The organism is Thalassotalea sp. LPB0316, assembly GCF_014898095.1.
Taxonomy (GTDB): Bacteria; Pseudomonadota; Gammaproteobacteria; order Enterobacterales; family Alteromonadaceae; genus Thalassotalea_G.
Genome location: NZ_CP062946.1, coordinates 1,326,443 through 1,384,113 on the forward strand (window position 1 = coordinate 1,326,443; position 57,671 = coordinate 1,384,113).

Sequence of the window (57,671 nt, forward strand, 5' to 3'; positions counted from 1 at the left end):
ATTAAGTCTTGTTTGGCTGATTGATAAGATAAATCACTTAAATGCGCTGATTTTTTCGCGTTATCTAGTTTTAGCCATGAGTCGTGATGATATAGCTGCATTGATAGGTTCGCGCCCCAAGTGGTGTTGTTGATATCTGTACTGATAATATCAAAATTTGGTCCAATCACTCTGTCATCTTGGAGTCTAGTAGCAGCTGCGAAAGCATTGATTTGCGGTAATAGCACTGAGCGTGCCTGCGTAATCCCTTCTTTTGATGCATCAAACTCTGCTTGTGCTTTTAAAATTACCGGATCATTGACTAACGCGAGCTTGTAATTCTCGAGAATGTCAGAAGACTGAGCTGAAAACCCAACCCCTACACTTGCTAAGCCCACCATAACTGATAGCAGTTTGCTTTTCATATTTAACCTTTTCCCTTGTACATTGGTTTGCTAATTACTCTTTTACACTTATGGTAAAGTGTTTTAGCTACTAACCAAAACTATTAACTGTTTAATATCTAACTGTAGTGTAACAAATTATTTTTATTTTACATTTTTAATTATGAGAAAAAAATAGCGCATGAATACGCATAAAGATCTTTTATTTCAATATGATAGTCAAGATTTTAGGGTTGAATCCATTACAACTTGTTACAAAGGCTTCTTCTCAATTAACAAATATAAGCTCTCACACCGCACTTTTCACGGAGAAAACAGTCAACTAATCGAGCGCGAGATGTTCGAACGGGGTGATGCAGTCGTATTAATGCCATACGATCCGATTAAAGATACGGTTATTTTTAATGAACAATTTCGCGTGGGTGCAATTAATCGAGAATATTCCCCTTGGTTGATTGAGTTTATCGCAGGTATGTTCGGTGAAAATGAAAATCCAATTGATGTAGCGATCAGGGAAGCAAAAGAAGAAGCTAATCTCGATGTTGACGCAAAACAAGTGTTTCACATCATGAACTATTTATCGAGCCCAGGCGGTACTAATGAACAGCTACATCTATACGGTGCGATAGTCGATAGTGAGGGTGTTGGGGGGATTTATGGTTTACCTGAAGAAGCTGAAGATATTAAAGTTCATGTAGTTAAGCGAGCAGATGCGATGACGTTGCTAGAGCAGGGTAAAATCAATAACGGCGTGACCATTATTGCGTTACAATGGTTGGCGTTAAACGCAGACAAATTACGGGCTAAATATACAACATAGGTATTGACGTGGCATTGTTTAAAAAATATCGACCAAACCTAGTAAACTTGATGCAGCTAAGCGAAGCTAACTACATGTTAATTATACGCTTATTAGCTGATAACAGCGTGCCCGGTGAAGTGCGAGAGTTTTTTATTAATGATCATTTGTCTTATCACCTTGAGGTGCAAGAGGTCACTAAGTACACCTCTAAAATAGCTTTTATGCAGTCATCTAAAATGTCGGGCTTGAGCGTAGGTGAGCATTTGCGACCGAATATGGTGATCCGCTTGTACCACGATGCAAAAACCAGTGAAGTGATTTCAAGCCAGCACGTAGCTAAAATTGCCCCGCGTTATGACTACCCAAACAAGCAGATGCATTTACCCAACGAAAAACAACAGGTGATGATGTTTTTAAAAGAGTGGCTGCAGCTGTGTTTAACCCAAGGCCAAGTCAACATTAGTCACCTTCCTCATATTATCAAAGGCTCATGAAAATTAAGTTTGCTCAAATCAGCGATAGTCACTTATTTGCCCAGCCTGATGGCCAGCATTTTGGCGCGCGCGTGTGGCCGCAATTGTTAGTCGTTCTTGAGCAAATCAAGCAGTGTACTGATATTAAATTTATCGTTTTTACCGGGGATTTGACGCAAGATCACAGTGTTGAGTCTTATCAATTGTTTAATCGAGCTTTTGTCGAAGCCAAGATAACCATCCCGGTATATTATTTGGCTGGCAATCACGACGATCCCGCGTTGCTTGATAAGTATTTATCGCATGATGTGTTCAATAAATGTAAAACCGTTGAGTGTGGAACTTGGCAAATTCAGCTCATCGATAGCAAAAGCAATACACCAGCGGGCAATATAAGTACGACAGAATTAGCGCGCATAAAGGCGCTAGATGAGGCATATCATCAGTGCTTATTAATGCATCATCACCCAGTAGATGTCGGTTATTTTATTGATCGACACGGCCTGAAAAACCAAGCTGAATTTTGGCTTGCGATAAAATCGTGCTCAGCGATCAGAATGATTAGCTGTGGTCATGTTCATCGCGGCATGACATTGTCAGCACCTGAAATGTTAGAGCGAACTGTCGAGCTTTATTCAAGCCCGGCGACGTCGATTACATTTGCCAAACATCCTAGTCAGTTAATTGCCGAGTATGACGATATTGGTTATCGAATTTTTGAGCTCGATGACAATGGCAATGTCTCCTCCTGTGTAAAACATATACCTTTAGTAAGCTAGTTTAATGCCTAAACACATTCTTCATATCCACGGTTTTAATTCATCACCTCAGTCGTTTAAAGCTCAGCAGAGCAAAGCCTTTTTTGCTCAATACTATCCCCAACTGATGTTTCACTGCCCGCAAATCGCCAATACTCCTAGCGCTGCCATTAAGCAATTAACTGAGCTAATAGATCGTTATCCGAATGAGCAATGGTATTTGATTGGCTCGTCACTTGGCGGCTATTTCTCCAGCTATTTAGCGGAGCGCTTCAACCTTAAAGCGGCTCTAGTAAACCCCGCAGTAAAACCGTATCAGCTGCTCAGTGATTATGTAGGCGTGCAAATAAATCCCTACACGCAAGAGAAATTCGAGGTCACAACGGATTTTATTGATGATTTGAAGCAACTTGAACAGTTTAAAATCAAAGAAAAAAATTATCTTGTCATGGTACAAACCCATGATGAAGTGTTAAATTACCAAGACGCTGTAGAAAAATATCAAAACTGCCAGTTAATTGTCCAACAAGGTGGCGATCACAGTTTTGTTAATTTCGAGAAAATGCTACCAACTATTGTTAAATTCTTTGATTTACCGTAAAACTATAGCCTAATAGCCAAATCAGCATATTTAGCTTTAGCAACCAATAACTATAACGATTAGATACCACTCATGAGCGAACAATATAATTCAGATTCTATCGAGGTACTCAGTGGCTTAGAGCCAGTGCGTCGTCGTCCCGGCATGTATACCGATACCAATCGACCAAACCACTTAGGTCAAGAGGTAATAGATAACTCAGTTGATGAGGCATTAGCTGGGCACGCTCAAAATATTACTGTTATTTTAGATAAAGATCAGTCACTTGAAGTATTAGATGACGGTCGTGGTATGCCAACAGATATTCACCCTGAAGAAGGTGTTTCAGGCGTAGAGCTCATTTTTAGTAAATTACACGCAGGTGGTAAATTTTCGAATAAAAACTATCAATTCTCCGGTGGTTTACACGGGGTTGGTATTTCAGTGGTTAATGCTTTATCGACCCGTGTAGAAGTGAGTGTTAAACGCGATAGTAAAGTGTTTGAAATGGCCTTTGAAAACGGCGAAAAGGTTGAAGAGCTAAAAGAAGTTGGCACAGTAGGTAAGCGCAACACGGGTACTCGTGTTAAGTTTTGGCCTGATGCGAGTTACTTTGATTCACCTAAATTTTCTGCGCTTAAGTTAAAACATTTATTAAAGGCCAAAGCCGTATTGTGTCCGGGCTTAACGATTAAGTTTCACGACAAAAACGACGGATCTAAAGAGAGTTGGTGTTATGAAGATGGCTTACGCGATTACTTAAAAGAATCAGTAAAGAGCTATGTTAGCTTGCCAGAAGAGCCGTTTATTGGTTCGTTTTCATCACAAAATGAAGCAGCAGATTGGGCGGTAACGTGGTTGCCAGAAGGCGGAGAGTCGATTGGTGAAAGCTATGTTAACTTAATTCCAACGATCCAAGGTGGTACTCATGTTAACGGCTTACGCCAAGGTTTACTTGAGTCGTTACGTGAATTTTGTGAGTTTAGGAATTTATTACCGCGCGGCGTTAAATTAACGCCTGATGATATTTGGGACAAATGTAGCTTTATTTTGTCAGTTAAAATGCAAGATCCGCAATTTGCTGGCCAAACTAAAGAGCGCTTATCGTCACGTCAATGTGCCGCGTTTGTTACTGGCGTGGTAAAAGACGCGTTTAGTTTATGGCTTAATGAACACACTGAAATAGCGGAAAGCCTGGCAGAATTTTGTATCTCAAATGCTCAACGTCGACTGCGCGCTAGCAAAAAAGTTGTCCGTAAAAAGGTGACTCAAGGGCCTGCTTTACCGGGTAAGTTAACTGACTGTGGTAGCCAAGACCCAACGCGAACTGAATTGTTTTTAGTTGAGGGTGATTCTGCCGGCGGTAGTGCTAAACAAGCACGAGATCGCGAAATTCAGGCAGTAATGCCGTTGCGCGGTAAAATATTAAATACTTGGGAAGTTGAGTCAGGGCAGATTCTCGCTTCACAAGAAGTTCACGATATTTCTGTTGCGCTGGGTATTGACCCAGAGAGTGAAGATTTATCGAACTTGCGCTACGGCAAAATTTGTATTCTAGCCGACGCCGACTCTGACGGTCTGCACATTGCAACCCTATTGTGTGCACTGTTTACCCAGCATTTCTTGCCATTAGTGCAAGCGGGACACGTTTATGTCGCGATGCCGCCGTTATACCGTATTGATATTGGTAAAGAGGTTTATTACGCGCTAGATGAGGCAGAAAAAGACGGCGTATTAGATCGCATCGAAGCGGAGAAAAAACGCGGTAAGGTCAATGTGCAACGCTTTAAGGGCTTGGGTGAAATGAACCCGATGCAATTGCGCGAAACGACAATGGACCCAAATACCCGTCGGTTAGTTCAACTGACGGTTGACGAGTATGATGAAACGATGGAAACCATGGATATGCTGCTGTCGAAAAAGCGCAGTGGCGATCGCAAAGACTGGTTGCAACAGCACGGTGATTTAGCACAAATCCAATAAGTGGTTTAAGTGAAGCTGACCTAGGTTAACGGTTAGCTATTTGCTCTAGCTTCTAACATGTTGGGGGGGAGGCTGCAAATATCCTAGTATTGCGTTTTGATGTGCTTATGCCAAAGCCTAATAAATATTGGGCTTTGGCGAATTAAACAGGCATAAAAAAGTAGCCTAAACTATCCTTGTTGCCTGTTTAACTTGAGCGCATATTATTTAATATTTCTAGTCGCCCACAAGTGAAGTAAATCTAAACCTATGGTTGCGGCAGCTAAGGCCGTTGTTTCACTTTGATCATAAGCGGGGGCAACTTCAACAACGTCCATGCCCACTAAATTTATTCCCTTTAGCGCGTGAAGAACTTTAAGGACTTTGTCGGTCGTTAAACCACCGCATACCGGTGTGCCAGTACCTGGTGCGAACGCTGGGTCTAAACAGTCAATATCAAAAGTTAAATAGACCGGTAGATCACCTATCGTTGACTTGATTTGCTCGACAATCTCGGTGACTGACATATCATTTGCTTGCATGGCATTAATTACGTTAAAGCCATGATCTTGTTGTTTATAGTTTGTCCGAATACCAATTTGCACGGACTTTTCTTTGTCTATCAATCCTTCGTTAGGTGCATGGTAGAACATAGTGCCATGATCGTATCGACTGCCGTTATCATAGGTATCGGTGTGGGCATCAAAGTGAACTAAGGCCATTTTGCCAAATTTTTTGGCGTGAGAACGCAATAATGGCAAAGTGACAAAGTGATCACCACCAAGACTTAGCAGGCTTTTACCCGATGCTAAAATTTCATCACACGCGATTTCTACGCGTGCACAAAACTCTTCGCTATCACCAGCGGAAAACACTAAATCACCAGCATCGACTAAATTACATAGCTGGGCTAACTTAAAATCCCATGGGAAACGTTGACCTTCCCAAGCGAGATTAATCGATGCTTGACGAATTGCGTCTGGCCCCATTCTTGCGCCAGAACGACCAGAGGTTGCCATATCAAAAGGCAACCCTAAAATCACGACATCGGCATTGCTTTTGGTTGGGTTTAATGTCAGCGGAGATCGTAAAAAAGTCATCGCATTTGAGTAAATCGAGTTATCAACTTGATTAAATACACTGCTGGTCAAAATTGACATTAAAAATCCTCCAAATACGTGTAACCGCCTAATCCGGCGACTAATTCATCAAAAATAGCTTCACGCTCAGTATTAGGTAACTTGTTGTTGACTAATTCACTGTAAACTTGTTTAAAGTGGCTCGCCTCTAGATGCACATATCTAAGCATGTCTTCAACGGTATCACCTTCATTAATTTCAGTGATTTCAATCTCGCCGTCGTTATCAATGTAAACAACTGCACTATGTGTATCACCAAAGAGGTTATGCATATCGCCCAAAATTTCTTGATAAGCGCCTACTAAGAAAAAGCCAAGCAAATACTCTTCGCCTTCTTGCCAACTGGGCACTGGTAGCGTTTTTTCTATACCTTGACCATCGACGTAATGCTCAACGGCACCGTCAGAATCACAGGTAATATCGAGTAAAACGGCTCTTGTTTCATCACAGCGATCCAAATTGGCTAATGGCAGTACTGGAAATACTTGATCGATTCCCCAAGCATCCGGCAGTGATTGAAATAATGAAAAGTTAACAAAGAATTTATCTGCTAACTTTTCTGTTAAATCATCAACAATCGGACGATGAAAGCGATTTTTTGTTTCCATTAACTTGTTCAGTTCAAAGCAAACTCTTAAGTTTACCTGCTCAGCCCAGGCTCTTTGTTCTAGATTCAAAAGCCCGAGTGCAAATTGATAATGAACCTCTTGAATGTCGGCTTGACAGTCGTGATAAATCTCAATGAGTGCTCGGTCGTCGTTGCGTTTATTCAGTTGTTGCCAAGACATCCACATGTTATTGAGAATAAGTGGCGCATCGTCTGATGGCGGCGCAATATTTTCTGCCGCATAAGATTCAGCACCAATAACATTAGAAATCAGTACCGCATGATGCGCCGTAAGGGCACGGCCTGATTCAGAGATAATTAACGGCATAGGTTCTTCATAACTACGACATGTATCGCCTATCATGTGAACGATATTGTTGGCGTATTCCGCGAGGCTGTAATTCATTGAGTTGTGTGATTGGCTGCGAGTGCCGTCGTAGTCGACGGCTAATCCGCCACCTACGTCCATGCAGTCAATTGCTGCGCCTAGTTTTCTCAACTCACAATAAAAGCGAGCTGCTTCACTAACGCCTAAACGTACATCTCGAATATTGGCCATTTGTGAACCCAGGTGAAAATGCACAAGCTTCAAAGCGTCTAACATATTTTCGCTGCGTAACGTATTCATCACCTTTAATACTTGTGATGCAGACAAGCCAAATTTAGATTTTTCACCACCACTTGCTTGCCATTTTCCTTTGCCTTGTGATGCTAATCGGATTCGAATGCCCAGTCTTGGCGTTACGCCAAGGCTTTTCGCTTGCGCTAAGATCATTTCTAGCTCAGACATCTTTTCTAACACGAGGTGAACTTTATGGCCGAGCTTCTCACCAATTAAGGCTAAACGAATGTATTCTTTGTCTTTGTAACCATTACAAACAATAACTGAAGAGGCTTTTTGTGCTAATGCCAACACGGCCAATAGTTCAGCTTTACTGCCGGCTTCTAGTCCCAATTGACTGATCTGTTTATCGGCTTGACTGGCAAGTATGCTGTCAACCACTTCTCTTTGTTGATTGACTTTTATTGGATAAACCAGCAGGTATTTATTTTGATAGTCATAATCTGCAATGGCTTTATTAAATGCGCCGCATAAGTTCTCTACGCGATTGTGAATAATTTGTGGAAATCGAACTAATGCAGGTAATGACAAACCCTTCGCTTGGATTAGTTTTGCAATGTCTGTGATATTGGCCGTGTGCTCTTGGCTGCTTTGATTTGGCGCGACATAGACGTTGCCTTGATCATTGATACCGAAGTAACCTTGACTCCAATGCTTGACGTTATAAGTAGCACGGACCGCATCAAGGGTTGATTTGTTCATTAACTTTCCTTCATTGATTTTAAAGAGCGCGAGTAGAATTCAATTGCGTTTCTAAGTCCAACAAAACAAATTAGTGCTAGCGACAAATTCTATTTATGGTGCTAATTCTATTGCGATAAATCATTTGTTATAGGATAAAAACTGTTGCCTACCACCGCATATTCAACGATGATTGCGCCGTTAATTAATGACTTTCGTTGACAGATAACCTGAGCTCACTGTGGAACTTAGGGTAGAGAATTTGCTAGCAGGCGAGAGTTGGAGAAATATATGAGTGATTTATTAGGTATTATCATCCTGATATTGTTTGGTGCCTTGTTTGCGGTTTCGGAAATTTCGATTGCCGCTTCACGCAAGATTAAACTAAAAGTCATGGCCGACGAGGGTGACGAGAGTGCAGCTGCGGTGATTCGATTACAAGAGCAACCCGGTCGTTTTTTTGCCATGATCCAAATAGCGCTTAATGCGGTTGCAATTCTTGGCGGTATTATTGGCGAACAAGCGTTAGCACCTTATACTTCTGTGCTTGTGGCCTTAGTGTATTCAGGCCCGATGGCGGATCAAATCAGCTTCGTCTTATCGTTCTTAGCGATTACTTCACTGTTCATCTTGTTTGCCGACTTATTACCTAAACGCATTGCCATGATCATGCCTGAAAGAGTTGCCGCAAAAGTGGTTGGGCTGATGAATGGTATTACCTTTGCACTGACGCCATTTGTTTTATTCTTTAATAGCATTACTAACCTCGTGTTACGCATTTTCAATGTCCCTTCGGAGCGAGAGGATATCGTCACTACTGAAGACATCGTTGCAATGATGGACGCAGGTGCTGAACATGGCTCACTTCCGCCTCAAGAATACCAGTTACTCGGTAATGTCTTTGAACTTGAAGGCAGAATGCTTTCTACAGCCATGACCAACCGAGACGCCATCGTCTATTTCGATATCAATGACGATTACGAAAGCATTAGTGCCAAGATATTAGCCCACCCACATAGTCACTTTTTGGTGAGTGACGGCCATTTGGATAGGCTAGTTGGCTCCGTTGAATCAAAAATGATTTTACGGCAATTACTAAAAGGTGAACCTATTGATTTAACCGACAGTATGCTGCAAACAGATTTGTTTTACTTACCTGAAACGCTCACGCTTTCAGAGGCCTTAAATGAATTCAAGTCGGTCAACAAGCCTTTTGCCGTGGTGGTTAACGAATACGCAATGGTTGTTGGATTAGTGACCCTTAAAGATTTAATGAGTAGTTTTATGGGCGACTTAGTCACGAATAACGGCGAGGAGCAGATAGTTCAACGCGATGATAACTCTTGGCTAATCAATGGCAATACACCGATAGTGGATGTAATGAAGCTGCTCGATATTTCAGCGTTTCCCAATGATAGCCAATACGAAACCTTAGCTGGATTTTTGATTTACGCTTTAAAGCGGTTACCAAAGCGCACCGATTTTGTGGTACTCGATAATTATAAATTTGAAGCTATCGACATTGATGGTATCAAAGTTGAACAGCTTTTGGTCACCCGCTTACCAGCAACAAAAACGGAAAAGCAGGACTCTAATAGAGGTCAGAGTTAGCGAACTCTGACCCCCAAACCTCATTTAAGCACATAGATTTCACCGTCAAAACTGCCTTGAATGGTCAATCCCTGTCCTGCTAATTCTTTTAGGTAATCGATGTGCTCTCGTGTGATTTTTTGGCCGGGAACTAACAGTGGAATACCCGGCGGATAAGGCGTCACTAAGCCAGCGCAAATGCGGTTGTTACATTTGTCGATCGGTAAAGATTCGCGCTCACCATAAAACGCATCGCTTGGAATACATGCTAAATCAATCGCCGGTAAATTTTCTGGTAAACGAGAACGACGAGTTGATTTCGACAACTTGACCTTGCCGTTGTCGAGTTTCTTTAATGCATTGTACAAGCGAATGATTTTAGAGCGCGTACCGCCCAATGTCAGTAAAACTAAAATGGTGCTGTGAGTGTATTTTTCAATTTCCAGCCCAATTTCATCCAATAAGTACTTGTGAATATCTTTTAACGAATACGGTAATTCACTAATGTCGATAAGGATTTTTAATGGGTCATGACCCATGTTGTCATCGCTAAAGTGGGGAAAGAGTTTGGTAAAATCTTTCTTTCCTAACACTTTTATGTGCTTAAGTGAGGCCATCTGCAGTTTGAATTCGTCGACGTGATGCAATAAGGCATTAAGTAGCTTGTAACCTTCCATCTCTAGTTGCTTTTGGCAAACATCGAGAGACGCGATGAGTTGATACTTGGGTGACGTGCTGGCGTAGATACTGTAAATTTCTCGGAAAAAATCGGCGTCGAAATCAGGATCGTTTATATGAATATACGATGCTTGTGAAAACGCAGATACCACTTTGTGCGCAGAATGCGTGACATAGTCTGCCCCAGCATGAATTGCTGAATAATAGCGAAAACTTGGGTGAAATAGCGAGTAGGCAAACCACGCCTCGTCGATAAACACCTTGATGCCATATTGATGAGCGTAATCGACCACTTGCTTTAGATCCGTAAGTAAACCGTCGTAGGTACAACCGGTAAGCACGAGTAGCTTTGCGTCTTTATTTTGTTCGATAGCTAATTTGATGTCGGCCAATGACGGTGGCGCAAAGATGCCGTACTTGGGGTTTAAGATACTCGATAAGTAGATGGGAAAACTAGCCGATTGTAAAATGCCGTAATGCACAGACTTATGACAATTGCGGTCGATAATTACTTTGTCGCCCTTACGTAACAGCGTTTGCAAAATAATCTTATTAGACGTTGATGAGCCGTTTGTCACAAAATAGGTATGTTTAACTTCAAAAGTCGCAGCAGCGGATTCTTGAGCACGACCTATGGTATTCGTGCTGTCAGACAAAGAACCTAAAGAATCGACCGAAACCGAGAGATCACCAACGAATACATTACGACCATAAAATTGATAGAAATCTTTAATGTAAGGTGAGTTGCGAAAACTTGAGCCTCCGCTGTGGCCTGGTGTATGCCATGAATCATTGGCTTCACCAACATATTGGCGATACGCCGTCCAAAATGGGGTCTCTGAACGGTCGTCGAAGTCATTTATGATGTAGCCCAAAATCGCTTCAGGATCTGATATCACCTCATCTTTAAAGAAGAATGACTCGATTTCTTCAGACTCATTAACGATTTCTAGCCCGTTGGTGTCGTCCCCGATAACATAAACCGGTAGTTCAAGGCGCACCGCTTTTAACTTTTCGATAAAGCGACTGTAAATACGTTCTTCGGTTTTATTGTGAACATCCCAACTTAGCACCACAGCTTGAATATCACCATCTTGTTCGATGTGCTCTAGAGCAGTTGGTAACTCAAGGCATTCAACGATATCAATTTCAATATCTTGGCGCTCAAAGTTCGCAACGGTTTGAGATAAGTTTGCTGCAAGCTCTTGCAGAACATCAGGGGCTTGTTCTATTAACAAGATACGTAAAAGAGGTGACATTATTTTATTGGCCTAAGCGTAAAAATATAAAAAATATTCCGTAGCATAAACAAAGCATCGATAAATGTGAAACTAATACTTGTTTAAATACTATCGGTAACTATATCGGCGCTTTCAGGGCTAGCGGTATGGGCTCAAGCTGATATAGATATTCAAGCTTTTTATTGCTGTTGCCCATTGATCTTGGAACCAGTAAACTGGATGAAATTTCTCTTTGTGTATTGTTATGACTAAGTTTTTTCAACGCTTTGGCAGTATGATTTTTGCGCTCGCAGTGAGCTGGTGTGCCAATGCCGGTAGCGAGCCTAGCGAGCAACTTAAAAGCCGTTTATCGGCGCTGGAAGGGCAAGTGGTTTATGTCGATTTTTGGGCGTCATGGTGTGGCCCATGTCGGCAATCTTTTCCTTGGCTCAATGTCATGCAAGCTCAATATAAATCACGAGGTTTTACGGTGTTAAGTGTTAATGTCGATGCTAAAAAATCATTTGCTTTAGCGTTTCTAGAAGAGTTTCCTGCAAGTTTTGAAGTGATTTATGATCCTAAAGGAAAAATAGCAAGGCAATACGATTTAAGAGGGATGCCGAGTAGTTTTATTGTCGACCGAACGGGTGAAGTTGTTGCTACGCACGTTGGTTTTAATGAACAAAAACAGCAACAATACGAACAAGAAATCATTGCTTTACTTAAGTAAGGAGCAGCGGATGAGCGTAGCAGGGCGTATCTCACGCAGTATTTGTCATGCCTCATTAGGCACTGAACAATTGGAACAGGCGATTGCTTTTTATCAAACAGTACTCGCGACATTAAATATCGATAAAGTCGCCCATTACGAGCATGCGGCAGCCTTTGGTAAGGGGTATCCTGAATTTTGGATTCAGCGACCTTTTGATCAAGGTAAAGCATCGGTTGGCAATGGTACACATATAGGCTTTGTTGCAACGTCAAAAACACAGGTCGACGAGTTCCACCGCCAAGCGATCTCACTAGGTGCCGTTTGTAATGGGGCACCTGGTCCCAGGGCCGATTACGGCGAACCCTATTACGGCTGTTTTGTACTCGATTTAGATGGCAATAGAATTGAGGCTAGTTACTGGGCGTTAAGTGATTAAGAGACAAAACGGGGGTTTTTAAATCTTTGATCCAACAGGTTGTTTTTGGATGTCATCGCTTTATACTAAACCACTGTAAGAAGTTAAAAACGAGAACAAGTAGTGAATAAAACTAAGACAACAATAAGCATAAATATACTTGCTGCATTTACTGTTTGTCTTTTTCTTTTTGATAGTTTTTTGAATACAGCGAGTGCCCAAGAATTTGAAGACTTTGCCGCCTTTGAATCGACAGTAAAAGAATTAGAAAAAACTGCACCTCAGCGTATTCCTGAATTACTCGAAGGCCAAAAGCCACTGCTCAACACTTACAGCTTAGTTAATCAAATTCAATATTATTTACTCGCCTCTGAGTTTTACAACAATCGCGGTAATTTTGAACTGGCTAAAACTAATGCCAACCAAGGTTTAGAGTTAGTTAAGCAGCAAAATAGCCCCAGTGCCCTGATCTCTGAATTATTGTACTCGCGGGGGTTCGCCTATGAAAACCTCGGCGATAGTGAGGCTGCGATGCAAGATTACCAAAACGGTACACAGCTAGCTGAATCATTAGAGCACCTTGAAAACACCGCATACGGTTACATTAATATTGGTGCGATGCAGTATCTCGCGCAACAATTTCAAGCATCACTACAAACCCTCAACAAGGCACGAGAGTTAGCCGAGCAGAGCGACGATGAACAGCTCAAGGGTTATGTCTATTCCGAACTTGGTATTTTATATAACTACCTCGGTGATAATGAGTCGTCACTCGATCTTTATGATATGAGCTACAACAGCTATATGAATGCTGGCCACAAAATTTTTGCGGCTCGAGCAAGGCTTAACACGGGTAGTGCGTTAATGGAAATGGGGCGTTATGAAGAAGCGATCGTACTATTCAAAGGTATTTTAACCACCTTTGAAAAAGAAATTAGCCCACGTTTAGCCTATTATGTTAATACTCGGCTAGCGTCATGTTACAGTGAAAAAGACGAACCTAATTATGAATTGGCTTATCAATATTTAATCACCGCAGGTAAGTACATTCAAGGAACTGACGCCCATGACGTGCCCGTTTTTTATTTGCTTGAACGCGCCGAATTGCTGCATCAATTAGCACGCCACGATGAAGTTGACGACGTATTGAAAGAGGCGATGGTGCACATACCGTCAATGACCAAGCACAATCAACTGTATTCGAAGTCTCATCTCTATAGCATTCAAGCCCGATCGTATTATCAACGAGAAAATTATAAAGCTGCCCTTGCTAGCCAAAAATTACGCCATCAGCTTAGATACGAGAGACACAAACTTGAGCAACAGGATGAAGTTACTGAGCTTAAAATGCAGTTTGAGAGTGAGCAGGCAGATGTCGCAGCAAAAATTCTTGAAGAGCAAAAAGCGATTAATAATTTGGCCCTTGAAAAGGCAAAAGCCTCCTCGCAATTTCAATGGCAACTTTCTTTGGCTGTGACCTTGATCGCTTTACTGTTTGCGTGGGGGTTTATTAAGCTTGTTCAAAAGCAAAGGGTGCTAAAAGCGGTATCTCAGACTGACCCTCTGACTGGCGTGGCAAATCGCTATCGCTTACTTACGATTGGCCAACGATTAATTGACGAAGCTATGCCATACAGTTTGTTAATGCTAGATATTGATGATTTTAAGCAAGTTAACGATAGCCAAGGTCACAGTATTGGTGACAAAGTCATCAAAAAAATCGCTGAACTCGTGGCCAATGCAATGCGAGAAAGTGACACTGTAGTGCGCCTTGGTGGTGAAGAATTTATGGTTATTTTGCCTAATACTACATTAGCGCAAGCCGATGAAACTGCAGAGCGATTAAGGTTGCTGGTAATGCATTATCCCTGGCAGGAAAAACTCGGCATTGAGGCTGTAACCATTAGCTTAGGCGTTGCTAATTCTCAACATCAGCAGGTAAGCGAAATTGAATCGTTATCTCGAATCGCCGATGAAAAACTCTATCAAGCAAAAGCGTCAGGTCGTAATAGGGTGTGCAGTTAATGAAGTATTTGCCAATATTATTTACTGTTTTTAGCTTGTTAACTTGGCGTTTAGTAGCGGCGAGCCCTTGGGTGTTTGAGCAAGCGCAAACCGTCGAACAGGTAGCGGATGCTAACCCATTACTCGACAGCCGCGTAACCTTTACTTTGCGTGATGAAATACGTTTGCTATTTACGGGTGATGATACTAGTAAAGCAAGTATGAGTGATATTGAAGCCTTGTTACGACAACCTGACCTTAATAATGCCGAGTATTACTTACTTTATTTATCCCAAGCTGTGGCACTAACTGAACAACAATTATTTGAGCAAGCTCACCAAGTGTTTGAAACCGCAATCGATTATGAAACTCGGATTAGCGAAGCGCAGCTTGCCTTGCCATTGTTTAATCAATTGTATTTGTTACAGTCGCAATTATACGAGCAACAAGAGAACTTCAAACTTGCTTATGACAAACGCGATATTTATTTTGATCGAATGATCGAACATCATCAAAGCTTGAATAAAGAGCGAATAGAATCGCTTAAAGAAAAGTACCAAACTGAAATCAAAGAAAACAATAATGAGCTATTGAAAAACCAAAACGAATTAAAGCAGTTACAGTTACAAAAACTGGTTCAAAAAGACACTCAACAACAATATTTGACCCTTGCTGTGTTGATCGTCATTATCGTATTCATTGTTCTGATTATTCGCCAAATCCAAATTCGCAAAAAGTTAACGTCTTATTCACGTACAGATGCATTAACGGGCTTAAGCAATCGCAAGGTGCTCTTTGAACAAGGAAGAGAAATGGTTGAGCAAGTTCACGCAGATCAGGGGGCGTTATCAGTACTATTATTTGATTTAGACTATTTTAAAAAGATAAATGATGAATTTGGCCATCAAGCAGGCGATGAAGTGCTAACCACGGTTGCAACCCTTGCCAAGGAAACTGTTCGTTCGCGCGATTTACTCGTGCGTTTTGGCGGCGAGGAATTTGTCGCAATTCTACCTGATGCTTCTATTGAGCAGGCTAAAGCCATGGCAGAGCGTTTGCGAGAAAAAATCTCACAAACGACCTTTGCGTCGCCGCTTGAGCAAGTAAAAATTACTACTAGTGTTGGGGTCGCCGCACTGGGTCAAGCAATGAATTTAGATCAGTTGATCCACAATGCTGATATCGCCATGTATCAAGCTAAATTGCAGGGACGTGACCGCGTATTGATTCATCACCCTGAAATGGAACATAAACCAGCAAATTATCGTCGAAATAGTTAAATAATGCCGCTAGGCTATTTTTTCTAATTTGAGAATCAGATAAGCTAGGAATCAGTTGAGTAAATTCAAGTTACCTTGAGTTAACTAACAACTTCTCGTGAATATTCGTATTCACCATAATAACGATATTAAATTACCGGCGAATGAACAATTCGTTGGTTTTGTGTGGAATTATTTTTTATGTCTGACGCGCTCGATTATAGCCTAGACGGGGTTGAACAATTACCCTTAAGGCGATTTACCGAAGATGCTTATTTAAACTACTCAATGTACGTGATCATGGACCGAGCTTTGCCTCATATTGGCGATGGCTTAAAACCGGTTCAGCGCCGTATTGTTTATGCCATGTCGGAACTTGGCTTGTCGGCAGTTGCCAAATATAAGAAATCAGCCAGAACCGTTGGTGATGTGCTCGGTAAATTTCATCCTCACGGTGATTCAGCGTGTTACGAAGCCATGGTGTTAATGGCTCAACCTTTTTCATATCGCTACCCGTTAGTTGATGGTCAAGGTAACTGGGGTGCACCAGACGATCCTAAGTCGTTCGCGGCAATGCGTTATACAGAAGCGCGATTATCGCGTTTTAGTGAAGTGTTATTGGCTGAACTAGGTCAAGGGACCGTTGATTGGGTACCAAACTTTGACGGCACGATGAAAGAGCCGAAAACACTACCTGCGCGCTTGCCGCATATCATGCTCAATGGTATTACGGGTATTGCTGTAGGTATGGCAACTGACATTCCTCCACACAATGTTAGAGAAATTGCCGATGCCTGTGTCCATTTAATCGAGCAACCCAAATCAGAAGTTGCTGATATTTTACCATTTGTAAAAGGCCCTGATTACCCAACTGATGCTGAAATTATCACACCGGCAAAAGACATTGAGAAAATGTATGAAACTGGCCGTGGTAGCATCAAAATGCGTGCGGTGTACGAAATTGAACACGGTGAAATTGTCATCACTGCGCTGCCACACCAAGCGTCAGGCAGTAAAGTCTTAGAGCAAATTGCCGCGCAAATGCAAGCGAAAAAGCTACCTATGGTGGTTGATTTACGCGATGAATCTGATCACGAAAACCCCATTCGCATTGTTGTTGTACCCCGTTCTAACCGCGTTGACACCGAGCAGTTAATGCAACATTTATTTGCGACCACAGACTTAGAGAAAAACTACCGTGTAAACCTCAATATGATTGGGTTAGACGGCCGCCCAGCGGTTAAAAATTTACGCGATATTTTAGTTGAATGGTTAGAGTTTCGCCGTGAAACGGTTCGCCGCCGTTTACAATATCGCCTCGATAAAGTACTCGCCCGTTTACACATTTTAGACGGCTTATTGATCGCCTATCTCAATATTGATGAAGTGATCGAGATTATTCGCAATTTTGACGATCCGAAAGCAGAATTAATTGCGCGCTTTAATTTGTCAGAGCGTCAAGCCGAGGCAATTTTAGAAATCAAGTTACGCCAACTTGCCAAGCTCGAAGAAATTAAAATCAGAGCTGAACAAGATGAGTTGAGCAAAGAGCGCGACAAACTTGAGAAGATCCTCAACTCAAAAGCGCGCATGAACACCTTGCTGAAAAAAGAAATTTTAGAAGCGGCTGAGAAGTATGGTGACGAACGTCGATCTAAATTGGTTGAGCGCGGTGAAGCCAAAGCATTATCAGAGAAAGATTTAATGCCGAGTGAGCCGGTAACGGTTGTGTTATCAGAAAAAGGTTGGGCCCGTTGCGCTAAAGGCCACAACATTGATGCACAAGCACTGAGCTACAAAGCGGGTGATAGTTTCTTAGCCAGTGCGAGCGGGCGCAGTAATCGCCCGGTAGTGTTTATTGACTCGTCGGGGCGCTCATTTGCCACTGACGCACATTCGCTGCCAACGGCGCGCAGTCAAGGCGAACCGCTAACAGGTCGGTTTAACTTAGCGAGTGGCGTGACCATGGAAAAGGCATTAATGGCCGATGACGAGCAAAAGTACTTACTTTCGAGTGATGCGGGTTATGGCTTTATTGGTAGTTTTGGTGAAATGGTCAGCCGAAATAAAAATGGTAAAGCGCTGTTGAGCTTACCTGCTAACGCCAAAGTGGTGACACCGTTAAAAATCAATAATCTCGATAGCGATCTAGTGCTGACTATTACCACCGAAGGCCGAATGTTAGTGTTTCCGCTGAAGGATTTACCTGTGCTTAGCAAAGGTAAGGGGAATAAGATCATTAATATTCCATCTGCGCGGGCTAAAGCGCGTGAAGAGCTGGTGAAACTGATCCAAATAATTCAACCAGGCCAAGCCATTACCTTACACGCCGGTAAACGAAAATTAACCCTAAAAGCAAGTGATGTTGAGCATTACCGCGGTGAACGTGGCCGTCGAGGAAATAAATTACCTCGTGGCTTACAGCGCGTTGATCGAATTGAATTAGAAGATATGGCTCAGCCAGAGGCTGATGAACAAGCGCCTGAACAAGAAAGTTAATCGCTGAATACGTATGCATGAGTTGAGTTAGCGAGCTAAACTAGCATAGTATGGACTGTTACAGCAGAACGCTTAAAAAAGCATATTGGCCAAGCTGATATGCTTTTTTTATGCAAGCGTCATAATAAAATTTAACGAGTGATTTTGAGCTATTCGCTCATCGAAGTTGGGGACAATAATGAAAACAAAACCACGTTTAAGTTTTTGGCAGTTGTGGACGGTGAGCTTTGGCTTTCTCGGTGTTCAGTTTGGCTTTGCACTACAAAATGCCAACGTTAGCCGAATCTTGTCTGATTTAGGGGCAGATTTACATTCACTTTCACTATTTTGGCTGGTTGCGCCTATCATGGGGCTTATTATTCAACCCATTGTTGGTGCCGCATCTGATCGGACGTGGACAAAACTAGGCCGCCGCAGCCCGTTTATTTTAGCTGGTGCCATTGCCGCAACGATTGGCATGTTGCTGATGCCTAATGCGCCGTTATTTGTTGCTTTTATGGCGCCCATGATTTTTGGGGCGCTAATGTTAGCCTTGATGGATGCGTCTTTTAACGTTGCTTTCCAACCGTTTCGCTCACTCGTTTCTGATATGGTGCCAGAAGAGCAGCGCAATGCCGGTTACTCAATTCAGTCGTTATTAATTAACATTGGTGCGGTAATAGGCTCTATTTTACCATTCGTTCTCACCAATGTGGTTGGTCTTGAAAATACTTCAAAAGCTGGGCAAGTAGCGCCATCCGTTGTCTGGGCGTTTTACATTGGTGCTACGGTACTATTGGGCTCCGTGTTATGGACGGTTTTTAGAACTAAAGAATATCCACCGGAAGAGTTTTATCAGTATCAAGGGATGTCGGCAGAAGAAGCGGCTGAGCAACTGGAAAAAGAGCGCGCTAAAACAAGCTCATTAGGTGAGAAATTAAGTGAGTTTTGGGGCTTAATGAAAACCATGCCGACAACTATGCGTCAGCTAGCTGTTGTTCAGTTCTTCTCATGGTTTGCCTTGTTTATTATGTGGGTTTACACCATGCCGGCGATTGCCCAGCATATTTGGGGCATTGACGCACATTGGTTTGATCCACACTACATTGAGCAAGCAGGTGGTGTTCCTGCCGATATCGCGACAGCTAAAGGTGCCGCTGGAGATTGGGTCGGTATCTTATTTGCTGCGTACTCGCTATTTGCTGCGATTTTCTCGGTGTTTTTATCTAAGCTTGCCGATAAGCTAGGCCGTAAAGCTGTTTATTCTTTATCGCTATTAGCTGGTGGCCTCGGTTATATCAGCTTTATGCTTATTCAAGCGCCGGAAGTGACTTCAGTAAACTTATTGATCACATCAATCGATGTACCACAAGGCGCGGTATCGTTATTTTTGCCTATGATAGGTGTTGGTGTGGCATGGGCTGCCATTTTAGCCATGCCTTACGCGATATTAGCTGGCGCCTTACCGCCAAGTAAAACAGGCGTGTATATGGGCATATTCAACTTCACTATTGCCGCGCCACAGATTGTTTCAGGTTTGTTGGCTGGTTGGATTTTGAGTAGTGTGTTTGATAACGAAGCTATCAATATCATTATGTTAGCGGGTGGGGCGATGATCTGCGGTGCGATCGCGGTATACTTTGTTGATGATAGTAAGCAAGACGCCTAGTTTAACAGCCGTTTGAAATAAAGGTCAGTGCAGAATACTGGCCTTTTTATTACGCGTTTATCAGTACACTATTTTGATATAAAGATATGACTAAACATAACGCTAAAATACAACGAGCCTCGAATTACACACCAGTCCCATTCGCAATAGATTAATTTTTCACTTCCATGTTTATTGCTGGGCGAGGCAGGACGCAGAGGGAGATTAAAGAGGGAAACAGGCGTTTTTTCCCTCTTTAGTGCTGTCGGCACCCCGACAATATAATCTGAAGAATCACTAGGCTAGAAAGTATTTAAATCGAACATGTAGCTATTGTATTTTTTACTCGTTCCAATAGATTGCACAACTACACTTCAGCAGCACCATATTAAGGAGACTTATGTTGATAGGTACGTGATACTTCTCTAACTACCACACGACTGCCTAATAACCACTGATGTTGGCATTAGCGTCGTTTTAACCTCTTCTTCTTCTTTGATCAGCTTTAATAAGCTATCCACTAATAGCTCACCGGCGAGCTTAGTATTCTGCCTTGCCGTGGTTAATGGCGGGTAAGTAAATGCGGCGGTTTGAATATCATCAAAACCGGTAACGGCAACTTGCTCCGGTACTTTGATGTCGTTTGCTTGTAGCGCTTGTAAAACACCGATAGCAATCGAGTCACTGGCAGCGCAAATGGCATCAAATTTCTTGCCTGATGCGATCAATTCACACGTTGCCTTGTAACCGGCTTCTTCCGTGCTAATCGCCGGAAACTGCATGTTTTCATCTACCGTTAAACCGTTGTCTTTTAATGCTTTGCAATGACCTAGGTAACGATCAAGAAATTCAGGAGCACCGCTATTGGCATCGCCGACAAAGGCAAAGTGCTGGTAGTTGTTTTGAATGACGTGTTCGGTAATTTGGTAGCCGCCGTGAAAATTATCACAGCCTACGCTAATAATAGGGTACTGTTTGACTTCCGCGCCCCATCGAACAAAACGCGTGCCTTGCTCAATTAATTGGATAAGTTTTTCTTCGTAGTGAGTAAAGTCACCATAGCCTAAAAGAATCAGGCCATCCGCTTTATTTGAGTCTTCGAAATCGGCATGCCAGTCACTGTCCATTTGTTGGAACGACACTAATAAGTCGTAGCCTTTTTCTGAACAGGCTTTCGTAATACTGCCAAGCATTGAGAGGAAAAATGGATTGATCATTGAATCATCACTGGTTGGGTCTTCAAACAGCAATAACGCAATAGTTCCACTGTGCTGAGAGCGCAAATTACTCGCGTTTTTATCAACCTTGTAGTTTAACTCTTTGGCAATTGCCTGCACTTTCATGCGGGTTTCTTCGTTAACAAGCGGGCTATTGCGTAGCGCTCTTGAAACGGTTGATTGAGAGACCCCTGCTCGGTAGGCAATATCAAATGATGTAGCTTTAGATTTCAAGTGACAACATCCATCTCATGTAACTCATTGCATACTAACCGAGAGTTTGTACTAAGTACATCTTATCAATGCAAAATTTGAGTTGATTTTCTTCTAACTCATAAAAAATGGGATGAGCAACACAGTCGCTTATCCCATTTGTATTGAGTAAATAATATTAAATTAATCAGCTATTTGAGCGTTGTGATAAATCTCTTGTACATCGTCACAATCGTTAGCCATGTCTAAAAACTTCTCAAACATTTCAACGTCTTCGCCAGAAAGCTCAGTATAAACCTGTGGTAACCAAGTGATTTCTTCTTTCTCTAAGGTAATTTCAGGCATGGTATTAGCAAATGCTGTTTTAATTTTGAAGAACTCAGTTTGCGGGCCGGTAACTGTGATTACGCCATCTTCGTCTGCTGCTACATCAGTAATGTCGCAGTCTTCCATCATTAAGTTTTCTAAAATGGTTTCTTCATCGCCACCTTGGCAAGTAAATAGCGCAACGTGATCAAACATATGACTAGCACAACCTTGTGCGCCGATTTTTGAGTTGGTTTTGGTGAAACACAAGCGGACATCTTTAATCGTGCGGTTAGTGTTATCGGTTAAACAGTCGATGATGATCATGCAGTTACCAGGGCCAAAACCTTCATAGCGCATACTTTCAAAGTCTTCACCTGAGCCGCCAGCTGCTTTATCAATGGCTTTGTCAATAACGTGAGCAGGTACTTGATCTTTTTTTGCTTTATCAATTAAACGACGCAAAGCAAGGTTGCCGTCTGGGTCTAAACCGCCATTCTTTGCACATACGTAAATTTCTTTACCGTATTTAGAATAGATTTTGGTTTTCATTCCTTGTGTTTTGGCCATTGAGGCCTTGCGGTTTTCAAAACTTCTGCCCATCGGGATTCTCTTTAGTCAAAAAAATAATCACCGATTTTAACGTCAATCACTGCTATTGACTAGCCTTGGCGCAATATTAAATAGCAATTTAAAGGTCGATTAACACAAAGCTGTTTTTTGTCAGGAAGGAAAAAATAAAGGCACAAACAACAAAGGCTGTTTGTGCCTATCACTGGTGATTAATCATAGATTATTCCTGATGAACGAGTAGTGCTCGTTAACTATTGAGCGACCGACTACTGCTGTCGATGGTTTTCTACATCCCATTGACTGATTGATACATGGTTTAAAAAGTCAATGAAATTTGCCGCTGAGGTTATAGATTTTTTAAACGCTTTAAACATGATTATTTCCTTTATGTTTAGTGGGTTATGTAACTGGTATTATCAGTTGTTGACACCGTCAGTGTAGCGACATATTGCTTCTTAAAGTGTGTTAAATTGTTATTAATCAGTGATGATTGGTTAAGTAGCATTGCCGATGTGAAATCATCTAGAGCACCTAGGGTATCTTCGCTTAACGCTCGGCTGATCGCACGATTGTTATAGGCTAATGCGCTGAGTTTGTTGCGTGATGCAGTGCTCGTTTCCATCGCTAAACCCGCATCTATAGCTGAACTACAATTAGCTTCAGCGGCGTCGAGTTGGCTTAATTTAATGTTTGCCACGCAAAGCCCCATTGCTTGCTCAAATTTTTCTATCAGTGTCGCTGGTGTTTGGGTCATTTTAGTTAAGCTTTCATTAAAGTTGCCTTTAATAATATCTTTACTGCCAGCGGCGTCTTTGATGATCGCTACTTTAAAGTTTGATTCATCGGCATTGGCTAATGGTGCAGCGCCAAGTACGACAGTTAGTGTTGAGTATAAAATGTGTTTTTTCATGATTTGCTCCTAAGTCTGGTGTCGATATGACACCTTCACTATAAGCGTGGCAAAAGCCCCCCGACAAACGATAAAAAAACACGTCATAGATGAATTTTCTTCACTTGGTATTATCAGCGCTTTTTAAGCAGGTAAAGCGAAAGTAGAGGTTACCCACTGAGCAAATTTATTTAGCTCTGGCGCACTTTCTATCGCTTGGTTTTGAATGAGAAAATAACTGTCGCGCGTGGTGAGCTCGTGATCAAATAACTTCACCAATAATTGCTCACTAAACCATTGTTTTGAAATGGGCATAGGGACAAGTGCAATGCCCATTCCTTGTTGCGCCGCACGAGCGACACCGAACATGGAGTCAAATTGAATAATTTGCTTTGGTGAGAAGTTGGCAATATCGTTTTCATCTGCCCACTTATGCCAAGACCAAGGTCGAGATTGATGCAAGATCAATGGCACACTTTGCAGGGCATCAAAGCCAGAAGCAGCCCATTTTTTGTAAATTTTCTTATTACACGCCGCGACATATTTGATTGGGAAAAGTTTTTGGACAATCGAGCCATTGGGTTGACCACTGGCCAAAACAATCGACAGATCACTTGGTTTAGGGGGTTGGCTAGCTGACTTGACCGTTTCTAACTGCAAGTTAATATCGGGGTTTAGTTCTGCCCATTCGCCCAAGCGAGGAACAAAAATCTCACTGGCGAAAAACTCTGGCAGGCTAATCGTGATGGTTTTATTTTGCTGAGTGTTGGTGAAGTCGGCAATTGTTGATTCTAGCTCAGTGATCAGCGGGTGCACTTTCTGATAAAACTGCTTTCCAGCACTGGTTAACTCAATTGCACGAGTATTGCGTTGAAATAAACTGGTGCCGAGTTGCTCTTCAAGTTGCTTTATTTGGTGACTGACCGCGGACGGCGTAAGAAATAGCTGACTAGCAGCGTGTTTGAAACTCAAGCATTTAGCTGCGACACAAAATGATCGCAAGCCGCGAATAGGGGTTTGAATAGCCATTAATTTACATAAGTGATGATCCCAACAGGCTGTTGCAACTAGTGTTCCAAGTTAATAAACGATAAATACAGCGATAATAAAGGGCTAGGTAGTAATCTTTAGGTTACTGTTGCATTGCTTTAGTGAACTTGTGCACTATATTGGTGCGCATATTGATAAAATGTAATACGGCGAGAAAAAAACGCGCTACCAAATGATAGCGCGCGAGTAAGAGTCGAGTTATTACGTTTAGAAATCGGGGGAGATTTCGAAAACAAATTTAGGTTATCTTGCTCGTGGGTGAATAACAAACGAGAAGAAATCACTCGTATAGTTGAATTATATTCACTTGTTGTTAATCCAACTTATATCATTCAAATAGGTTGCTAAAATGATCATAAACGGCAAGTCAACGTTGTTAAATAAATCCATTTCATTTATTTTCGATAGACTAGATTCCTCCAAAGTTTAGGTTGAGCCCTATCCATTGTTGACTCGATGACCTTTAAATAATACGACATGTTTGATCAATCGATATTGAAATAAGATGTTATTTAGTTATTTAAATTCAAATGCTTACATTAATCTGTCAGGCTTTTTTAATAATCCGTCAGTATTTTTTCATAATCGATAAGTATTCGCTCAACGTCAGACTCTATAGTGAGGCTGTAAAAAAATAATAAAAAGATCGTTACATAAAATAAGTTTGGGGAAGGTCATGACAACAATAATACAATCACCGACCGCGCAAGGACGTTTAAAAAAATCACTACTCGCGCAAGTCATTATTTCTGCTATATCACTATCTTCTGTTTCTGCCTTGGCCGCTGAACAAGCGGACGAAAAGAACGATGACACTGACATCGAAGTGATGACGGTAACAGCGCAAAAACGCGTACAAAATATTCTAAAAGTTCCTGTGACTGTTGCTAGTGTCTCGCAAGAAACGATTGAAAAAACCACATCCATTTTACTTTCTGACATCGATGTTTTTATACCTGGCTTTGAGTTTAGCGATGGCAATATGACGCAAGCTGGCGTCACCATGCGCGGGATTTCAAGCCCTAATATTAGTGTTGGTGGCGATCCGTCAACTGCTATTTTCTACGACGATGTTTACATGCCAAGAGCTGCGCAAAACGTGTTGTTTTCTGATATGGCTCGGGTCGAAGTATTGAAAGGGCCACAAGGTACCTTGTTCGGCCGAAACGCGGCGATGGGTGTCGTCAATATGGTGCCTAATTCACCACACGATGAATTTGAAGGTTTTGTTAAAGGGACTTTTGGCACTGATAATTTAGCCCGTATCGAAGGTATGATTAACTTACCAATAAACGATAACGTGTATGTACGTGCTAACTTACTCACCAATGAACAAGATGGCATTGTTGAAAATGTCGCCGAGCCTTCGTGGGCAAAGAATGAAAGCCTGTGGGATCTCGGCGCTCGCGATCACAATGCTGCGCGCATCGCGTTATTTTGGCAAGTTTCAGATAAAACCGATTTTCAATTATCGTATGATTGGGACGATTTAGAACAAGCGCCACCGATGGCGGTTGGGATTAGTGAATACGCTTATAAAAATGGCAAAGAGCCATTCGGCAACAAGGCTGAAAATGACGTATACAAAGGTGTTGAATCGCGTGATATGTATGGTGTTACCGCCAAATTAAATCATGAATTTAACGATCAGTGGTCGATGAAATACGTGTTGAGTTATCGCGATTGGCAAACGGTTAACCGCGAAGATGAAGACGGAACAGCCGACCCAACGCGTTATTTCGACACGTCAAATAATGAAGACTCTAACATTTTATACTCCGAGCTCCAGTTTAATTACGTGAGCAATAAACTCAATGCGGTTGCTGGTATGTCTTATTCAAAAGAAGATGTTAGCCAGACCACCGAACTTAATTTAACCGCTGATACTGCTGCGCGATTAGTGACAGGTGATTTAAATAACTTTATTGAAGCCGGTGTTGCTAGCCAAATTGCTGCGATGATTGGCGGCAATAGTGATGCTCACGCCGAGGCGGCATTTGGCCCAGGTGCTACTTTTGATATGGTGGTGCAAGGCTTTATGGCCGATGCAGGGCTCCCGCTTGAGCACTTGTGGAACGCTGATGAGTGGGCCAATGCGTTAAACGTTTTGGGCTATGGCGCAGATATTATGGCGGCGATTGGTATGCCTGGGCAGCCGCTATCAGCAGATATTGTCAATTTAACGGGTGACTTAACTTACGACATCGTTGCAGCTGAGTTAGGCATTGCAGAAGTGTTTGGACCAAGCTTTGCTGGTGAGTTTTGGCAAGAGTCAGTGAACAACACCGGCAAATTTACCAACTGGGGGATTTTCGCTGATGTTGATTATGCCGTTACCGATAAATGGAACGTGATAGCTGGCGTAAGGTATTCACAAGATGACAAAGACTTTACTTGGTATATCCCTGAAACCCAATTTGCTGCCGTTCGTCCCGGTGTTGGTAATATTATTTTTCCAATGGTTGATCTGGCAGCATCAGACAGCTGGGATAAAATCACGGGGCGGTTAGTGACGAGTTACCAAGTAACCGATAAAGATATGGTTTTTGCCTCGTATTCAACAGGTTATAAATCAGGTGGCTTTGACTCATTAGTGCCAAGTGAGGTTGCTTTTGAACCGGAAGATACTGAGAATTTCGAGGTCGGCTACAAAGGTATTATTTCTGATTCACTTGTTGCTAATGTAAGTGCTTACTACCTAACGTTAACAAACCAACAGCAGAGTGTGTCATCAAAAGAGCCGGGCGATGTTGCGGCGGTTCCTCGAATTATCAATATTGATAAAGACATTACCGGCTTAGAGTTTGATTTGCGCTGGACTATTACACCAACCGTGTCGGTGGGCGTTGTTTCTGAAATTCGCTCAACTGACACTAAGCGCCCTGCGTATTACAACGCGGAAGGGACGTTAATTGAAGCACAAACTACTTCGCAAGATGCGGCATTAAATTACACGCTTAGTTTTGATTGGTTGCCAGATCTAGGCGTTGGTACAACGGCGTTTCATATGAATTACGTGTTTGTTGAAAACCTTAATGCCGATGATCCGGGTTTAGAAGAATACGCGAAAGGCGTGCCTGAGTATTTTGAAGATATCCAAGACTTAAATATGCGTTTATCTTGGATCAATGACAAAGACAACTTAGAGCTTGGCGTTTGGGGTAAAAACTTACTCGATAATGACTACATGTTAAGCCTTGGCGGATTAACGGCTGATCTTCTCGGTACGCCGTTTGGTCGAATTAACCGAGGGTTAGAAGCGGGTATAGATATTAAATACAGCTTTTAAACTTAATCTTCACTGATAAAGTAAAAACGCACCGCTTAGCCGGTGCGTTTTTTGTTGGTGAATGATTTTTAGGTTTTATTTTATCGCGTTCCTGTTTAGTATAATTTTCACTATTGTCGAGTTGTGAGCTTCACATCGACAGATTTTCAATATAATAAAAACGATAATTATCTAAGTATGACGCCAAATTACGAAGCTATTGCGCTGTTTTTTTCGATTTTAGCGCTCTCCCAAATGCTCCTATGCAGCATGTTGCTCATGCCTTTTTGGCGAACAAATCACTCAATTCGGCTGTTTATCATCTTGATGCTCAGTGGTTCGGGCTATTTACTTGGCACAATTTTTACACCCGTTGAAAAATACAGTACGGTGTTTTGGATCAGTCACATTGGCGGTAATGCGTTACCCGGTGTATTTTGGTTGGTGAGCTTGAGTGTTTTTGGCGATCACAATCAATTAAAGCGCTGGCAATATATCGCAGCTTCTATGACCTTAGTGGTCCCCTTGTTTATTGCATTAATTGAATCGACAAAACTTGTTGTTGTTGCAGATTACCCCGCTATTTATGGTTTAACGCGATATGGCGGCTTGCTATTTGAATTGGTCTTGGTCTGCCATGCTTTGATCACCGCAGCCCATTATTGGCGTGACGATTTAGTCAAAGAGCGACGTTATCTTCGCGGCTCGGTGATTGGACTTTCTGCATTTTATATTTTCGTGGTCATTGTTGTTGAGCAGCTATTTGATACCCAATGGCATGGCGTATTTTTAATCAAAAGCATCAGCTTATTTGCACTTATTGCGGGGATTAACTTCTTTTTATTTCAGCTCAATCCGCGCAGTTTATTTGAAACCCAAAAGCCCTCCGAGAGGGTTGAGACCGAAAAACCTTCAACCGCCGTATCAAAAGAGCTTACCGCTATTTTACAGGTGATGGAGCAAGATAAATTATACCAGCAAGAGGGGCTAACCATCACCAGCCTTGCTAAACACCTTGGTATGCACGAATACAAGCTTAGAAACTTAATTAATGGTGAGTTGGGCTATCGCAACTTTAATGATTTTTTAAATTACTACCGCATTCGCGAAGTCACTCACTACCTGATTGAACCTGAGCATTTATCGACCCCAGTTTTAACGCTAGCTTTAGAGAGTGGTTTTCGAAGTCTAAGTTCATTTAACAAGGCATTTAAAGCTCAGCACGGCTTAACACCAACGGAATATCGAAAGAAAAATAGTTAATAAATCAGATATTTAATCGCTAGTTTATTATTTCGTCACGTTTTTTTTGAAATCCGTCAGCATTTACGAGGCGTCAACTTTATATTGATAGATACCAATAACGATAAGGCAATTGATTGTCATGGTATTTAGCAAAATGAAGTTTCCTTTTACCTTTTTAGCGCTGTTTATCAGCGCATTTTTTTCCAATATAGCGGTCGCTGACAAGGCTGCTCAATTATATAAAACCTGTATTGCTTGTCATGGCGAGCAAGGCCGAGGTAACGAAGCGTTAAACGCACCTGCATTAGTTGGGCAACAAGCGTGGTATATCTCAAATCAATTAACATCGTTTAAAAACGGTTGGCGTGGTGCTCATCCTAACGATACGCTTGGCAAACAAATGGCCGCTTTTAGTCAATCGTTATCAAAGGATGATATTACCGAGCTAGCGCAATATATCAGCGCATTGCCAACGGCTTCAGCACGGAAAACGCTTGAGCAATCAGGTAAGGGGTATAGTGCGTACCAAGCGCGTTGTGGTGCTTGCCATGGCAGTGATGCTACTGGTAATGATGCCTTTAAAGCGCCAAATTTAACGCAACTATCACAACATTATCTCGCGCGACAAATGGTCAACTTTACCAAAGGAATTCGAGGAACTAAAACCGAAGATAAATTAGGTCGGCAGATGGCGATGATGGCGAAAGCTATCTCTGAAGAAGAACTAACGCTTATTCTAGAGCACCTTGCTAAATAGGTTAGATTATGCGCGTTTTACTTTTCACTGTGCTAATGACTTGGGCTTTTCTTGCTCAAGCAAATAGCCAAACAAACGCTCAATCAACGTTTGCATTAAATCAGCAGTGCCCGCCGAGCTTTGAGTTAACAGAGCAAGGCGTGTGCCGATTACTCACTCGTTACCAGTTTTACGACTCAATTCAAAATCGCGGTGTTGGTGGTACCCAAACCTCCTTGCCTCCCCATCGAGATGGCTACACCCCTGCGCAAATTGATTTGGGTCGTTTCCTATTTTTCGACCCGATTCTGTCAAAAGACGGCAGTTTATCGTGCGCCAGTTGCCATCAACCTGATAAGGGCTTTAGTGATGATTTAGACCGCTCAATTGGTATTACAGGCGAAAAGGTTAAACGCAGTGCGCCAACCCTGTGGAATGTCGCTTTTATCGATAAGTTTTTTTGGGATGCCAGAGCCAATAGTTTAGAAGAGCAGGCTGCAGGCCCATTATTCGACCCGCTAGAAATGGGCAATAATCCAGCGAAGTTATTAGCTGACTTAAACAGTAATACCGATTATCAGGCGATGTTTAAACAGGCTTTTCCCGGTCAACAAACAATTGTACTTGAGCAAATTTACAGTGCGTTAGCGGCCTTTCAAAATTCACTAATATCACTCAATAGTCGCTACGATCAGTATGCTCACGGTTATCATCAAGCGTTGACTGAAAAAGAGATCGCGGGGTTGAACGTCTATCGTTCGTTTGTTGCGCGTTGCTCTGAATGTCATCAACCGCCGCTATTTACCAATAACCAAGTTGCTGTTATTGGCACGCCAGAGCCAGAGGGCTTAGCTTTTGATATTGGCGCAGAGCAAACCTTCAATGCGAAAAAGTTACGCGGTGGCTTCAAAGTGCCAACGCTGCGCAATATCGTCAAAACAGCACCTTACATGCACTCTGGTAAGTTTGACAGCTTGTTTGACGCTGTTGAGTTCTACAACAAAGGTCGAGGCCATGCGATCCCTAAAGATCAGCAATTGCAAATTCATTGGCATATTACATCGCCCGATTTAACTAAGCATGAGCTTGAATTAATTGTCGCGTTTTTAGGCACCTTAACTGATGAGAGTTTAACACCCGCAATACCTCAACAGGTGCCCTCGGGTTTACCTGTTGTCGATGAAAAATATCAACAAACCCACCTCAATAATAATCAGTATAGTGGAGAGTAATATGAGTTCAGGAAAAATACTGGCACTTGTGCTAGTGGTCGGCGCTTTTGCCGGTGGAGCCTATTATGGCTCGAGTCAACATAGTGCCCCTGTGATCACTAAAGCCAGTGAAGGCGCAAGTTATGGCGGTGGATATGACAAATCAGCAGACACTGATGCAACGCCGTCGACAACAACAGCGGCAGCTAAAGCGGATGTGCAAGGTCAAGTACACGTGGTTGAAGACGGTGAATCGATTATGGCGGCGGTACAACAAGCCGTGCCCGGCGATACTATTCAAGTTATGCCGGGCACCTATCACGAAACGGTTTACATTGATAAAGACAATATCTCGATTATCGGTGTAATCCAAGAAGGCCAGCGCGCCACCTTAGACGGTGAAAAAGTGCTCAACGATGCCATTTTATATTCGGGTAACAACTTTGTCGTTGAGAACTTAAAGATCACCAACTACAAGGGCAATGCGATTATGGGGCAGGCGGGTAACAACTTTGAAATTCGTAATAATGTGATTGTTGATACTGGTGTTTACGGTATTTTTCCACAATTGGGCAAAAATGGTGTGGTTGAATACAACGTGATTTCAGGTATCGAAGATGCCGCAATATACGTTGGGATGAGCGATAATATCCACGTTGCCTACAACGATGTGTTTGATAGCGTTGCCGGTATTGAAATTGAAAACTCGCGCCATGCTATTGTTGAAAACAATTATGTTCACAATAACACGGGGGGGTTTTAGCGTTTATTACGCCTGGTTTACCTATCAAAACGACCTATGATGTCATTATTCGCAACAACTTTATTGTGGGTAATAACCACAAAAATTTTGGTGCTCCAGGCTCAACAGTTGCCGGTATTCCCCCGGGTACGGGGATTTTGATCATGGCGGCTGATGAAGTGATTGTTGAAGGTAATGTTATCTCAGATAACAAAACCGCAGGTATCTTAATCACGGACCATCAAAATGCGCCGAACACCACGATAGACCCTGAGTCTGATCCAAGTCCTGATAAAGTGATGATCTTGGATAACTTAATGCTAAACAATGGCTACGACACCATTGATGAAGTTAAAGCTTTAATGCTGACAGAATTTAAGCAAGGCAAGCCCGATATTATTCGCGTTGGTAGCACTCGTGAGAGCTGTATTATCAATCGTCATCGCTATGTTACTGTTGGTGTGAAAAACTGGGATGAATGCAGTTTTAGTAATACTAATGGTGTGGTGACTTATTTACTTGATGAACCCGTACCACCCAGAGCCATCGATCCAAGCGAACGCGGTAAAGTGGTTTATATGGGGATATGCGCTGGTTGTCATACCTATACAGGTCGCATGATTGGTCCGCCAGTACAAATTATTCAAGCGCTATACATGGATAATCCTCAAGGTATTGCTGATTACATCGAAAAACCCACGAAAAAGCGCGATGACTATCCAGAAATGCCACCGCAAAACTATTTAGATGCCGATACGCGTTTAGCTGTTGCTAAGTATATGCTTGGACGCACTAACTAAGTTTCGCTTATATTTAATTAAACAAGGTAAGGGGCTTTGAGCCTCTTACTCGCTCTAGATTACATAGTTTACGTTTAATTACTTAGCATTAGGGAATACCGATATTTTTGGCTATGATGTAATTGATGATAACAAGTTTTATTATTAAGGCAGGTCGTGTTGCGTCAATCAGTATTACAACATTTTTTATGCTTAGCGTGTTTTATCGCTTCCTGTTTGTTTTCTGTTCACCTTTATGCGATCGAAAAAGAAAAAATAGTCGTGGGCACTGATGTTTGGGTTGGTGTCACCAATGAGGATGGCACTGGTACATACCTCGAGCTACTTTACGAGATATACGGTAAGGAAAACCTCGAAATAAACTTTATGCCATTTAATCGAGTGATTGACTCGTTCAATAAAGGGGCAATCGATATTGCGATTGGCCTATTTCGCGATGATGTCGACAGAGCCATTTTTCCTAACTGGTATCTCGATATTGAATATCCTATTATCGCGATCTATAACAAAGAACGGCACACCATTAATAAAGCATCTGATTTGAAGGACCTTAACCTGAGTTGGATGCGAGGCTATGGTTTTGGCCGTTATTTGCCTGAAGCTAAAAACATTTATCAGCTCACTTCAGTATGGACGGGCTTTGAGATGTTGATGAAAGGCCGGATAGATGCCCTTATCGACTATCCATACAATATTCCTGAACACTATAGCGATAAACTTGCGGCATTTGAGTTAATTCCGGAGCGTTATATTTTTAATGCGTTTCAGAAAAACTTACACGGTAAAAAATTGGCAGAGCGATACGACAAGCGCATGGCGCAAATGCGAGATGATGGTACATTGAAGCAGTTGTTTAAAGCTGAGTATCAGCGCAGTAATTTTGAAAGCTTTAATCCGAATAAAGAGACCATGCTAATCTTTACCGATGAGGCAGGGGTGTTCTATAGCCACAAGGAGGACAGTGTTGAGCTGTCAAATCGCCTTAGTAGTAGTTTAAATTTAATTTTTGATCAAATGATCCATTATCACGTTGAATATAAATTGGTTAGAGATTTTTCAAATATCACCGACTATGCTCAACAAGAAAATACCTGTTTCTCTGATATGATCAAAACGCCAGAGCGCGAAAAGCGCTTTATATTCAGCAAACCTACCTCTTTATACTTAGGGATGGCATTGCACTCAGCGCAGCCATTAGCTATAGAAGGTGATGCTCAATTGTCTGAGTTAGCCACTTATTTACCCGATTATAAGCTGGGTTTAGTCAATGGGCGAAGCTATGGCGAAATACTCGATCAGCAAATTAGTCAAGTCCCCTTACTCAATGTTTTTGATGTGCCGGCAGAGGTCGACAAAATTGCTAAGTTATTAGCGCGTAACCGATTTGACTTAGTCATTGAGTATCCACAAGACATCCATTATTACTGGGAACAATACAGTGATAAGCCACTTTACAGCTATCCAATCGCTGGTGCTGAGCCCTATATTTTAGGCCACTTTATGTGTTCTAATACGCCTTCGGGTAGAGCATTTATTGAAGCGGTCAATCAAAGCTTGCGCAAGCTAAACGCAAGTAGCGTGCTCTATAATCAACAACAAGAATTTATTGCGCCATCGCAAAAAGCAATTTTTGAAAAATACTTTAATATGGCAATGTATAACTAGCACGCTTTTTCAATTTCTGGTCGCAATAACCATCTATTTATAAAAGGTTCTATGTCGGTGAGTAAATCTATCAATGAGTTAGCTAAAGACAATTTTCAGTGGGTTGAGTCTATGGGGTGGCACAATAAAACAGTGCTAGAAGCACTTGCGTTAGTGGCATCAGAAGTAGGCGAGGCGATTAACGAGTGCCGCCAACAAGAGCCAACACCAGCTTTTCAAGAAGAGTTAGCCGATATCATTTTGCGAGTGCTCGATATTGCTCATTGGCAAGGTATAGATATTGAGCAAGCCTTAGTTGACAAAATGGCGAAAAATCAAGCCCGTGGTGCTAGAGGTCGCATTAAATAATAGTTTAAGTTTATTTGTAAAATGTATCTGTTAAAGGTGAATGAGCAAATAACAGTGTCAGAAAAATTGACATGTATTGTAATGTCAAAAATCTTTTGATTTGAAGATATTGACTCTATTGTAGTTTTTTTTAAGGCAGGTTTTTTGCTTGTCACTTTCACCTTTTCCTTCCCTGGTATCGATTATGAAAAAGATTCGGAAATCTATTTATTCGCTTTCTGTTTTTGTAGTTTGTATGCTTTTAAGTTTTGTGAACAAAGCAACTGTCATTGTTGGCAACCCGACTGGCGATGCAATCGTCACTGCGGCGCCGTTAGACGGTTATACTTATTTAGTGCCAGAAAGTAACCCTATCTTCAATTTTACTGCGATGGGGGGCGTGTCCTCCGAAATCCAATGGGAAAGTGGTTCATTAGATGATGAATTTTATTGGGTTGACTATTTAAAAGAGCCTCAAAATTTTAACCAACCTGCGAATATACTTTTCTATTATGGCTTTAAATTAAATGGCAGTCCTGCACTAACCTTGGAAAAATGGCTTGTTGGCCAAGACGGTTCAGATATCTGTACTCAGCAAGACTACCCCGATCAAACACAAACTAGAACGTTTTATTGTGGTACAGCACAATTTTCAAAAATTGATGTGTTGCTACCAATATCTGTGCCCGAGGGGCGTTACCAGTTACAGTTGATTCATCAGGTTATTTTTGAGACTAGCGAAATATTAGTTGCCGATTCAGAACTTATTTCTTTTGAAGTAAAAGCTGTTCCGGTATTTGAGCCAACATCTTTGGTATTGTTTAGCCTTGGCGTATTGTTTACGTTTATTCCGCGCAGAGATAGTCGGTATTTTAAAGCCTAAATTTGACACACGCTAAGGCAAAAGCTCTGCTCTTGATACCATCCATGACAATAACACCTGTTAACAAGGCCTAGTTAACAAAATGGCGAAAAACCAAGCGCGCGGTGCTAGAGGTCGGCTCAAGTAATACCACTGTTGCAAATTGCATGCTTGTCGTTGGTGATTCTTGCAATTTGCAATGTAAAACGCTTTTCAATCCTTTGTGTTTTTTATAATTTATTGAAAATTAAAGATAATTCGTGTTGGCTTGGTAATTGAATTAACTACTACAGCGGTGTTAACCATGTGAGGTAGTAGTTATGAATATCGTCAAAGTAGTTTGTTTTTCCTCGTTATGTTCTTTAAGCCTACCAGCTGTTGCTGGGGTTATTAATTTTGAGTCAGAAGACTTTTGTCATGGCTCCCACGACAATCATGTCATCGATATTCATCATGCCTTTCAAGTAAGTGGTGTCTCAGTAACCTTTGGTTTCGATACCGATGCTGATGGTGTTGTTGACGCGCCCGCCGTTATCGAACAATCGGGTAATAAAGACAAAGGCAATGACACCGGTTTTTGGGGCATTGGCGGAGCGAAAGATGTTGCTGCACCAGGTTACAAACAGCAACTGGGTAACTACTTTATACGTCAACAGCGCCCATACAAGCCTTTTGGTGTTTTTACTATACTGTATGATTCAGCTCTGCCAGTTACCGCTGCATCAGGTGAAATTTGGGATATTGATGGTAATAAACGCAATACCGAGCAATTTAAGGTTAGTGCGTTCAATCAAAATCGTTTACTCGACTCTGTGCTATCACCACTTGGTAATAATATGGCGTTAGACGGCAAGCCTTGGACGTTTGGCTTTAGCGGATTAACTGATATTACAAAAATTGAAATCGAATTTACTGGCAGTAAAAAAAGCGGTATCGGTTTAGCGTTTGATAATTTCTCGCCGATTCAAAATCGTCAATTACTATCTGCCGTTTCAGTGCCTGAGCCGAATAGTTTATTTATTCTGTCATTGGGTATTTTGGCATTCGCTGGACGTAAATCACTGGCTTTTGTTGACAAAAAATAATCGCTATTAGGTCAAAGCGACCAGTTGGCTTGGCACAACCGTTCAATAAACCAGTTGAAGGCTTTACCGTCTTGGCCCTTGTTCCAAGCAATATAAAGGCTTTGGGCGGGTCGAGGAATAGAGCAGGGGATAGCTACCAACTCTCCCGAATTTAAATAAGGTGTGGCTAAATGTAAGGGCAGGAAGCCGACACCGAAACCTTGTTTTTGTGCATTAAGCTTGGCTTGCATGCTATTTACTCTTATCACTTGTTTACTGTTGAATAAGCCACTATCGCGCACTGGCAATAATTGAGAGGTATCGGCAACGACGACCGCTGGGTAATCGGCTAGATCTTCAGGCTCTATGATCTTTTTCACCGCGAGCGGATGACTTGCAGAAACGGCAAAAACAAAGGAAATATCGGCTATTTTATGGGTGTGAAAGCGGCCTTTAGGCAACTCTCCAGAAGCGCCAATTACAATATCAGCACGCTTGCTGTGCAGTGCATCCCAACCACCCCCTAATGCTTCGACACTTAGCGAAAAATCAACTTGATGTGGAAGCTGAGTAAATTCGTTGAGCAAACCATATAACACCTGTTCGGGCACAACGGTGTCGCGAGCAATACGCAATTCTTTTTCCCAACCACTTTCTAGTTGCGACAGCGCGTCTGTCATTTTCGTTGCGGCAAAGAGTATCTCTCGACCGTGTTCGAGTACCAATCTGCCCGCTGGCGTTAACACGGCTCGCTGCTTCGAGCGGTCAAATAAACTGGTGTTGAGATCTTCCTCAAGTTTCTTGATCGTATAAGTCAGTGCCGAGGGTACTTTATAAAGGGATTGCGCAGCGGCAGAGAAGCTTCCTTTGCGATCAATGGCATCTAAGGCTCGTAACGCATCTAAAGTAATAGCGTGGTGCATATGGCGCTCTTTTTAATGTCCTTTTATTAATGTTCAAATATTTTGAACTTAACTGTCAAAATGTTTCGATTTTTTAATCAAGTTAGCACATATAAACTGTCAATCAATGGCTAAGGGGAGTTTTTCTTTCTCTGGTTGGTTGAAATATTTTGAGGGTATAAATTATGACATCATTGATAAACAAAACATTAACGACAACATCGGGCTATTCACCATTGGCGCTACGAGTGCCTATCGGTATCATTTTTATGGCACATGGCGCACAAAAATTATTTGGTTGGTTTGGTGGCTATGGTCTAGAAGCAACGGGTAATTGGATGGCTTCAATTGGTTTGGCCCCGGGCTTTTTGATGGCCTTACTCGCAGGTAGTGCAGAGTTCTTTGGTGGTTTAATGCTTGTATTGGGCTTGTTAACTCGCCCTGCTGCTTTTGTACTAGCAATAACTATGGTTGTGGCGATATTTTCAGTTCACTTTGCCAATGGTCTGTTCATGGCAAATAATGGCTATGAATTTGGTTTGGCCTTACTTGCAGCAAGTGTGTCGTTGGCAATCTCAGGTGCCGGCAAGCTGTCAGCAGATGCTATCTTGGCTAAAAAGTTAGCTTGAGCTTAACATTAACTATAAGGCAGGGGCGCACCTATGATTACAGTACGCAAAAGTGAAGACCGAGGCGTCGCTAACTTCGGTTGGCTGCAAAGCAAACACAGTTTTTCATTCGGTCATTATTACGACCCAGCGCACATGGGGCACTCGGTACTTAGAGTGATCAATGACGATGTGGTTGCCCCTAGCGCAGGCTTTGATACCCATGGTCATCGCAACATGGAAATTATTAGCTTGGTGCTTGAAGGCGATATTATCCATCAAGATAGCGCAGGCCATCGTCAAGTGTTACCTGCTGGTGAATTTCAACTGATGTCGGCTGGCCGTGGTATTTTTCACAGTGAATTTAATCATTCTCGGGCTAAGCCACTTAAGTTTTTACAAATTTGGATCGAGCCAAATCAACATGGTACTGCGCCGAGTTATCAGCAAAAGTCGTTTGGCAGCGAGTTGGGCTTAACGACCATTATTACGCCAGATGGTGCCAATGATACGTTGCAAATAAAGCAAAACGCTAAATTGCACCAATTGATTTTAGCCAGCGGCAGTGGCTTAACATTCAATACATCTATTGGTCGCAAACTTTACGTACATTTGATTACTGGCAAATTATTGATTAATCAAGTGGCGCTAAGTGCTGGCGATGGCGCGAAAATTAGTGATTTACAGCAACTTGAACTGCTCAACGGTGGCAGTGATACAGTGACCGCATTAGTGTTTGAATTACCGTAGAAAAGGGCAAGTATTATGGGATTATTAGTCGATGGTGTATGGCATGACAGCTGGTATAACACCGAAAAATCGAAAGGCAAATTTGAGCGAGAAGAAGCGCAATTGAGAAATTGGATAACACCTGATGGCAGCGCAGGGCCAACAGGTAAGGGCGGCTTTAAAGCTGAATCTGGTCGTTATCACCTATATGTATCTCTAGCTTGCCCTTGGGCACACCGCACGCTAATTTTTCGCGCGTTAAAAGGGCTGTCTGAACATATTAGTGTCTCGGTGGTTAGCCCTGATATGTTAAGTAACGGTTGGACATTCGAAAAAGACAATCACAGCACGGGTGATGATTTGTTTGATAGCGAGTTTATGCATCAAGTGTATACGCGCAATAACCCAACTTATAGCGGCCGGGTAACAGTGCCGGTACTATGGGATAAACAGCAAGGCTGTATTGTTTCTAATGAATCTTCGGAAATTATTCGTATGTTAAATAGCGCATTTGATGATATTACCGGTAACACCTTAGATTTTTACCCAAGTGAGCAACAACAAGCAATTGACGAGATCAACGAGTTTGTTTATCACAACATTAATAATGGTGTTTATAAGGCGGGTTTTGCAACCACGCAATCGGCTTACGAAGAAGCCTATGAAGCACTGTTTGATGCGCTTGATAAAGTCGATAATATCTTAGCTAAACAGCGCTACTTGGTCGGTGATAAGCTGACCGAAGCCGACTGGCGATTATTCACGACCTTGATTCGCTTTGATGCGGTATACGTGGGGCACTTTAAGTGTAACAAGCAACAAATTGAGCAATATTCGAATTTATCTCAGTATGTGCGTGAGCTATATCAAATAGCGGGTGTTGCTGAAACCGTAGATTTTTATCATATCAAACGACACTACTATTATAGTCACACCATGATCAATCCAACGCAGGTGGTACCTAAAGGGCCAGCGATTGATTACAACGCTGAGCATAATAGAGCTAGGCTTTAAAGGAGTGGATAAAACAGGGAAGCAAAGGTTATAGATTGGCTAGGTGGGACGATGCTGTTGTATTTCGGTTAAAGCCTGATATTCTGGCGATAAATCTACAAGGGAAGGTTTATGTCTATTTTCATTGTTGCTTTGTTTGGGGTTTCTGTATTCCTGCAGACTTATATATATTTTAAAATGAGAAAATATAACCCTGAATTAACAGAAAATATTTTCGGTGCTAAGTCATTTTTTGGTGCCTTTTTTACAGCTGATAAAGAGAGTAACTTAGCTTCTCTTCGTTTTTATTATTACCCTTTAAACTATAAACAAGTTGAACCTTGGGATATCAAATTAGCACTTGTGATTAATTTCATGATTGCCGTGTACCTAACTTATTATGTTTTTATCATGTTAACCTTTTAAGCCGTTTGATAAGTTAACCGAAAGATAGATACAGAAAAGCTTAGCTAAATTTTAACAGTGATCAGCTAAGGTGATTTTAGATTCCGGCCTTCGCCAGAATGACTCATCATCGTCATACCGGCGAAGGCCGGTATCTTATTTTCTAACTCAACTGTTCGGCGTTATGCGATTGCGAGGTTTCTTATAAATGGTGCCTATGGTGGAGTCGAACTGCCAATCCTGCTTAGCTACTGATATCAATCAGTACGCCAGTTTTTATTTTACAAATACAAAAAAGCCCAGCTAATGCTGGGCTTATCTGATGAATGGTGCCTATGGTGGAGTTGAACTGCCAATCCTGCTTAGCTACTGATTTGAATCAGTACGCCAGTTTTTATTTTACAAATACAAAAAAGCCCAGCTGATGCTGGGCTTATCTGATGAATGGTGCCTATGGTGGAGTTGAACTGCCAATCCTGCTTAGCTACTGATTTCAATCAGTAGGTCAGTTTTAATATGACATAAAGCAAAAAAACCAGCCGAAGCTGGTTTCTTAATAAATGGTGCCGACTGCCGGAGTCGAACTGGCGACCTACTGATTACAAGTCAGTTGCTCTACCAACTGAGCTAAGTCGGCACACAAAACTGTGTGCGATAAGCAATGCTTATCTTGGCACCGAATACCTGTTAATAACAGGTATTCAAAATTCTTTGGAATAGATGGTGCCTCGAGGCGGAATCGAACCACCGACACGGGGATTTTCAATCCCCTGCTCTACCGACTGAGCTATCGAGGCGTGTCTATTCAATTTGTCTTTTTGGCCTTGCCTTGAAGACGGGCGCTATTAAACTGTTTTTCGTTTTCTACGTCAACTACTTTTTTAAAATAATTTTCCGTTTGCCTGTTTTTTCTTCGTTTTGCGGTAAAAAACAACGTAATTGCTATTTTCTTAGCCGTTAAGCGTTATAAAGCGTAAACAGTCCAATGGCGATAAAGCCGAGCCCTGCAACATAAGATAAGGTGCGCTCATCAACATATTGCGAAATAAAGGTGCCAACTAACACGCCCATGGCGGTTGCACAAATCAGCGCGGCAGACGCTGCGGCAAATACCATCCATTTACTGACCTCTTTGTCGGCGGCAAACAACATAGTGGCTAATTGGGTTTTATCACCAAGCTCGGCGACAAATACTGAAGCGAAGATAGTTAAAAATATCTTCCAGTCGATACTAAATTCCATCGGCATTATTTCTCTGGTGTGTAACCTTCAATGTGAGGCTCTTTGCCTTCAAATAAAAATTCAACCATGGTTTTTTCTAAAAAGGCACGGTCATCAGGGTTCATCATGTTCATTTTGTGTTCATTGATTAACATGGTTTGTTTTTTCTGCCATAGGCTCCATGCTTCTTTGCCTATGTTGTCAAATATGCGTTTGCCAATTTCACCTGGGTATAGTTGGAAATCCAAACCGTCATCGTCTTTCTTTAAGTGCTGACAAAATACTGTGCGAGTCATCTTTGTTCTTTTAACCTATGATTTTGGAAATAATAGTAACTGTTGAAGCTGCAAGGCCAACAGAGTTTTGTTGTGCGATATCATACCATTGTTGGGCAGATTTTTCGTTTATTTGTGTAGCCGAATGTTGCTCGCATTCGATCACTATCGCAGTGATGTCTAAATGAAAGTGACTAAAGGTATGACGAAAGGCTTCAAACGTTTGCCTTTCTTGCTCAACTAAATTCATTTTTGCTAAAAATAACGATATTTCACTCTCATCAGCGACCTCATGGAAACACCACAAACCACCCCAAATACCACTTGGTGGCCGCTTTTCCATTAACAACTGTGAGTTGATTTTTGGGATCACCATAATCGTTTGCTTTTCAGGGATCGATTTTTTTGGCTTTTTTTGCGGAAACTCGGCCTGTAAACCACCCAAGTTGGCTAAACAGCCTGATTGCAGAGGACATTCTTCACATTTAGGTTTTGAGCGCGTACAAACCATAGCGCCCAAATCCATCATCGCTTGATTAAACTGAGCAACCCCTTTTGCTGGCGTTAAGGTTTCGGTAATTGGCCAAAGTTGCTTTTCGTATTTGGCTTGACCATTGTGGCCCTCAACTGTGTAGCAACGAGCTAACACGCGTTTTACGTTACCGTCTAAAATAGGGTAGTGCTTGTTTAGTGACAAACTTAAAATAGCCCCCGCGGTTGAGCGGCCTATGCCGGGAAGCTCTATCACTTGTTCCAAGGTTTCTGGGAATTTCCCATCGTATTCTCGGTGGATTATTTTAGCTGTTTTGTGAAGGTTTCTGGCGCGGGCGTAATAGCCAAGCCCCGTCCAATGGTGAAGCACACTATCTTCATCGGCTAATGCTAAATCGGAAATTGTCGGGAAACTTGCCATAAACCTTTGGTAATAAGGGATAACGGTAGCGACTTGTGTTTGCTGTAACATAATTTCCGAAATCCAGACCCGATAAGGCGTTTTATTTTGCTGCCAAGGTAAACTTTTTCGGCCTTGTTGCTCGTACCAAGTGAGTACTTGGTTAGCGAAGATATCCGCAGACGTTTGGCTAATCTTAATAGTATTGGTCATAGTGGCGACAGTGTAGCGAATTGATATTTTTGAAACAATCCAACAGATACGTTGTTTTGCGGAAAAAGTTTCACTTTGGCTAGAAAAATTAGCCGTTTCGCACTATTCTTCGCGCATCAGTGTTTTGAGCTAAAGGTTTATGATGAAAAAAGACGCAAAAAGCAGAAATCGCCGTATACGCAAAAAGTTGCGCGTTGATGAGTTTCAAGAATTAGGTTTTGATGTTGCTTGGAAGTTACCTGACGATACAACTGATGAAGCGGTTGACACATTTATTGATAAATTTTTCGCCGAAGTTATTCAAGAGCGCGAACTGGGTTTTGGCGGTGAAGGTGATGTTTTATGGCATGGTCTGATTTGTACGCAAAAACTGGGTAAGTGTACTGAAGAAGATCGCACAGCAGTTGAAAACTGGTTGAAAGCCAATGGTGCCACAACCGTATCAGTATCTGATTTATACGATGTTTGGTGGGAATAGCGCTAACGACCAAACTGGAAAATGAATTGTCTGGATTGATTGAGTTTCATTCAATAACCGTGGATAATACGCGCCCTTAAATTTGCCAACAAAAAAGATTAGGTTTATGAGTCAAAGAGAGCATAAAACAGTAGAGCAAGCACAAGCCGAAGGTAAATATATTCGTACCGTACGCAGTTTTGTTAAACGCGAAGGTCGATTAACCAAAGGCCAAGCCCATGCTCTGGAAAACTTTTGGTCAGAAATGGGGTTGAACCATGAAGACGGTATGATTGACTCAAAAGCACTTTTTGGCAATGACAACCCCGTAACCTTAGAGATAGGTTTTGGTATGGGGAAGTCGCTTGTTGAAATGGCAAAGAATGCACCCGATGTTAATTTTATCGGTGTTGAAGTACACCGCCCGGGTGTTGGTGCATGTATTGCGTTAGCGCAAGAAGAAGGGGTGAAAAACCTCAAAGTATATGAGCACGACGCGATTGAAATTCTAGCTGATTGTATTCCTGACCAATCGTTAACTACCGTTCAGTTGTTTTTCCCTGATCCGTGGCACAAGAAAAAGCATCACAAACGCCGTATCGTGCAACCTGAGTTTGTTGAAACGATTCGTCAAAAGCTCAAAGTTGGTGGTGTTTTCCACATGGCAACTGACTGGGAAAACTACGCAGAATGTATGCTAGAAGATATGCAAAGTGCGCCGGGCTATAAAAACTTATCGCCAACTAATGATTATGTACCACGCCCTGACTCTCGCCCGTTGACAAAATTTGAGCAGCGCGGTCACCGTTTAGGTCACGGTGTTTGGGACTTGCAATTTTCTCGCGTCAATTAATCAATGTTGGGGTCAGAGTCTGAGCCATCCCCACAAATAATTTAATTTTTTCAAACAGTTATATTATTTTAAAAATTTGGAACTTTCATGGCGGTTGATGATCTGATCAATCGCCAAAAAGAAAAGCCATAACCACACATGAAAGTTACCACTAGTTTGCAGCAAACCTTTTTAAAGATCACTAATAATATTCACGCCAAGCGCCGAATGGCTATTAAAAGCTGTGTCGATAGCTTACTACTCGATAGTTTTGCGACCGTGACATCAATTGGACGTGGTATTGATAGTTGTGCCTATGAAAAGCATTCAATTAAGCGTGCTGACAGACTACTCTCCAATGCGCATCTGTATAGAGAACGTGTTGATATATATAGGGAAATGACTTCGTTGCACATATCTCCCTATAGTCGCCCGCTCATTCAAGTTGATTGGTCAGACTTAGATAATCGCAAGCGTAATTTTCTAATTCGAGCATCTGTTGCTTTGGATGGTCGTAGTATTACGGTCTATGAAGAGGTGCACGGCATGGCTACTAAGGAAAAGCCTGCGACTCATAAAGCGTTTTTAATCTCGCTTGCACAAGTACTACCTGCGTGCTGTAGACCAGTCATTGTAACAGATGGCGGTTTTAAAGTGCCTTGGTTTAAACAAATTCTCAAATTGGGTTGGGATTTTATCGGACGTATACGTGGCAATAATTATTATAATTGCACCGGTAATCAATGGTTGCACATTAGTAAGCTACATGAAATTGCAACACCGACACCAAAATACTTCATTGGACACATAACTAAAACTAACCCATTAGCAGTTAACGTTGTTGTTTATAAAAGTAAATCTAAAGGTCGTAAATCATTGAATAATGAAGGGCTACCTCGGAAAAGTAAGCTTGCTAAACAACATGCTAAAAGTGGGCGAGAGCCCTGGGTACTAGCTACATCCCTCATAACATCTTCAAACACAGCAAAGCGTATTGTTGAGCTTTATAAAACACGGATGCAGGAAGAAGAGGCGTTTAGAGATGTAAAAAGTGAGCGCTATGGCTTTAGTTTAAACTTACACCTTAGCTACAAAACTCATAGACTCAACAACCTATTATTGCTAACAACTATTGCTCATTGGTTATCGATTATAGTGGGTGTTTGTGGTGAGATTAGCCGAGTTGCGAGACGGTACCAAGCAAACACTACACGTAATAAACGCGTATTGTCCTTGTCGTTTCTTGGACGAAGACTGATAAGAGATAAGCGGTTTAAGTGCTCAAAAGCCTTAGTTCGGCTGGCCTTTGAGCAAATAAATCGCGTTATATCCTACTGGAATACTTGCGATGCTTAAATTTGTGGGGATCCCTCAGGGTCAGAGTCAATTGACACTGACCCCAACATTTTGACTCTGATCACAAAGGTTATTCGCCTTTTCTTCTGAGTAAATACTGCTGCTGAATGTGCATCAAATGCTGGCTGTGGCGAAAATTCCCTGTTTTTTTCAACCATCTCTCATCGATAATATCTCGCTCGAGTGCAGCTTGTAGTATGCGAATGGGGTATTGCGTCCAAAAGTAGAGTGTTGCTTGAATATGATATTCATTATTGGGAAATGCGTTACTGCGCGATTGTTCTAATTCAGTGGTTATGGCTTTAATAACTTCTGGTTTGATGTCAGATATTAACAGAGCCTTGAACTGGTTAAAACGCCTGGCTCTGATCAGCTGCCAAACCATCCAAAGAATTGTAAGTGTTGCTAAACTGGCTAAAACTTCTAACATACTGCGTCGCTCAATAAAACTGGCGTTATCATAACAACTACACCACTCAATACAACTATCTCTAGTAGTATCATTTAGAAATATTTTTACTAAGGTAACTTGAACTCGGTTATGATATGCAGGTAACAAAAAATTAATTAGGGATAACTATGTTTAAGTCGATGTTCACGCTGCTGTTGATCGTGTTTTCAGTATCAAGTGTGGCACAAACCTCAATTCAAAAAATATATAAGAAAGCAAACCCAGGGGTTGTTGAACTTCACGTAGAAGCGCTAGCTGAGCCTGAAGTTAACAAAGTTGAATACCAAGTGAAGACAGGAAACTCACTTGGTTCTGGCGCGCTTATTGACAAAAAAGGGCGTATTGTAACCGCAGCTCATGTTGTTGAACGAGCAACAAATATTAAGGTGAAGTTTGCAAGTGGCTTTCAAACCACGGGACACGTTGTCTGGGTCGCGCCATTGGTTGACCTAGCCATGATCCAAGTGGCTGAAATGCCAAAAAACGATTTCAAAGTGTTGAAGTTAGCACCGCGTAAGTCGTATGAAGTAGGTGAGCAGGTTGTTGTTATTGGTGCTCCTTATGGGGTTAGTCATAGTTTGTCAGTTGGCTATTTAAGTGGTATCCGCGATAAAGGGCAAATCCCGCTGACTGACTTAACCCCAAGATTCTTACAAACCGATGCGGCGATCAACCAAGGTAACTCTGGCGGGCCAATGTTTAATATGAAAGGTGAGATAATTGGTATTGTTAGTCATATTTTAAGCCAAAGTGGTGGCTCACAAGGGCTTGGTTTTGTCGTTTCAACCGATACTGTTCAAGATGTTATTGCCAGCAAGCCGCCAATGTGGGTCGGTATTGTGCCCGTAATGTTAGATAAAAAACTCTCTAATGCACTTAACAATCCGTTTGGTTATGGTTTGTTAATTCAACAGGTTATTCCTAAAACTTTGGCTGAAAAACTAGGTTTCCAAGGTGGTACGCTAAGTGTTGGTGTAGGCCAAGATACGCTGTTACTCGGCGGCGATATTTTAGTTAAAGCGGGGCATACCAAGCTCGACAGTATAGAATCACTATTTGAAGTTCAAGATTGGTTTCGCGATCTGAAAAAAGGTGAGAAAGTCAGGTTTAAGTTTGTTCGTGAAGGCCGAATACTCGATGTTGATTGGATTGTTGATTAAAAGCGTTGAACTGTGAATTATTTAGCCCACTTATATTTAGCGCAACCCAATGCCGACTCACACATGGGCAACTTATTGGGCGACTTTCGCAAAGGCACTGATATTACGAAATATAGTAACGATATTTTAAGCGGGCTAGATAATCATTATCTCGTCGATCGCTATACCGATGGCCACGAAATTGTGAAATCGGCTAAACAATTATTTGAGCCGCGTTATCGCAGATTCTCTGGTATAGCAATTGATGTTTTATTTGATCATTTTTTAATTAATCACTGGCATTCACTCAATAAGTTTGAAAGTAATGAAAAGCAAAGTTTTGAGCGTTTTAAACAACAAAGCTACCACTTGTTGTTGCAGCGCCAGTTAATTATGCCTGAGCGAATGGAGCGCGTTGTCGGCATGATGGTTGACGATGATTGGTTCGAACAATATCGCGATCTTAGCGGGGTTGAACGCGCGCTGATCAATATTGCTAAACGGATCCGATTTAACAATGACTTTGCCGGTTGTGTCAGTGATGTTAATCGGCATTACCAAGCTTTCGAGCAAGCGTTTCTCAACTACTTTCCACAATTACTCACGCATGTTGAAAATCATGCGCTTGAGTCATCTTAGACGGGGTTCAAACCTTGAATTGTGCCCCTTCATGCATCAATAATTTGGCCTTTAACGCTAAACCGCCGGCGTAACCGGTTAGTTTACCATTAGTGCCAATTACCCGATGACAAGGAATGATCAGGGCAATCGGATTTGCACCATTAGCACTACCTACCGCGCGTACTGCTTTGGGGTTGTTAATTGCTTGTGCTAACTCGGCATAACTTGCTGTCTCTCCCATTTTTATTTGACACAGTGCTTGCCATACTCGTTGCTGAAATGGCGTACCTTTTGGATCAAGCGCAAGCTCAAACTCTCGCCTTGAGCCAGTAAAATACTGGTCGAGTTGCTGCTTAACTTGGCTAAATTTTTGTTCGTCGGTTTGCCAATTCAAGTCTCGCTCAATTGCTGCCTCACCCGCTTGAAATGCCAAGGCTGCTAACCCCTTGTCGGTTGCCGTTAGTGCTATGTTGCCAAATGGGCTTTGGTAAGTTGAAAAATACATGTTGTTAGTCATTTAATGTGAGTGATTGCCATAAATAAATCGCTGCGTATGCCCGCCAAGGTTGCCATTGTTTTGCTAAATCAATTATTTCTCGGTTTTTAAGGCGCTCTTTTGGAGCACAATTTTTTTCACTCAGCGCTTTGATAATACCTAAGTCAGCACTTGGAAAGGCATCGGGGTCGCTTAAGCCACGCATGCCTATGTAATTTACCGTCCAAGGGCCTATGCCTTTTAGTTGAACCAAGGTTTGTTGGAGTTCATCGATATCTTGGTAATAGTTAAACACATGGCTGTTATCGTGAAAATACTGACACCACAATCTCAGGGTATCGATCCTGCTTTGGGTTAAGCCAATATCGAGAAAATCGGCATTGAGTAATGTTTGATTGTCTGGGAAATGATAACTTAGCCCAAGTGAGTTTTCTTGGCATGTCTTGCCATATTTTAGACAGATCCGTTGTGCCAACGTAGTTGCCGCTTTGACGGATACTTGTTGGCCAAGAATCGCTCGAATGGTAAATTCAAACAAGTCAAAACAGCCAGGTAGCCTCAAGCCTGGTGTTTGCTCGATTACCTTTTTGATACGAGGGTGCGTACCTATAGCTTGATGAACTTGCTCAAGATTGACATCTAGGTCAAACATTCTTCTGACTCGAGTAATAAGCTCAGGTAGTACAGTGTGATCGGTACACTCAACCTTTAACACGAGCGCCTGTTCAATTGGGCTGTGATGCACTTCGAACATACCTTGTGCGCCATCAATAGTAAAAACGCGCGCATAACTGACTTGGCTGACGGTTTCTATGTCACTAATTTGCCGAGCAGAAAAAAATGACAACATCAGCGACCAGTCGTACTTGCCTTGATAGGGAAGTTTAATTTCTATGGTTTTACTTGGTGGTGCGAGCTCCCTAGTACTTATTTGTTTCGGTGTTTCACCGTAAAGTTCACGGATAGCTTCATTAAACCGGCGAATACTACTAAAGCCGCTGGCGAAGCAGATTTGGGTCATTGACATATTGGAATTACGCAACAACTTTAGCGCATTAAGCAGTCGATACTGTTGCCAGTAAATGTTTGGCGATAATCGGTAAAACTCAGTAAATTTTCGCCTAAATTGTCGTTCGCTAAGCTGACAATAATTGGCTGCCGCGGCAACTTTTCCTTGGTGTTTAAGCAAGGCGTTGAGTAGTTGCTTTTGTGACAGCGGCCTTGGTGTTTCAGGCGCGAGCTCGGGTAAACAGCGCTTACAAGGGCGAAAACCTTGTTGCTGAGCGATAATCGCACTGGGGTAGTAGCGAACATTTTCTTCTTTGGGTGGTTTGACTCGGCAAATGGGTCGACAAAAAATACCGGTAGTCACCACGCCAATGAAAAACTTGCCATCAAAGCGCGCATCTTGGCTTAGCCGTGCTCGTTGAAATCGCTCGCGCTGTGCCAAAGTGAGGGGAAAAGTATTTGTCATTAGTATTATTCGCTAGTCAAACTGCTGGTACTATAGCGCTTTTAATCGTTAGTACTAGCGATAATCGGACATTGATTTTCTATTTGTTTATCTGCTTTGGGGGTAATGGCCTCATTCCTTTGCTTGAGTACTTGGAAAGTTGCTAAAAATGCGTTCAAGTGTTTCATCAATTCGTTTTTGCCGTGTGCTTGTGGGTAAGTCAAGCTCATTATCGAACGCCGAAGCCCCGTACCAAGCGGGTACTTGGTCATAACTAACGTTGACGTGTATGGTGGTAATAATCGTCTCGGCACTTGGTAAATCTATTGTTTTACCTACACCTATACCAATAGAGCTGTTGCCTGTCGTTCGGCCTGTACCAAAGGAAAAGTTAACCGAAGAGTTATTAGGTTTATCTTGATAAGTTAGGTTGTAGCTTATTTGGCAAGGGCTTTCTTGAGTAATCAGGGCGATACCTTGCGCTATCACTTGCTCACTGATTGCTTGATGTGTCATTGACAGTAAAACGGGATTCTCCAATTCTTGAGCGGGTTGCTCTGACAATTGGCAAGAGGTGATTTGGCTAAAGTCGACATCTTCATTGATATCAAATGTCGCTTTTGTTGATTGACAGCCCGTTAACGCGAATGCGCCAAACAATGAAACGGCTACTAAATTACGCATACTAAGTGCTCGTATTGTGCTTGTTGAGCTCAAATTATCACAGTTATTAATTCAACCAAAGTATTGTTAAGCATATTGAAATAAAACGTTAAGGCAACTTGTTTGAAAAGTAAGCTGATATTGACTTTTCAACAAAAAAGTGTAGACTCAACGCCCCTTGAAAACCCCCTAAATTTAAGATGTTAAGATGTATTGTCGGCAGCTAATTTGCGGCAAATAAGGCATTTTTCTATCTTGTTAACTATTCTTTTTAACCAATGGTTAAAACAAGCGTGAGATAACGATGTTTGAATTGCATGCTAGTAAGGTTACTAGTTTAAAAAATGATGTTTTGTCAGGTCTAACGGTCGCTTTAGCATTAGTACCTGAAGCCGTAGCCTTTGCCTTTGTCGCTGGTGTTGAACCTTTAGTCGGTTTATACGCCGCCTTTATGGTTGGTTTGATCACTTCAATCTTTGGTGGCCGTCCCGGTATGATCTCTGGGGCGACAGGCGCGATGGCAGTTGTTATGGTCAGCCTCGTTGCAATTCACGGTGTCGAATATCTGTTCGCAACCGTTGTTTTAACCGGTGTTTTACAAATACTGGCAGGGGTATTTAAGCTCGGAAAATTCATACGCTTAGTCCCACACCCTGTAATGCTAGGTTTTGTTAATGGTTTGGCGATTGTTATTTTTCTTGCGCAACTTGGCCAATTTAAAGTACCAAACGCTGAAGGTGAAATGGTCTGGATGCAAAACGGCCAGTTATGGACCATGCTTGGTTTAGTCGCATTAACTATGGCGATTATTTACTTTTTACCTAAGTTAACTAAAGCTGTGCCTTCGTCGTTAGTTGCTATTGTAGTTGTAACCTTATTAGTACAAAGCTTAGGCTTAGAAGCGCGCACGGTTGTTGATTTTGTTCGCGATATGACAAACGATCCTGCGGCCTCAATTGCTGGCGGCTTACCGCAGTTTTCAATACCAAATGTGCCATTTACCTTTGAAACCTTTAAAATTATTTTCCCATTTGCACTAGTACTAGCTGCAATAGGTTTAATCGAGTCACTATTAACGTTAACGCTGATCGACGAATTAACGGGTACACGTGGTCGTGGTAATAAAGAGTGTGTCGCGCAAGGTGCAGCGAATACTGTCACTGGTTTCTTCGGTGGTATGGGTGGCTGTGCCATGATTGGCCAATCGATGATTAACGTAAACTCTGGTGGTCGTGGTCGCGCATCTGGTATTACTGCTGCATTGGGGTTATTAGCATTTATTCTTTTTGCTTCTGATTTAATCGAACAGGTGCCATTAGCTGCGCTTGTTGGCGTTATGTTTATCGTGGTTATTGGTACGTTTGAATGGTCAAGCTTCCGTATCATGAAGAAAATTCCAAAGGCTGATGCTTTCGTCATTGTGTTAGTGTCAGCAGTTACTGTAGCTACTGACTTAGCTGTCGCTGTTATTGTTGGTGTTATTGTCTCGGCACTTGTCTTTGCTTGGGAACACGCAAAACACGTTATTGTTAATCGTACAGCTGACGATAATGGCTCAACCGTATATGACGTAAACGGTCCGTTATTCTTTGGCTCGGTTTCGCATTTCTTAGATCAGTTTGATATGGACAATGATCTTGATGACGTAATCGTTGAGTTTAAAAACTCACGTGTAGCTGATCACTCGGCGATAGAGGCTATCGATACACTTGCTGAACGCTATATGTCACGCGGTAAAAAATTGCATTTACGACACCTAAGCCAAGAGTGTTTATTGCTGCTTAAGAAAGCTGGCGACCTAGTAGAAGTCAATGTAATTGAAGATCCTGATTATCACATTGCGTCGGATAAACTAGCTTAATAATAGGACTTATTAGGAAAATAGGGCGTGAGGTGGTTATACTAACCCTCACGCTTTTTCGTTTGGTAGTTTTGCGTTTACTATGTCAGATTTACAACTCGACTTTTTTGATGTTCCAAGCCCGTGTGTTGGTATTTGCCAATCAGACGAAAAAGGCTATTGCCTCGGCTGTATGAGAACAAGGGAAGAGCGACAAAGTTGGATCAACTTTAACAATGACGAAAAACAAAAAGTGATTAAACGTTGCCAACAGCGCATAAAACGCAAAAATGGCAAGCCGATCAAAGTTAAGCAAGAAGAAGTTGAGCAAATTAAACAGCCATCGCTATTTGACCCTGTTGAAAAGCCCAAAGTGCTACATGACGATAGCTTAGATTTCGGTGACTTTGAGCTTTAAATAGCATTGTATTGTGCAGCCATTGATTGAACATTAACCACTTAAACCAAAATCAGAAATTAGCGCTTGCTGAAGTATACAAAGCACTATAAGATGGCTCTGCTTTTGACGTTACTTTGCAGCGTTTTAGTACTCTAGCCTTAACGCCATGAAGCCTTAAAGCTTTTATTAGCACTTCTATGTGCCTCGATAGCTCAGTTGGGTGAGGCAAGCGTTTTATGCAAATCACTGATTTGCGCGCAGCCGAACAATTTCAGTTATTTACTGAAATTTGGGATGAGCAGGGGATATTAACGCAACGCGTTAACATTCTCTAAGATACCCATAAATTTATTAGCACTTCTATGTGCCTCGATAGCTCAGTCGGTAGAGCAGGGGATTGAAAATCCCCGTGTCGGTGGTTCGATTCCGCCTCGAGGCACCATTCTTATTTTAAGATCCTTTGTCTTTAAGAAATGCCTCTTGACGTATCGAACGGTTCGATGACGCCATACATCCATGTATTTCGCCCTGCGGTTCAGACAGAGTCTGTTGATAAATGTTCCTGACATTTATGCTCCGCCTCGAGGTACCATTCTCTTTATTATAAGAACCTTTGCCTTTAAGAAATGCCTCTTGACGCATCGAACGGTTCGATGACTCCATAGAACCATGTATTTCGCCCTGCGGGTCAGACAGAGTCTGTTGATAAATGTTCATGACATTTATGCTCCGCCTCGAGGCATCATTTTCTTTGCTACTAGCATTGTTCAATAACTATTTCAGATTATTTTTACCCATCTAACTTATCGTTAGACTGAAATAGTCCAAAGCAATAATAGAGATTTATTTAAGCTACAATTGGATATACGTAGCCTTTGGTTACAAATTGCAACTGGTTTGTAATTAAAACCCAAAAAATAATATGCTATATTCCCGCCTCAAATTTTTATTGTCGGCAAATAACCTCATAATCGACGAAGTTCGCGTTATTTGTCTGCTATTTATTTTCAAGTAGGTCGTATGAAATTACAAAAAACATTGCTAGCAACATCTATATTACTAGCATCGATAAACGCACATTCAGCAGCATTTCAATTAAATGAAACGAGTGCCTCTGGATTAGGACGTGCATTCGCCGGAGAAGCCGCAATCGCAGACAACGCTTCAGTAGTTTCAAGAAACCCTGCGTTAATGTCTCAGTTTGATAGTGCGCAATTGTCAGTTGTTGCCACTTACGTCGATCCGGGTGTCGATGTTAAGGGCGTAGACGCGCCAGATATTCTTGGGCCAGATTTTGATGTTAGCCAAATGGATTTTAATGGCGTTGTGCCTCCTGCAGTAATTCCTGCTATTTACTACGTAAACCCTGTTAATGAAAAGTTTGTTTGGGGTCTGGGAGTTAACTCTAACTTTGGTTTAGCGTCTGTTTACGACAACGATTATGTCGCAGGCTCAATAGGTGGTACAACTGACTTATTGACGTTAAATGCAAACTTGAGCGGTTCATACAAAATCAATGAAAAATTTTCTGTTGGTTTGGGCGTTAATGTTATTTACGGTCAAGCAGAGTTAATCCGTCATGCTGGGGCAGTATTAGAAAACGGTATTACTCATCCGATGTTGGGCCAATTAGTGCCACCAGTACCACGTGAAACTGAACTTATTCGCATGGAAGGTGACGATGTTAGTTTTGGTTGGAATATTGGTGCGACATACGATATTGATGAAAATAACCGCCTTGGCTTTAATTACCGCAGTGCCACCGAAATTGATTTTGACGGAGAGTACACAGGCGTCGATGGCGTGACTCAAGCTGGCCATCTAGTTATTGATTTACCTGAGGTTTTTGAGTTCTCTGGTTACCATAAAATTAGTGACAAAACGGCTTTTCACTACAGTGCCATGTATACAGGCTGGAGCAGTTTTGAAACCCTAGAGGCCTATATTTATGCCGATCCATCTTCACCCGTATTCACTAAAGAAGAGAACTTTAATAACACTATGCGCTATGCAATCGGTGTTACTCATGAATATAGCCCAGCATTAACATTACGCGCGGGTCTTGCATATGATGAATCAGCTTCGACAGCACATCCATCAATTTCAATTCCAGATAGCGATCGAAAGTGGTTAACTGCAGGTGCTACATACAAACTTAAAACTAAAGGTATGATTGATTTTGCCTTAGCGTTTGTTGACGGCGATAAAGTTAACTTGAAAGAAGAAGATGCGTTGTTAGAGCAAGTAGCTGGTCAATTACCGCCGAGCTTAGCGCCTGTACTTGGCAACACCCAATGGCAGTATACGTCAGAGGGTAATGCTATCCTTGTTGCAGTACAGTATAACGTCACTTTCTAAACAAATTGTTTAACAATGACCACAGTGCCGATTACTTAGGTTAAGTAATCGGCTTTTTTGTCTCTAACTGTTTATTTTTCTTGGTGATCTATTCGTAAAAACATTGATGCTTGACTATGCTTTATATTGGTTTTTAAAAAATAAAGGTAGTCAGTTTTCTTATGCCAAGCGCCCGCGAAGCCAGATTAGAGAAAATCTTAGCCGCTCTATTTGAGCTCGATAAGTACTTTCCCTATGCAAAATCATTAGTTGATTACATTGAAAAAGTGCACAACCAACTCAATTCATTGGTTTACGCTGAAAACTTTTATCTTGCCAAATATAACAAGCAAGACAACACCATTAGCTTTATTTACGAAGTTGATGAGCGCGAGAATGCACTTTGTCCGATTTATACCATTGAATTATCTTCACCTGATCTTTCACCCACAGCTTGGGTGATCAAGCATAAGAAACCGTTAGAAATGAAATCAGGTGTTGGGCCCGTTGCTGAGAAAGAAGGGGAGATGTGGGGCTTTGGTGAGCGTTCTCATCATTGGCTTGGTATGCCGCTGATTGATAGGAACAATGAGTGCTTAGGGGCGATGGTCATTCAAAGTTACAATGAGAATATTGATTACAGCGATGAAGACCAAAGGCTTTTTCGAATTTTCGGCAGTATTGTCGCTTCCGCTGTTGATAAACATACTCGAGTAGCGGGGCTTGAATTATTGGTTATAGAGCGCACCGAGCAATTAGAAAAGCAGCTCAGGGAAAAAGAGCACTCGGAAAAGCTGCAAGTGGCACTGTATCAAATCGCCTCCCTGGTTAATGACGAAATCCCGATGTCACAACTTTATATTAAGGTGCATGAGATCATTAAGACGTTGTTGCTGGCAAAAAACTTTTATATTGCACTGTTCGACGAAGCTGAAAACATTATAACCATACCGTATTATATCGATGAAAAAGAACCCGATCGTGAAATGGGCTTTTCATTGCCGCTTGGTAACGGTTTAAGTTCATACATTATTAAAACCAGGCAAGCACAGAGGGTGTTTCCCCAAGATGTTGAAGCTTTGGTGCGCAATGGCTTTATTAACGAAGTTGCCGGCCCTCAAGAATACAGCTGTTGGCTAGGAGCGCCAATGATTTCATCGAATATCGTACATGGTTTAATAGTTGTCCAAAGCTATGATGCAGATGTCATTTATTCTGAGGAGGATATGAAGCTACTTAATTTCGTAGCAAACCATGTCGCAAAGGCCGCTGAGTCAATGCAAAACAAACAGATGCGCAAAGATTCACAATTAAAGCTAGCCCGACAACATCGGGTTTTGGAACAGCAAAATAGAGATCTTAATGAAACGTTAAACGCCTTGAAGAAAACTCAACAAGAGCTGATCCAAAAAGAAAAAATGGCATCACTTGGCGGTTTAGTTGCCGGTATTGCTCATGAAATCAATACCCCTTTAGGGATTTGTGTCACCGGCGTGAGCCATTTAATGGAGGAGTATCACGACGTTAAGAAATCGCTCGAAGAAGAAACGCTAACACAAGATCAGCTTGATGATTTTTTTGACGAGATTAAACAAGTTGGCCAAATATTAACGACCAATATGCAACGAGCAGCTGATTTAGTGAATAGTTTTAAGCAAGTGGCCGTTGATCAATCATCAAATAGCGTGCGAGACATCGAACTAGAGCAATACATTAACGGGGTGATACTGTCACTTAGGCCGACGTTGAAAAAGAAGAAACACATTATCACCGTGCAGTGCCCGACTCATATCTCGATTAGAGCGAACGCCGGCGCACTGTCCCAGGTATTGAGTAATTTGATATTGAATTCGTATATCCATGCATTTGAGGGAATTGAACAAGGGAATATCCTGATCCATGTTGAAGAGCGCAATGGCTTTATTTTAATGCGTTATCAAGATGACGGTAATGGTTTGGATAATCAAGCGCTTGAAAAACTATTTGACCCATTTTATACCACCAAACGGGGCTCGGGTGGCAGTGGCTTAGGCACGCATTTAGTCTATAACTTAGTGACTAATGCCCTCCACGGTAAAATTCAAGCTAAAAGTGCGGTAGGTAAGGGCTTAGCTTTCATGATCAAGTTTCCAGTAAGCCCTGTGGAATAACTAGTTGATTAGATTAGGGGTCAGAGTTAGCTAATTCTGACCCCCTAATCTAATCACTGACCCCTAATCTAATCAGGTGTGGATTTTTCAAGGTGGTGTTATTTATCTTGATAAATAGCGTTGATTTCGAGTGCTTTATCGATGTTATCTAACATAATTTGAACGATTTTAGCATCTAGGTGTTTACCTGCTTCTTCATTAAACAGTTTTATCACTCTATCGATAGGCCATGCTTCTTTGTAACAACGCTTATGGGTCAGTGCGTCAAACACATCAGCGACCGCAACAATGCGAGCAAAAATATGAATTTCTTCACCTTTTAACCCGTTGGGGTAACCCGTACCGTCGTATTTCTCGTGATGTTGCTGTGAAATAATTGCTGCAGCCTTGAGAATCGGACGTTGAGAACCTTCCAAAATATCGTGACCAACATTGGGATGTTGACGCATGATGTCCATTTCGTCATCGTCTAATCTACCGGGTTTGAGCAACACTCTATCTGGCGTCGCTATTTTACCTATATCGTGCATAGGGGCTGCTTGCTTTAACAGTTCAGCCTCTTCTTGGGGGAGTCCGTATTCGATTGCTAGCATATAACTGACTTCAGACATGCGTCGAATGTGATTACCCGCTTCATTTGAGCGCGATTCAACAACATCACCTAAGCGATAGATCAGCTCTTCTTGCGTTTCAATAATTTCACGGTTAAGCAATAAGTTGTCAAAAGCTAGCGTGACATTACCCGAAAAGATTTGCAGCAATTGAGCATCAATATCGCTCAATTCTTCGATACCTTTTAAGTACAGTAAGCTAACTTTACTACTGTGACTTGGAAAGTAACCAACAAGAACATCGTCTTCGTGAATACTTTTGCCTTCTTGCACCGCTTTATTGAGATAGCGCAAAATATTGTCGTCGATATCAGGTTCGTTGTCTTCGGGTGAAATATGAGCAATAATTTCATAATCATCTTCTTCATAGACGGCACTGATTCCTTCAACTTGCACTAGCATACTTTCTTCATCGATCCGCAAAATCGACATAACTTGCTGTAATAAA

The 57,671-nt window shown here is 41.9% G+C and carries 52 protein-coding genes and 3 tRNA genes (2 of these 55 running past the window's edge); 36 read left to right on the forward strand and 19 right to left on the reverse strand.

Going from position 1 to position 57,671, the window contains the following annotated elements; all coding sequences use genetic code 11:
* Positions 1-404 carry the 5' portion of an outer membrane channel protein TolC gene (tolC, locus tag LP316_RS05815; RefSeq protein WP_193023287.1) on the reverse strand. Its footprint begins 934 nt before the window's first position, so the window shows 404 of its 1,338 coding nt (coding positions 1-404); it begins with the start codon at positions 402-404; its stop codon lies off the left edge, out of view.
* Between the two features lie 160 nt (positions 405-564).
* Between tolC and LP316_RS05820 the strand changes: the two genes are divergently transcribed.
* The 5 genes from LP316_RS05820 to parE all read left to right on the forward strand — a co-directional run bounded on the left by LP316_RS05820 (position 565) and on the right by parE (position 4,979).
* Positions 565-1,203: an NUDIX domain-containing protein gene (locus LP316_RS05820; RefSeq protein ID WP_193023289.1), complete on the forward strand. Its 639-nt coding sequence runs from the start codon at positions 565-567 to the stop codon at positions 1,201-1,203.
* An 8-nt stretch (positions 1,204-1,211) separates the two neighbouring features.
* Positions 1,212-1,679, forward strand: coding sequence for a DUF1249 domain-containing protein (locus tag LP316_RS05825; RefSeq protein ID WP_226960813.1), 468 nt, complete (start codon positions 1,212-1,214; stop codon positions 1,677-1,679).
* Positions 1,676-2,437 carry a metallophosphoesterase gene (locus tag LP316_RS05830; protein WP_193023291.1) on the forward strand — a complete coding sequence of 254 codons (762 nt, stop codon included), beginning with the start codon at positions 1,676-1,678 and terminating at the stop codon, positions 2,435-2,437. Before LP316_RS05825 ends, LP316_RS05830 begins: the two co-directional genes overlap by 4 nt.
* A gap of 4 nt (positions 2,438-2,441) precedes the next feature.
* Entirely contained in the window at positions 2,442-3,017 is a 576-nt protein-coding gene (locus LP316_RS05835) for a YqiA/YcfP family alpha/beta fold hydrolase (RefSeq protein ID WP_193023293.1), read from the forward strand.
* Between the two features lie 72 nt (positions 3,018-3,089).
* Positions 3,090-4,979 carry a DNA topoisomerase IV subunit B gene (parE, locus tag LP316_RS05840; protein WP_193023295.1) on the forward strand — a complete coding sequence of 630 codons (1,890 nt, stop codon included), beginning with the start codon at positions 3,090-3,092 and terminating at the stop codon, positions 4,977-4,979.
* A 203-nt stretch (positions 4,980-5,182) separates the two neighbouring features.
* Here the strand turns inward: parE and speB are convergent, their stop codons facing one another.
* The gene (gene speB, locus LP316_RS05845; RefSeq protein ID WP_193023297.1) at positions 5,183-6,118 is read right to left on the reverse strand and encodes an agmatinase; all 936 of its coding nucleotides are present in this window, start codon (positions 6,116-6,118) and stop codon (positions 5,183-5,185) included.
* On the reverse strand, positions 6,118-8,028 hold the full coding sequence (speA, locus tag LP316_RS05850; RefSeq protein ID WP_193023299.1) for a biosynthetic arginine decarboxylase: 1,911 nt from the start codon (positions 8,026-8,028) through the stop codon (positions 6,118-6,120). The genes speB and speA overlap by 1 nt, the downstream gene beginning before the upstream one ends.
* 270 nt (positions 8,029-8,298) lie before the next feature.
* Here speA and LP316_RS05855 point away from each other — a divergent pair, with 270 nt between their 5' ends.
* Positions 8,299-9,618 (forward strand): hemolysin family protein, encoded by a 1,320-nt coding sequence (locus LP316_RS05855; protein WP_193023301.1) that lies wholly within the window; start codon positions 8,299-8,301, stop codon positions 9,616-9,618.
* A 20-nt stretch (positions 9,619-9,638) separates the two neighbouring features.
* Here the strand turns inward: LP316_RS05855 and LP316_RS05860 are convergent, their stop codons facing one another.
* Positions 9,639-11,534, reverse strand: coding sequence for an aminotransferase class V-fold PLP-dependent enzyme (locus LP316_RS05860; protein ID WP_193023303.1), 1,896 nt, complete (start codon positions 11,532-11,534; stop codon positions 9,639-9,641).
* A gap of 226 nt (positions 11,535-11,760) precedes the next feature.
* On the opposite strand from LP316_RS05860, the gene LP316_RS05865 reads away from it, so the two are divergent.
* From LP316_RS05865 to LP316_RS05890, 6 genes are all read left to right on the forward strand, one after another.
* The gene (locus tag LP316_RS05865; RefSeq protein WP_193023305.1) at positions 11,761-12,225 is read left to right on the forward strand and encodes a TlpA disulfide reductase family protein; all 465 of its coding nucleotides are present in this window, start codon (positions 11,761-11,763) and stop codon (positions 12,223-12,225) included.
* A 10-nt stretch (positions 12,226-12,235) separates the two neighbouring features.
* Positions 12,236-12,643 (forward strand): VOC family protein, encoded by a 408-nt coding sequence (locus LP316_RS05870; RefSeq protein WP_193023307.1) that lies wholly within the window; start codon positions 12,236-12,238, stop codon positions 12,641-12,643.
* Between the two features lie 180 nt (positions 12,644-12,823).
* The gene (locus tag LP316_RS05875; protein WP_193023309.1) at positions 12,824-14,647 is read left to right on the forward strand and encodes a GGDEF domain-containing protein; all 1,824 of its coding nucleotides are present in this window, start codon (positions 12,824-12,826) and stop codon (positions 14,645-14,647) included.
* Entirely contained in the window at positions 14,647-15,906 is a 1,260-nt protein-coding gene (locus LP316_RS05880; RefSeq protein ID WP_193023311.1) for a sensor domain-containing diguanylate cyclase, read from the forward strand. Before LP316_RS05875 ends, LP316_RS05880 begins: the two co-directional genes overlap by 1 nt.
* A 180-nt stretch (positions 15,907-16,086) precedes the next feature.
* Positions 16,087-18,384 carry a DNA topoisomerase IV subunit A gene (parC, locus tag LP316_RS05885; RefSeq protein ID WP_193023313.1) on the forward strand — a complete coding sequence of 766 codons (2,298 nt, stop codon included), beginning with the start codon at positions 16,087-16,089 and terminating at the stop codon, positions 18,382-18,384.
* Between the two features lie 175 nt (positions 18,385-18,559).
* Entirely contained in the window at positions 18,560-20,032 is a 1,473-nt protein-coding gene (locus LP316_RS05890; RefSeq protein WP_193023823.1) for an MFS transporter, read from the forward strand.
* Between the two features lie 404 nt (positions 20,033-20,436).
* On the opposite strand, the gene LP316_RS05895 is transcribed toward LP316_RS05890, so the two are convergent.
* From LP316_RS05895 to LP316_RS05910, 4 genes are all read right to left on the reverse strand, one after another.
* Complete coding sequence (locus LP316_RS05895; protein WP_193023315.1) at positions 20,437-21,462, reverse strand: LacI family DNA-binding transcriptional regulator; 1,026 nt, start codon at positions 21,460-21,462, stop codon at positions 20,437-20,439.
* Between the two features lie 162 nt (positions 21,463-21,624).
* On the reverse strand, positions 21,625-22,350 hold the full coding sequence (locus tag LP316_RS05900) for a YebC/PmpR family DNA-binding transcriptional regulator (RefSeq protein WP_193023317.1): 726 nt from the start codon (positions 22,348-22,350) through the stop codon (positions 21,625-21,627).
* A 361-nt stretch (positions 22,351-22,711) separates the two neighbouring features.
* Positions 22,712-23,230: a hypothetical protein gene (locus LP316_RS05905; protein WP_193023319.1), complete on the reverse strand. Its 519-nt coding sequence runs from the start codon at positions 23,228-23,230 to the stop codon at positions 22,712-22,714.
* Between the two features lie 123 nt (positions 23,231-23,353).
* Positions 23,354-24,232 carry a LysR family transcriptional regulator gene (locus tag LP316_RS05910; protein ID WP_193023824.1) on the reverse strand — a complete coding sequence of 293 codons (879 nt, stop codon included), beginning with the start codon at positions 24,230-24,232 and terminating at the stop codon, positions 23,354-23,356.
* 703 nt (positions 24,233-24,935) lie between these two features.
* On the opposite strand from LP316_RS05910, the gene LP316_RS05915 reads away from it, so the two are divergent.
* The 10 genes from LP316_RS05915 (at position 24,936) to LP316_RS05955 (ending at position 36,200) form a co-directional block, all read left to right on the forward strand.
* Positions 24,936-27,548 (forward strand): TonB-dependent receptor, encoded by a 2,613-nt coding sequence (locus LP316_RS05915; RefSeq protein ID WP_193023321.1) that lies wholly within the window; start codon positions 24,936-24,938, stop codon positions 27,546-27,548.
* Between the two features lie 258 nt (positions 27,549-27,806).
* A complete protein-coding gene (locus tag LP316_RS05920) occupies positions 27,807-28,790 on the forward strand; it encodes a helix-turn-helix domain-containing protein (RefSeq protein ID WP_193023323.1) in 984 nt (327 codons plus the stop codon).
* A 136-nt stretch (positions 28,791-28,926) separates the two neighbouring features.
* Positions 28,927-29,529 carry a c-type cytochrome gene (locus LP316_RS05925; RefSeq protein WP_193023325.1) on the forward strand — a complete coding sequence of 201 codons (603 nt, stop codon included), beginning with the start codon at positions 28,927-28,929 and terminating at the stop codon, positions 29,527-29,529.
* An 8-nt stretch (positions 29,530-29,537) separates the two neighbouring features.
* Positions 29,538-30,740 carry a cytochrome-c peroxidase gene (locus LP316_RS05930; protein WP_193023327.1) on the forward strand — a complete coding sequence of 401 codons (1,203 nt, stop codon included), beginning with the start codon at positions 29,538-29,540 and terminating at the stop codon, positions 30,738-30,740.
* A 1-nt stretch (position 30,741) separates the two neighbouring features.
* Entirely contained in the window at positions 30,742-31,482 is a 741-nt protein-coding gene (locus tag LP316_RS16005; protein ID WP_226960814.1) for a right-handed parallel beta-helix repeat-containing protein, read from the forward strand.
* 65 nt (positions 31,483-31,547) lie between these two features.
* Positions 31,548-32,261 carry a c-type cytochrome gene (locus LP316_RS16010; RefSeq protein ID WP_264298968.1) on the forward strand — a complete coding sequence of 238 codons (714 nt, stop codon included), beginning with the start codon at positions 31,548-31,550 and terminating at the stop codon, positions 32,259-32,261.
* A 156-nt stretch (positions 32,262-32,417) separates the two neighbouring features.
* Entirely contained in the window at positions 32,418-33,926 is a 1,509-nt protein-coding gene (locus LP316_RS05940) for a transporter substrate-binding domain-containing protein (RefSeq protein ID WP_193023329.1), read from the forward strand.
* A 57-nt stretch (positions 33,927-33,983) separates the two neighbouring features.
* The gene (locus LP316_RS05945) at positions 33,984-34,274 is read left to right on the forward strand and encodes a MazG nucleotide pyrophosphohydrolase domain-containing protein (protein ID WP_193023331.1); all 291 of its coding nucleotides are present in this window, start codon (positions 33,984-33,986) and stop codon (positions 34,272-34,274) included.
* 148 nt (positions 34,275-34,422) lie between these two features.
* Entirely contained in the window at positions 34,423-35,136 is a 714-nt protein-coding gene (locus LP316_RS05950) for a hypothetical protein (protein ID WP_226960815.1), read from the forward strand.
* 299 nt (positions 35,137-35,435) lie between these two features.
* A complete protein-coding gene (locus LP316_RS05955) occupies positions 35,436-36,200 on the forward strand; it encodes a PEP-CTERM sorting domain-containing protein (RefSeq protein ID WP_193023335.1) in 765 nt (254 codons plus the stop codon).
* Positions 36,201-36,211: 11 nt separating this feature from the next.
* Here the strand turns inward: LP316_RS05955 and LP316_RS05960 are convergent, their stop codons facing one another.
* Positions 36,212-37,102, reverse strand: a complete 891-nt coding sequence (locus LP316_RS05960; protein ID WP_193023337.1) for a LysR family transcriptional regulator — start codon at positions 37,100-37,102, stop codon at positions 36,212-36,214.
* 164 nt (positions 37,103-37,266) lie between these two features.
* Between LP316_RS05960 and LP316_RS05965 the strand changes: the two genes are divergently transcribed.
* The 4 genes from LP316_RS05965 (at position 37,267) to LP316_RS05980 (ending at position 39,837) form a co-directional block, all read left to right on the forward strand.
* Positions 37,267-37,710 carry a DoxX family protein gene (locus LP316_RS05965; RefSeq protein WP_193023339.1) on the forward strand — a complete coding sequence of 148 codons (444 nt, stop codon included), beginning with the start codon at positions 37,267-37,269 and terminating at the stop codon, positions 37,708-37,710.
* Between the two features lie 33 nt (positions 37,711-37,743).
* Positions 37,744-38,439 carry a pirin family protein gene (locus LP316_RS05970; protein WP_193023341.1) on the forward strand — a complete coding sequence of 232 codons (696 nt, stop codon included), beginning with the start codon at positions 37,744-37,746 and terminating at the stop codon, positions 38,437-38,439.
* A 15-nt stretch (positions 38,440-38,454) separates the two neighbouring features.
* Positions 38,455-39,432 carry a glutathione S-transferase family protein gene (locus LP316_RS05975; RefSeq protein ID WP_193023343.1) on the forward strand — a complete coding sequence of 326 codons (978 nt, stop codon included), beginning with the start codon at positions 38,455-38,457 and terminating at the stop codon, positions 39,430-39,432.
* A gap of 111 nt (positions 39,433-39,543) precedes the next feature.
* Positions 39,544-39,837 (forward strand): hypothetical protein, encoded by a 294-nt coding sequence (locus tag LP316_RS05980; RefSeq protein WP_193023345.1) that lies wholly within the window; start codon positions 39,544-39,546, stop codon positions 39,835-39,837.
* A 540-nt stretch (positions 39,838-40,377) separates the two neighbouring features.
* Here the strand turns inward: LP316_RS05980 and LP316_RS05985 are convergent.
* From LP316_RS05985 to mutY, 5 genes are all read right to left on the reverse strand, one after another.
* Positions 40,378-40,453, reverse strand: a tRNA-Thr gene (locus LP316_RS05985).
* Positions 40,454-40,537: 84 nt separating this feature from the next.
* Positions 40,538-40,613: transfer RNA gene (locus tag LP316_RS05990), tRNA-Phe, on the reverse strand.
* A gap of 160 nt (positions 40,614-40,773) precedes the next feature.
* Positions 40,774-41,058, reverse strand: a complete 285-nt coding sequence (locus LP316_RS05995) for a TMEM165/GDT1 family protein (protein ID WP_226960816.1) — start codon at positions 41,056-41,058, stop codon at positions 40,774-40,776.
* Between the two features lie 5 nt (positions 41,059-41,063).
* A complete protein-coding gene (locus tag LP316_RS06000) occupies positions 41,064-41,333 on the reverse strand; it encodes an oxidative damage protection protein (protein WP_193023347.1) in 270 nt (89 codons plus the stop codon).
* A gap of 10 nt (positions 41,334-41,343) precedes the next feature.
* Entirely contained in the window at positions 41,344-42,417 is a 1,074-nt protein-coding gene (gene mutY, locus LP316_RS06005; RefSeq protein ID WP_193023349.1) for an A/G-specific adenine glycosylase, read from the reverse strand.
* Between the two features lie 142 nt (positions 42,418-42,559).
* On the opposite strand from mutY, the gene LP316_RS06010 reads away from it, so the two are divergent.
* The 3 genes from LP316_RS06010 to LP316_RS06020 all read left to right on the forward strand — a co-directional run bounded on the left by LP316_RS06010 (position 42,560) and on the right by LP316_RS06020 (position 45,062).
* The gene (locus LP316_RS06010; RefSeq protein ID WP_193023351.1) at positions 42,560-42,895 is read left to right on the forward strand and encodes a YggL family protein; all 336 of its coding nucleotides are present in this window, start codon (positions 42,560-42,562) and stop codon (positions 42,893-42,895) included.
* A gap of 106 nt (positions 42,896-43,001) precedes the next feature.
* Complete coding sequence (trmB, locus tag LP316_RS06015; RefSeq protein WP_193023353.1) at positions 43,002-43,727, forward strand: tRNA (guanosine(46)-N7)-methyltransferase TrmB; 726 nt, start codon at positions 43,002-43,004, stop codon at positions 43,725-43,727.
* 138 nt (positions 43,728-43,865) lie between these two features.
* Entirely contained in the window at positions 43,866-45,062 is a 1,197-nt protein-coding gene (locus tag LP316_RS06020) for an IS4 family transposase (protein ID WP_193020745.1), read from the forward strand.
* A gap of 70 nt (positions 45,063-45,132) precedes the next feature.
* Here the strand turns inward: LP316_RS06020 and LP316_RS06025 are convergent, their stop codons facing one another.
* Positions 45,133-45,492 carry a hypothetical protein gene (locus tag LP316_RS06025; RefSeq protein WP_193023355.1) on the reverse strand — a complete coding sequence of 120 codons (360 nt, stop codon included), beginning with the start codon at positions 45,490-45,492 and terminating at the stop codon, positions 45,133-45,135.
* A 149-nt stretch (positions 45,493-45,641) separates the two neighbouring features.
* Here LP316_RS06025 and LP316_RS06030 point away from each other — a divergent pair, with 149 nt between their 5' ends.
* Positions 45,642-46,673 carry a S1C family serine protease gene (locus tag LP316_RS06030; RefSeq protein WP_193023357.1) on the forward strand — a complete coding sequence of 344 codons (1,032 nt, stop codon included), beginning with the start codon at positions 45,642-45,644 and terminating at the stop codon, positions 46,671-46,673.
* A 12-nt stretch (positions 46,674-46,685) separates the two neighbouring features.
* Positions 46,686-47,291, forward strand: a complete 606-nt coding sequence (locus tag LP316_RS06035) for an ACP phosphodiesterase (protein ID WP_193023359.1) — start codon at positions 46,686-46,688, stop codon at positions 47,289-47,291.
* Positions 47,292-47,298: 7 nt separating this feature from the next.
* Here the strand turns inward: LP316_RS06035 and LP316_RS06040 are convergent, their stop codons facing one another.
* From LP316_RS06040 to LP316_RS06050, 3 genes are all read right to left on the reverse strand, one after another.
* A complete protein-coding gene (locus tag LP316_RS06040; RefSeq protein WP_193023361.1) occupies positions 47,299-47,778 on the reverse strand; it encodes a methylated-DNA--[protein]-cysteine S-methyltransferase in 480 nt (159 codons plus the stop codon).
* A gap of 4 nt (positions 47,779-47,782) precedes the next feature.
* Entirely contained in the window at positions 47,783-49,243 is a 1,461-nt protein-coding gene (locus tag LP316_RS06045; protein WP_193023363.1) for a DNA-3-methyladenine glycosylase 2 family protein, read from the reverse strand.
* Between the two features lie 111 nt (positions 49,244-49,354).
* On the reverse strand, positions 49,355-49,906 hold the full coding sequence (locus tag LP316_RS06050) for a hypothetical protein (protein WP_193023365.1): 552 nt from the start codon (positions 49,904-49,906) through the stop codon (positions 49,355-49,357).
* 283 nt (positions 49,907-50,189) lie between these two features.
* On the opposite strand from LP316_RS06050, the gene LP316_RS06055 reads away from it, so the two are divergent.
* The 5 genes from LP316_RS06055 (at position 50,190) to LP316_RS06075 (ending at position 56,612) form a co-directional block, all read left to right on the forward strand.
* Positions 50,190-51,746: a SulP family inorganic anion transporter gene (locus tag LP316_RS06055; protein ID WP_193023367.1), complete on the forward strand. Its 1,557-nt coding sequence runs from the start codon at positions 50,190-50,192 to the stop codon at positions 51,744-51,746.
* An 82-nt stretch (positions 51,747-51,828) separates the two neighbouring features.
* Entirely contained in the window at positions 51,829-52,143 is a 315-nt protein-coding gene (locus LP316_RS06060; protein ID WP_193023369.1) for a DUF1289 domain-containing protein, read from the forward strand.
* A gap of 348 nt (positions 52,144-52,491) precedes the next feature.
* Positions 52,492-52,567, forward strand: a tRNA-Phe gene (locus LP316_RS06065).
* A 578-nt stretch (positions 52,568-53,145) separates the two neighbouring features.
* Complete coding sequence (locus LP316_RS06070) at positions 53,146-54,483, forward strand: outer membrane protein transport protein (protein ID WP_193023370.1); 1,338 nt, start codon at positions 53,146-53,148, stop codon at positions 54,481-54,483.
* A gap of 161 nt (positions 54,484-54,644) precedes the next feature.
* Entirely contained in the window at positions 54,645-56,612 is a 1,968-nt protein-coding gene (locus LP316_RS06075) for a GAF domain-containing sensor histidine kinase (RefSeq protein WP_193023380.1), read from the forward strand.
* 98 nt (positions 56,613-56,710) lie between these two features.
* Here the strand turns inward: LP316_RS06075 and LP316_RS06080 are convergent, their stop codons facing one another.
* On the reverse strand, positions 56,711-57,671 hold the 3' portion of the coding sequence (locus tag LP316_RS06080) for an HD domain-containing phosphohydrolase (protein ID WP_193023382.1). 563 nt of this gene lie beyond the right edge of the window; 961 of the gene's 1,524 nt are visible here — the last part of the coding sequence; the start codon falls outside the window, past its right edge; it ends in the stop codon at positions 56,711-56,713.

Bases quoted from the DNA above. Each gene is read 5' to 3' on its own strand.
- LP316_RS05860 (WP_193023303.1), bottom strand. From the start codon at position 11,534: ATGTCACCTCTTTTACGTATCTTGTTAATAGAACAAGCCCCTGATGTT.
- parC (WP_193023313.1), top strand. From the start codon at position 16,087: ATGTCTGACGCGCTCGATTATAGCCTAGACGGGGTTGAACAATTACCC.
- LP316_RS05960 (WP_193023337.1), bottom strand. From the start codon at position 37,102: ATGCACCACGCTATTACTTTAGATGCGTTACGAGCCTTAGATGCCATT.
- LP316_RS05820 (WP_193023289.1), top strand. From the start codon at position 565: ATGAATACGCATAAAGATCTTTTATTTCAATATGATAGTCAAGATTTT.
- LP316_RS06055 (WP_193023367.1), top strand. From the start codon at position 50,190: ATGTTTGAATTGCATGCTAGTAAGGTTACTAGTTTAAAAAATGATGTT.
- LP316_RS06020 (WP_193020745.1), top strand. From the start codon at position 43,866: ATGAAAGTTACCACTAGTTTGCAGCAAACCTTTTTAAAGATCACTAAT.
- LP316_RS05975 (WP_193023343.1), top strand. From the start codon at position 38,455: ATGGGATTATTAGTCGATGGTGTATGGCATGACAGCTGGTATAACACC.
- LP316_RS05980 (WP_193023345.1), top strand. From the start codon at position 39,544: ATGTCTATTTTCATTGTTGCTTTGTTTGGGGTTTCTGTATTCCTGCAG.
- LP316_RS06045 (WP_193023363.1), bottom strand. From the start codon at position 49,243: ATGACAAATACTTTTCCCCTCACTTTGGCACAGCGCGAGCGATTTCAA.
- LP316_RS06000 (WP_193023347.1), bottom strand. From the start codon at position 41,333: ATGACTCGCACAGTATTTTGTCAGCACTTAAAGAAAGACGATGACGGT.
- LP316_RS05995 (WP_226960816.1), bottom strand. From the start codon at position 41,058: ATGGAATTTAGTATCGACTGGAAGATATTTTTAACTATCTTCGCTTCA.
- LP316_RS05955 (WP_193023335.1), top strand. From the start codon at position 35,436: ATGAATATCGTCAAAGTAGTTTGTTTTTCCTCGTTATGTTCTTTAAGC.
- LP316_RS06060 (WP_193023369.1), top strand. From the start codon at position 51,829: ATGTCAGATTTACAACTCGACTTTTTTGATGTTCCAAGCCCGTGTGTT.
- LP316_RS05970 (WP_193023341.1), top strand. From the start codon at position 37,744: ATGATTACAGTACGCAAAAGTGAAGACCGAGGCGTCGCTAACTTCGGT.
- trmB (WP_193023353.1), top strand. From the start codon at position 43,002: ATGAGTCAAAGAGAGCATAAAACAGTAGAGCAAGCACAAGCCGAAGGT.
- LP316_RS06010 (WP_193023351.1), top strand. From the start codon at position 42,560: ATGAAAAAAGACGCAAAAAGCAGAAATCGCCGTATACGCAAAAAGTTG.
- LP316_RS16005 (WP_226960814.1), top strand. From the start codon at position 30,742: ATGAGTTCAGGAAAAATACTGGCACTTGTGCTAGTGGTCGGCGCTTTT.
- LP316_RS05965 (WP_193023339.1), top strand. From the start codon at position 37,267: ATGACATCATTGATAAACAAAACATTAACGACAACATCGGGCTATTCA.
- LP316_RS05915 (WP_193023321.1), top strand. From the start codon at position 24,936: ATGACAACAATAATACAATCACCGACCGCGCAAGGACGTTTAAAAAAA.
- LP316_RS05835 (WP_193023293.1), top strand. From the start codon at position 2,442: ATGCCTAAACACATTCTTCATATCCACGGTTTTAATTCATCACCTCAG.
- LP316_RS06030 (WP_193023357.1), top strand. From the start codon at position 45,642: ATGTTTAAGTCGATGTTCACGCTGCTGTTGATCGTGTTTTCAGTATCA.
- LP316_RS06025 (WP_193023355.1), bottom strand. From the start codon at position 45,492: ATGTTAGAAGTTTTAGCCAGTTTAGCAACACTTACAATTCTTTGGATG.
- parE (WP_193023295.1), top strand. From the start codon at position 3,090: ATGAGCGAACAATATAATTCAGATTCTATCGAGGTACTCAGTGGCTTA.
- LP316_RS05855 (WP_193023301.1), top strand. From the start codon at position 8,299: ATGAGTGATTTATTAGGTATTATCATCCTGATATTGTTTGGTGCCTTG.
- LP316_RS05925 (WP_193023325.1), top strand. From the start codon at position 28,927: ATGAAGTTTCCTTTTACCTTTTTAGCGCTGTTTATCAGCGCATTTTTT.
- LP316_RS05865 (WP_193023305.1), top strand. From the start codon at position 11,761: ATGACTAAGTTTTTTCAACGCTTTGGCAGTATGATTTTTGCGCTCGCA.
- LP316_RS05905 (WP_193023319.1), bottom strand. From the start codon at position 23,230: ATGAAAAAACACATTTTATACTCAACACTAACTGTCGTACTTGGCGCT.
- LP316_RS06075 (WP_193023380.1), top strand. From the start codon at position 54,645: ATGCCAAGCGCCCGCGAAGCCAGATTAGAGAAAATCTTAGCCGCTCTA.
- LP316_RS06040 (WP_193023361.1), bottom strand. From the start codon at position 47,778: ATGTATTTTTCAACTTACCAAAGCCCATTTGGCAACATAGCACTAACG.
- LP316_RS05870 (WP_193023307.1), top strand. From the start codon at position 12,236: ATGAGCGTAGCAGGGCGTATCTCACGCAGTATTTGTCATGCCTCATTA.
- LP316_RS06050 (WP_193023365.1), bottom strand. From the start codon at position 49,906: ATGCGTAATTTAGTAGCCGTTTCATTGTTTGGCGCATTCGCGTTAACG.
- speA (WP_193023299.1), bottom strand. From the start codon at position 8,028: ATGAACAAATCAACCCTTGATGCGGTCCGTGCTACTTATAACGTCAAG.
- speB (WP_193023297.1), bottom strand. From the start codon at position 6,118: ATGTCAATTTTGACCAGCAGTGTATTTAATCAAGTTGATAACTCGATT.
- LP316_RS05930 (WP_193023327.1), top strand. From the start codon at position 29,538: ATGCGCGTTTTACTTTTCACTGTGCTAATGACTTGGGCTTTTCTTGCT.
- LP316_RS06070 (WP_193023370.1), top strand. From the start codon at position 53,146: ATGAAATTACAAAAAACATTGCTAGCAACATCTATATTACTAGCATCG.
- LP316_RS05830 (WP_193023291.1), top strand. From the start codon at position 1,676: ATGAAAATTAAGTTTGCTCAAATCAGCGATAGTCACTTATTTGCCCAG.
- LP316_RS05880 (WP_193023311.1), top strand. From the start codon at position 14,647: ATGAAGTATTTGCCAATATTATTTACTGTTTTTAGCTTGTTAACTTGG.
- mutY (WP_193023349.1), bottom strand. From the start codon at position 42,417: ATGACCAATACTATTAAGATTAGCCAAACGTCTGCGGATATCTTCGCT.
- LP316_RS05920 (WP_193023323.1), top strand. From the start codon at position 27,807: ATGCCTTTTTGGCGAACAAATCACTCAATTCGGCTGTTTATCATCTTG.
- LP316_RS05900 (WP_193023317.1), bottom strand. From the start codon at position 22,350: ATGGGCAGAAGTTTTGAAAACCGCAAGGCCTCAATGGCCAAAACACAA.